The 52,085-nt window shown below is 42.3% G+C and carries 38 protein-coding genes and 2 pseudogenes; 9 read left to right on the top strand and 31 right to left on the bottom strand.

All coding sequences use genetic code 11. The features are described from left to right. Positions 1–396 precede the first annotated feature (396 nt). Together BFP75_RS00560 and BFP75_RS00555 are read right to left on the bottom strand one after the other, a co-directional pair. The gene (locus tag BFP75_RS00560) at positions 397–2,646 is read right to left on the bottom strand and encodes an efflux RND transporter permease subunit (protein ID WP_099542621.1); all 2,250 of its coding nucleotides are present in this window, start codon (positions 2,644–2,646) and stop codon (positions 397–399) included. A gap of 61 nt (positions 2,647–2,707) precedes the next feature. Then, positions 2,708–3,496: a DUF547 domain-containing protein gene (locus tag BFP75_RS00555; RefSeq protein WP_099542618.1), complete on the bottom strand. Its 789-nt coding sequence runs from the start codon at positions 3,494–3,496 to the stop codon at positions 2,708–2,710. A gap of 190 nt (positions 3,497–3,686) precedes the next feature. On the opposite strand from BFP75_RS00555, the gene BFP75_RS00550 reads away from it, so the two are divergent. Together BFP75_RS00550 and BFP75_RS00545 are read left to right on the top strand one after the other, a co-directional pair. Further along, complete coding sequence (locus BFP75_RS00550; protein WP_099542616.1) at positions 3,687–4,388, top strand: glycosyltransferase; 702 nt, start codon at positions 3,687–3,689, stop codon at positions 4,386–4,388. Beyond that, positions 4,354–5,442 carry a VOC family protein gene (locus tag BFP75_RS00545; protein ID WP_099542613.1) on the top strand — a complete coding sequence of 363 codons (1,089 nt, stop codon included), beginning with the start codon at positions 4,354–4,356 and terminating at the stop codon, positions 5,440–5,442. The genes BFP75_RS00550 and BFP75_RS00545 overlap by 35 nt, the downstream gene beginning before the upstream one ends. A gap of 102 nt (positions 5,443–5,544) precedes the next feature. Here the strand turns inward: BFP75_RS00545 and BFP75_RS00540 are convergent, their stop codons facing one another. The 7 genes and pseudogenes from BFP75_RS00540 to BFP75_RS00510 all read right to left on the bottom strand — a co-directional run bounded on the left by BFP75_RS00540 (position 5,545) and on the right by BFP75_RS00510 (position 11,350). Further along, positions 5,545–5,730, bottom strand: coding sequence for a hypothetical protein (locus tag BFP75_RS00540; protein WP_099542611.1), 186 nt, complete (start codon positions 5,728–5,730; stop codon positions 5,545–5,547). 54 nt (positions 5,731–5,784) lie between these two features. Continuing rightward, entirely contained in the window at positions 5,785–6,585 is an 801-nt protein-coding gene (locus BFP75_RS00535; protein WP_099542609.1) for an anti-sigma factor domain-containing protein, read from the bottom strand. Further along, positions 6,586–7,122 carry an RNA polymerase sigma factor gene (locus BFP75_RS00530; protein ID WP_099542607.1) on the bottom strand — a complete coding sequence of 179 codons (537 nt, stop codon included), beginning with the start codon at positions 7,120–7,122 and terminating at the stop codon, positions 6,586–6,588. Positions 7,123–7,195: 73 nt separating this feature from the next. Beyond that, on the bottom strand, positions 7,196–7,786 hold the full coding sequence (locus BFP75_RS00525) for a superoxide dismutase family protein (RefSeq protein WP_099542605.1): 591 nt from the start codon (positions 7,784–7,786) through the stop codon (positions 7,196–7,198). A 120-nt stretch (positions 7,787–7,906) separates the two neighbouring features. After that, on the bottom strand, positions 7,907–8,608 hold the full coding sequence (locus BFP75_RS00520) for a DUF2490 domain-containing protein (protein ID WP_099542603.1): 702 nt from the start codon (positions 8,606–8,608) through the stop codon (positions 7,907–7,909). A 59-nt stretch (positions 8,609–8,667) separates the two neighbouring features. Continuing rightward, positions 8,668–10,371 (bottom strand): annotated as a pseudogene (locus BFP75_RS00515) (S9 family peptidase). Positions 10,372–10,759: 388 nt separating this feature from the next. After that, a complete protein-coding gene (locus BFP75_RS00510; RefSeq protein WP_099542600.1) occupies positions 10,760–11,350 on the bottom strand; it encodes a methyltransferase domain-containing protein in 591 nt (196 codons plus the stop codon). Between the two features lie 127 nt (positions 11,351–11,477). Here BFP75_RS00510 and BFP75_RS22215 point away from each other — a divergent pair, with 127 nt between their 5' ends. The 5 genes from BFP75_RS22215 (at position 11,478) to BFP75_RS00490 (ending at position 17,003) form a co-directional block, all read left to right on the top strand. Then, positions 11,478–11,840, top strand: a complete 363-nt coding sequence (locus BFP75_RS22215) for a hypothetical protein (protein WP_240531650.1) — start codon at positions 11,478–11,480, stop codon at positions 11,838–11,840. A 3-nt stretch (positions 11,841–11,843) separates the two neighbouring features. Continuing rightward, positions 11,844–14,720 carry a S41 family peptidase gene (locus tag BFP75_RS00505; protein WP_240531649.1) on the top strand — a complete coding sequence of 959 codons (2,877 nt, stop codon included), beginning with the start codon at positions 11,844–11,846 and terminating at the stop codon, positions 14,718–14,720. Between the two features lie 353 nt (positions 14,721–15,073). Beyond that, positions 15,074–15,490 (top strand): arsenic resistance N-acetyltransferase ArsN2, encoded by a 417-nt coding sequence (arsN2, locus tag BFP75_RS00500; protein ID WP_099542599.1) that lies wholly within the window; start codon positions 15,074–15,076, stop codon positions 15,488–15,490. Between the two features lie 40 nt (positions 15,491–15,530). After that, positions 15,531–16,094: a hypothetical protein gene (locus BFP75_RS00495; RefSeq protein WP_099542597.1), complete on the top strand. Its 564-nt coding sequence runs from the start codon at positions 15,531–15,533 to the stop codon at positions 16,092–16,094. Between the two features lie 351 nt (positions 16,095–16,445). Beyond that, the gene (locus tag BFP75_RS00490) at positions 16,446–17,003 is read left to right on the top strand and encodes a DUF7010 family protein (protein ID WP_099542628.1); all 558 of its coding nucleotides are present in this window, start codon (positions 16,446–16,448) and stop codon (positions 17,001–17,003) included. An 18-nt stretch (positions 17,004–17,021) separates the two neighbouring features. On the opposite strand, the gene BFP75_RS00485 is transcribed toward BFP75_RS00490, so the two are convergent. From BFP75_RS00485 to BFP75_RS00460, 6 genes are all read right to left on the bottom strand, one after another. Beyond that, on the bottom strand, positions 17,022–17,684 hold the full coding sequence (locus tag BFP75_RS00485) for a class I SAM-dependent methyltransferase (protein WP_099542595.1): 663 nt from the start codon (positions 17,682–17,684) through the stop codon (positions 17,022–17,024). 230 nt (positions 17,685–17,914) lie between these two features. After that, entirely contained in the window at positions 17,915–19,177 is a 1,263-nt protein-coding gene (locus BFP75_RS00480) for a metal-dependent hydrolase family protein (protein WP_206073449.1), read from the bottom strand. Further along, positions 19,161–20,534: an amidohydrolase family protein gene (locus BFP75_RS00475; protein ID WP_099542592.1), complete on the bottom strand. Its 1,374-nt coding sequence runs from the start codon at positions 20,532–20,534 to the stop codon at positions 19,161–19,163. The genes BFP75_RS00480 and BFP75_RS00475 overlap by 17 nt, the downstream gene beginning before the upstream one ends. Before the next feature lie 194 nt (positions 20,535–20,728). Next, complete coding sequence (locus BFP75_RS00470) at positions 20,729–22,138, bottom strand: amidohydrolase family protein (protein ID WP_099542590.1); 1,410 nt, start codon at positions 22,136–22,138, stop codon at positions 20,729–20,731. Positions 22,139–22,176: 38 nt separating this feature from the next. After that, on the bottom strand, positions 22,177–22,944 hold the full coding sequence (locus tag BFP75_RS00465) for a CDP-alcohol phosphatidyltransferase family protein (RefSeq protein WP_099542588.1): 768 nt from the start codon (positions 22,942–22,944) through the stop codon (positions 22,177–22,179). A 136-nt stretch (positions 22,945–23,080) separates the two neighbouring features. Then, positions 23,081–23,662: a YdeI/OmpD-associated family protein gene (locus BFP75_RS00460; protein ID WP_099542585.1), complete on the bottom strand. Its 582-nt coding sequence runs from the start codon at positions 23,660–23,662 to the stop codon at positions 23,081–23,083. 122 nt (positions 23,663–23,784) lie between these two features. Between BFP75_RS00460 and BFP75_RS00455 the strand changes: the two genes are divergently transcribed. Beyond that, positions 23,785–27,174, top strand: coding sequence for a ThuA domain-containing protein (locus BFP75_RS00455; protein WP_099542582.1), 3,390 nt, complete (start codon positions 23,785–23,787; stop codon positions 27,172–27,174). Positions 27,175–27,258: 84 nt separating this feature from the next. On the opposite strand, the gene BFP75_RS00450 is transcribed toward BFP75_RS00455, so the two are convergent. The 6 genes from BFP75_RS00450 to BFP75_RS00425 all read right to left on the bottom strand — a co-directional run bounded on the left by BFP75_RS00450 (position 27,259) and on the right by BFP75_RS00425 (position 35,765). Next, on the bottom strand, positions 27,259–27,720 hold the full coding sequence (locus BFP75_RS00450; RefSeq protein WP_099542579.1) for a GAF domain-containing protein: 462 nt from the start codon (positions 27,718–27,720) through the stop codon (positions 27,259–27,261). A gap of 126 nt (positions 27,721–27,846) precedes the next feature. Then, positions 27,847–29,451: a M1 family metallopeptidase gene (locus tag BFP75_RS00445; protein ID WP_099542577.1), complete on the bottom strand. Its 1,605-nt coding sequence runs from the start codon at positions 29,449–29,451 to the stop codon at positions 27,847–27,849. A gap of 9 nt (positions 29,452–29,460) precedes the next feature. Then, entirely contained in the window at positions 29,461–30,792 is a 1,332-nt protein-coding gene (locus tag BFP75_RS00440) for a M28 family peptidase (RefSeq protein WP_099542626.1), read from the bottom strand. Between the two features lie 39 nt (positions 30,793–30,831). Beyond that, on the bottom strand, positions 30,832–31,998 hold the full coding sequence (locus BFP75_RS00435) for an MFS transporter (protein ID WP_099542575.1): 1,167 nt from the start codon (positions 31,996–31,998) through the stop codon (positions 30,832–30,834). 8 nt (positions 31,999–32,006) lie between these two features. Further along, positions 32,007–33,530 (bottom strand): nuclear transport factor 2 family protein, encoded by a 1,524-nt coding sequence (locus tag BFP75_RS00430; RefSeq protein WP_099542572.1) that lies wholly within the window; start codon positions 33,528–33,530, stop codon positions 32,007–32,009. Between the two features lie 21 nt (positions 33,531–33,551). Next, entirely contained in the window at positions 33,552–35,765 is a 2,214-nt protein-coding gene (locus BFP75_RS00425) for a bifunctional alpha,alpha-trehalose-phosphate synthase (UDP-forming)/trehalose-phosphatase (protein ID WP_099542623.1), read from the bottom strand. Between the two features lie 102 nt (positions 35,766–35,867). Between BFP75_RS00425 and BFP75_RS00420 the strand changes: the two genes are divergently transcribed. Further along, positions 35,868–37,673 carry a glycoside hydrolase family 15 protein gene (locus BFP75_RS00420; RefSeq protein ID WP_099542570.1) on the top strand — a complete coding sequence of 602 codons (1,806 nt, stop codon included), beginning with the start codon at positions 35,868–35,870 and terminating at the stop codon, positions 37,671–37,673. On the opposite strand, the gene BFP75_RS00415 is transcribed toward BFP75_RS00420, so the two are convergent. From BFP75_RS00415 to BFP75_RS00375, 10 genes and pseudogenes are all read right to left on the bottom strand, one after another. Next, positions 37,660–39,111: a pyridoxal phosphate-dependent decarboxylase family protein gene (locus tag BFP75_RS00415; protein ID WP_099542568.1), complete on the bottom strand. Its 1,452-nt coding sequence runs from the start codon at positions 39,109–39,111 to the stop codon at positions 37,660–37,662. The two genes, BFP75_RS00420 and BFP75_RS00415, sit on opposite strands and share 14 nt — an antisense overlap. A gap of 102 nt (positions 39,112–39,213) precedes the next feature. After that, entirely contained in the window at positions 39,214–41,019 is a 1,806-nt protein-coding gene (locus BFP75_RS00410) for an acyl-CoA dehydrogenase family protein (protein ID WP_099542566.1), read from the bottom strand. Positions 41,020–41,055: 36 nt separating this feature from the next. Further along, positions 41,056–41,406 (bottom strand): four helix bundle protein, encoded by a 351-nt coding sequence (locus BFP75_RS00405; protein WP_099542564.1) that lies wholly within the window; start codon positions 41,404–41,406, stop codon positions 41,056–41,058. A gap of 34 nt (positions 41,407–41,440) precedes the next feature. Beyond that, the gene (locus BFP75_RS00400; protein ID WP_099542561.1) at positions 41,441–42,631 is read right to left on the bottom strand and encodes an acetyl-CoA C-acyltransferase; all 1,191 of its coding nucleotides are present in this window, start codon (positions 42,629–42,631) and stop codon (positions 41,441–41,443) included. 2 nt (positions 42,632–42,633) lie between these two features. Next, positions 42,634–45,039 carry a 3-hydroxyacyl-CoA dehydrogenase/enoyl-CoA hydratase family protein gene (locus BFP75_RS00395; RefSeq protein ID WP_099542559.1) on the bottom strand — a complete coding sequence of 802 codons (2,406 nt, stop codon included), beginning with the start codon at positions 45,037–45,039 and terminating at the stop codon, positions 42,634–42,636. A 16-nt stretch (positions 45,040–45,055) separates the two neighbouring features. Further along, entirely contained in the window at positions 45,056–45,508 is a 453-nt protein-coding gene (locus BFP75_RS00390; RefSeq protein ID WP_099542557.1) for a MarR family winged helix-turn-helix transcriptional regulator, read from the bottom strand. A 388-nt stretch (positions 45,509–45,896) separates the two neighbouring features. Beyond that, positions 45,897–47,666 (bottom strand): AMP-dependent synthetase/ligase, encoded by a 1,770-nt coding sequence (locus tag BFP75_RS00385; protein ID WP_099542554.1) that lies wholly within the window; start codon positions 47,664–47,666, stop codon positions 45,897–45,899. Between the two features lie 150 nt (positions 47,667–47,816). Continuing rightward, entirely contained in the window at positions 47,817–51,509 is a 3,693-nt protein-coding gene (gene purL, locus BFP75_RS00380; RefSeq protein ID WP_099542552.1) for a phosphoribosylformylglycinamidine synthase, read from the bottom strand. A 114-nt stretch (positions 51,510–51,623) separates the two neighbouring features. Continuing rightward, positions 51,624–51,794, bottom strand: coding sequence for a hypothetical protein (locus BFP75_RS21625; protein WP_165776510.1), 171 nt, complete (start codon positions 51,792–51,794; stop codon positions 51,624–51,626). Between the two features lie 122 nt (positions 51,795–51,916). Then, a pseudogene (locus BFP75_RS00375) lies at positions 51,917–52,085 on the bottom strand (IS1595 family transposase); the annotation flags it as partial.

Genomic DNA, 52,085 nt, shown 5'->3' with positions numbered 1-52,085 from the left:
CGGCCATGGGTACCGTAACGTTAAAGCCACGACTAGGTGAAGGAAGGTATGCGACTATTGATTCTTCTATCATATCTTTGTCAAGAATAAAGTACATAAAGGGTTGTTTTGGTTTGACTTATGTTTCACAACACAAATCTCTGCAACCCTGTCTTTCGATCCAAAAAAAGTTTAAACCACTTCGTATATATTTATCGATGAAATACATTCAAAGTCTATTTTAATAGCCCCAAAACTTTAAAATAGTATACGAATTTAACCGAACCAAACCTTTTTAAATTCACGTGTTATGGAATACCTACTCTTCTCTTTGTGGATTGCAATCATGGCCATTATGCTTGGAAAAACCATTTTGGCACATCGTTCACTTAAAAAAATGCTGGATAGGAAATAAAACTACGCTTCCCTGATCAGTTTTCGAATTAGCACCGGTAATAGCAGTAAATCCAGTACCAACGCCGTTACCAAGGTTACACTTATAATCAAACCTATAGTGATACTGGGCTGATGAATGGAAAACAGCATGACCATGAATCCGAAAAATAGGATGATTGTAGTAATGACAAGTGCCCTCCCGGTATGGGCGAAAGTCTTTTCCAATGCTTCCTCTTGAGTAAGCCCTTGGCTTATCCCTAACTTATATTTCCCTAAAAAATGTATCGTATCGTCCACGGCAATGCCAAAAACAATAGCAAATACCACCGATAAGGAGGCTTCCAAAGGTATGTTCAGAAACCCTAGGACGCTTCCAGCGAAAAGAATAGGAAGTATGTTGGGAATAAGGGAAATAAGGAACATTTTAAAATTTCTAAAAACAAGAACCATTAATAGACCAATAAGAAGGAGTCCGTAGAACAATCCCTCCAAAAGACTACTCCGTATATACTCGGAGTTTTTGTCCAGTAGCATACTTTTTCCGGTAACCCTCACCTTTATTTTGGTCGTATCCAACTTCCTTTGGGCGAAATTTTCAATGTTTTCATATACCAATTTTAAATTGTCCGTACCAATATCCTGCAACCTCCCGTTTATACGCGCCATGTTCCCATCGGCATTGACGAAACGTTCCAGCTCCTTTCTTCCCAATCTACGAATATCCTTCTTGTACTTCTCAAAAACCGATGCGCTCTTGGGTATGGTCAGAAAATCAGACTTATTAACATTGTTTGCCTTGTGGAGAATTTTAAAAGGTAAATTCGAGGATTGTAGGTTTCCTATGGAAGGCACCGTTTTGAGGTAATCTATCAATTTTTCAATTTCTATAGCTACCTTATAATCCAGCACGGAGAAATCGTTTTGGGCCATCACCGCTATTTCCAATGGCCTAAATCCGGCATAATTTTGCTGAAAAAATTCAAAATCGGAAGCGATTTCACTTTTATTGGGCAGGGTTCTTTTAAACTCATAATTGGTGCTTACCAAACTGATGCCCCAGAAGCACAGACTTGTAAAGATCACGGTACCCAACAAGATGGCCTTGGGATGTATTTTGGTAAACTGATTGATGGCCAAGAGATAATTCACCCATTTTTTGGAAACACTTTTCTTTCCCAAGAGTGCTTTTTTAGGAAGACTGATCAAAAGGGAACCAGTGAAGAAAACTACGGTGATATAGGCCACAATAACGCCAATGGCGGCATTGATACCAAATTCCTGGATACTCACGAGTCGGGAAGATAAAAGCGTGATAAATCCTACCGCGGTGGTAACCGACGTGAGCAAGGTGGTAAGGCCTACTTCTCCCAACGATGATTTTATAGCCGTATACCTTTCCGCCCCAGATTGAATTTTGCGTATAAAACTGTCCGTAATATGGATAACATCCGAAGTGCCCACTATGAGCATCAAGACGGGGTAGAAGGCCGCCATGGCATTGAGTTCCTTGCCCCAAAGTGCCAATATGCCCATAAAAATTAAAAGAGAAAGACTTATGGAGGCCATGGAAATCAAAACCAAGGGCAAACTTCTATAGACCAATAGGAGAATGATCAACACTAAAATAGCTGCTATGACACTGGTTTTTAGCACTTCACTTTTTTGCATATCCACAATGGCTTCCAAAAAAAAGGCCCTCCCCAAAATATGGTACTCCGTTAATTTATGTGTTTTTAAGGAAGTCCGGATTTGGGATAGCAGGATTTCACTCTGTTCGTAGTTTAGGTCATCCAAGGTTCTTAGTGCCACGACCATGGAGGTACCCTTTTCATCGATCAGGGAGTTGATGAATAATCCGTCTTCCTTTATTTTTTCCCAATCCTTGGCGTAGGCCAAACTGTCCTCAATATGGATGATGGGTAGGGTAGTATAGCCAAAGGAGGTTTTAAGCGGATAGGATAATGAAGTTAGCGAAGCACTTTCCGTGACGAAATCAAAATCCTTGCTTGCTTCTGAAAACGCATTGAATTTCTTCAAAAACCCCGCTTCAAAAACAGTTGAGTCCTGTTCTATGGCAATCAATAGGAAATTATCATCTGTACCGAATTCCTCCACAAACCCTTTATAGAATTCAAGGTCCTGATCCTCCTCGGGAAAAAATTGGCTGAAGTCGAATGTAAACTTAAGATTTGGGAGTAAGGTGGCTGAAAAAATCCCAAGGCCCACAAATAAAATGATACAAAATTTTTTTACCAGGGATAGGTGGTTCATAAAGTGAATCTACTGCATGGGCAGAACAAATACAACCGGTTTGTTCTTATTTTGTCTAAAATTAGAGGTTTACAAAATTATCCAATTTCAAGGTCCAATCATAATTTTTATAATCAATATCAATGCCTTTTGTGGTAGGGATAAGTTTTTGGTCCTTCAGGATGTCCTTTACACCATCGACCCCGCCAAAATCTCCTCGGAACCAACTAAAAAGAGCCGTAACCAGTACCTTTTTCTCAGTAGCATTGTAGTCCGTGGTTCGTTTAAGGTACTTGGAGGTTCCCTCGCTAAATTGCTCGTCCAATCGCTCACATTCGTAAATGGCCACTGGCGGACAGTCCAATGCACCACAATTGAGGGCAAAATGAATACGGTAATCCGGTTCATCAACTCGTAGTCTTTTTTCAAATTCGCCCGGAAAAATTTTTCCAACAAATCCCAATCCATACTCCCATTGGGATTTTCTAATGATACCGTGTTCAATTTTTTCAAAGGATATCGTTTCCCCAGCAATGGGAATTTGATCTTTTTTAAAGAATTCACTTCGATCTTGGTACAGATCCGGATTTTTTTGCAGGATTACTTGGATATAGGCGTTATAAATATTTACCCAAAAGGCTAGTTTTTTATCGTTGGTATCCAAGTTTTTTTCCAGGGAATCAATAGTAGTGCGGGATAGGGCATCTTGAATTTCTTGAGTACTTTCATTGTTCTTTATTTTATGGAGAAACTGCTCTGAAAGTTCATTGAAATTCATTTTTCCGGTAGCGGACTGCATTTGCCCGTTACCCTCTTTACATCCTAAAAACAGGATTATCAATAAACTAATTAAATATTTTAATCGAATCATACTTATCTTTTTAACACATACGTAATCGAATAGGGTAGGGTTTTAAAGTAGGTCGTAAATAATCTTTAAACTTTCAGATATTATTTCTAGAATTGTAATCCTTATTTAAAACCTTTCGTATTCTATTTCCGTAGATTTAGAGCAGTCACAATTGTTACGTTACATTTTTTGGAATGATGTTTTTACTATTATGATTAGTATAATTATCCCAGCACATAAGGAAGCCGAGAATATTGACTTTTTAGTTCGAAAACTATCAGGTTTAACGAAGAAGGAACCCTTTGAAATATTGGTGGCGCTTTCTCCTGAAAGCCAGGCCGATTTTTGTAATGAAACCAATGAGAATGCCATTATTCTCAAGTGCCATAAGAAAGGTAGGGCATCACAAATGAACGAGGCGGCCAGAATAGCTAAGGGAGATGTCTTGGCATTTTTGCACGCCGATGTAAGACCTCCTGAAACGTTTCTACTCGATATTAGAAGAACTATTAAAGAAGATTATGATGCCGGATTCTTCTCGTACAGATTTGACAAGGAAAGCCTGCCCTTGCGTATAAATTCCTATTTCACGGGCAAGGACGGTATTTTTACGGGAGGCGGTGACCAATGCCTTTTTATTAAGACAGAACACTTCAATAGCTTGGGTCAATTTGATGAAACCCAAGTACTGATGGAGGACTTTGAGTTTTTTAAACGCTTAAAAAAGCATGGCCTTAGATATAAAATCGTAAAAAACAACCTTATTGTATCCGCTAGGAAATACGATTCCAACTCCTATTTAAGAGTGAACCTGTCCAATTTGTTGTTGGTCGTACTTTTTAAAATGGGATATTCCAGCCAAAAATTAAAGACCCTACATGATAAACTCATCAGAACGCCCTACAACACCTGATATTATTAACGGAATTCAGCAAGTAGGAATTGGTGTATCCGATACCAAAGCTGTTTTCAATTGGTACAGAAAGCATCTAGGGTTTGATATATTGTTATTTAAGGACGAAGCCCCGGCAACCCTTATGACCAGATACACCCAGGAAGAGGTTTGTCATAGAAATGCCTATCTATCGTTGAATATGCATGGGGGCGGGGGATTGGAAATATGGCAATTTACAAGTAGGATACCGGAGAATCCGAAAACCCCTGTTATTTTGGGAGACTTGGGAATCAATGCCATGAAATTAAGAACCATGGATATTACCACCAGTTTTGAGGACCTTAAAAAACTGAATTTGCCCTATCAAACGGATATTATGACCAATACGTTGGGAATCTCTTCCTTCTATTTTCAAGATCCTTGGGATAACTTGGTAGAGGTTGTAGAGGATGGGTATTGTTTTTCCAGAACAAAACAAAGTACTGGTGGTGTTCTAGGCGCTGTTATAGGCGTTTCCCACATTCCAGAATCTATCAGGTTTTATAAAGAATTGTTGGGGTATGGTAAAGTGCTCAGCGAAGAGACCGTAAAACTTCCCTTAAATCCAAACCGTGAAAAATGGGGTCTTTATAGAAAAGTGGTACTTCAACATTCCCGACCCAAGTTTGGTGGCTTTGGTGCTCTTTTGGGCCCTACCCAGATTGAGCTCTTGCAAGCCTTGGATAGAAATCCCGTTAAAATATTTGAAAATAGGTTATGGGGAGATCTGGGTTATATTCATCTATGCTTTGATGTTCATGGTATGGAAAATCTTAGGCAACGCGCTGCAGGGCTTAACTATCCTTTTACCGTAGATAGTGCCAATAGCTTTGATATGGGCGATGCAGCCGGGCATTTCAGTTATGTAGAAGATCCGGACGGAACCCTAATAGAATTTGTGGAAACCCATAAGGTTCCCATTTTTAAACCTTTAGGATTGTACTTGAACCTAAAAAACAGGAATCCTACCAAACCCTTGCCTAAATGGCTGGTAAAGACACTGGGCTTTCACAGAATCTCTAAGGATATTTAGTCCTAAATTACTCGATAATCGAGATTTAATTGCTCCGACGCTTGCGTTGAAACTTAATGTAAAGGTTATTTTCAATGCCTCGTAGGCTTGCTCTAAGGTTGTTTACTCTTTCCCTTTTGTTGTTCGGATCAATCCAATTCCCGAAAAGAAGAAGATAGCACCCAATACGGCAAACACAATTAAGGCTTTTGTAGTTCCCGTACTATTGCCGAACAAGATAGCGGCATATACCAAACCACCAATGCCTAGCAAAGTGAGAATGGTTCCGAAGAGTTTCTTTAAATCCATGGTGGAAAAATAGTAAATTTTCCAGTATTAGTATGCTGTTGTGAATCGATTTATTTAAGAAGTGGAGACAACACCCAAAGCATACAATTGCTCTAAAGTAGGGGATTCGCTGCCACCTTCAGGTTCCAGGGTTATACCAAAGGCTTCGGAATCGTTAGGGTTGTTTAACGCGAATACCTTATTGTCATCCGTGGCAAAATCTTCCAATAATCCCATGCTTGTAGGGGTCAAGGGTGAAAGTTTTAACGACCAGACCTGATAGACAAAACCATCGGGTGGTTCAGGTAAACCTTGGGCATCTATAAAGACTTTTTCTTCTTGCTTGTTCCAATAGGCCTTGGCATAAGAGGATGGAGATACTTCTTGTCCGCCCAGAGGAATTACAGCGATATCCTTGTCCCTTAGGGTGTTCAATAACTCCTGGGTTTTTTCCAGGGAAGCATCGGAATCGGCGATTTGTTGTTCCAATTCCTGATTTTGTTGATTTACGAGCTGAATTTCAGATTTTAGATTCTCATTTTGGGTATAGACCCAGAATAGGCCAATGGCCAATAATACCGAAGCGGCCCAACCTACATAAGACGTCCAATTGGAAGCTTCCTTTTTCAAGGGAATTACGCTGGTATCGGATTCCAGATTACCTAATTTAGGTTTGAGCGTATCAAAAGAATAGGGATTTACGGTGCTACTTCTTCGGGTCAATTCCAAAATGGCATTCTCAATGGCTAGTATTTCAGCCTTGATTTCAGGATACTCCTCCGCATAGGCAGCGATCTCCAGATTTTCCTTTTCTGTGAGAACCCCGGCCACGTAAAGTTCCAATATCCCGGTCGCTATGTATTCTTGAACATTCATTTATTTGACTTCCATGTTTTCCCTTAGTTTGGAAAGACAGCTTCTGTTTCTTGTCTTTACCGTTCCAACGGGTATGGCCAATTCCTCGGCAGCTTCATTTTGTGTATATCCTCTAAAATAGAGCAGTTCTATGATTTGAACACATTTTTTCTTTAGACTTTGTATCAACTTCTTAAGACCTTTTGTGTCAATAGTAGCATTACTTTCATCCTCCCTACTTTCCAAAATACTTACGAAGTAGTCCGCGGAAAGGTTCTTTTTTTCATTTTTATACGACTTACTGCGTATTTCATCGATGGCCGCATTACGTGCGATATTCAAAACCCACGTAAAAAACCTTCCTTTTGATGCATTATAGCTATCGGAATTATTCCAAATCTTTACGAAAACATCCTGACAGATTTCTTGGGAGCGGCCTTCGTTCTTAACAATCGTGTTAATGACCCCACAAATATTTTTGGAGTACATACCATAAAGTGTTTCAAAAGCCGAAGCATCTTTCTTTTGAAATCGCTCTACTAAAAGATCTAATTGCATAGGGCCGAATTTAACGATTAAAAATAAAAAAAGCCACCCCTCTGGATGGCTTTTATTCATACTATTTTTAACGTTATTGTATAATTCCGGTACAACTCACACGGGCTCCGGCAGCACCGCTTGGCTGACTTGTGAAATCATCTGCCCCCTGGTGCACGATTACGGCCTTGCCTAAAATATTTTTGTTTTCGTCATCACATCCCATGCACCATTCTGAGGTTGAGAATTCAACGGTGGCGTTGCCTTCGGCATCTGCCATAAAATTGCCAATATCACCTTTGTGGTATCCTTCGCTGGCACCCCATTTACCATGTGGTTCATTGGTTGGGTTCCAGTGTCCCCCAGCCGATGTTCCATCTGCGGCGGAACAATCTGCGGTCTGGTGGATGTGGATGGCATGTTCCCCTTCGGACAGACCGGAGAAGGTTGCCATCATGTTGACTTCGCCATCCTCTTCGGTAAAGGTCACTTCCCCCTGTACGCCACTATCGCTCTTGGGCTCCATCATAAATTTAACGGTTTCTACTTCTTCCTCTTGAGTCATTTCCTCCATGGTCTCTTCCATTTCATCGGCAGCTTCATTGGACTCTTTTTTTACTTCTTTACAATTAATGACCGCGAATAAGGCAAGTACGGCCAAAGGAAATTTTATTACATTTTTCATGTCTCTTGGTTTTTGTTTTTCTTATTTGTTAAAATTAAGAAATTTCGGGCGCTATATGAACTCATACGCCAATCATTTTAGCAGTATTCCTAATAACAGTGTTATTTGGTATAAATCACACTATTTGAATAGCTTGCGCAAGTCGGGATTATAAAAAACGGCCACCTGTAATCGATCATAATTGACGGTCCTAAAATGATTTTTAAGATATCCGGCTTGAACGCTTAGGTTATGGGTCACATTGAGTCCGACCGCTGCATACAACCGGTTTTGATCAAATGCCTCGTTTTGTAGATTGATGAAAATTTCATCGTAGAAATTCAAAAAGAAAATATCCGTCAAGGGCACGGTCATTTGCAACCGGTATCGGGCGCGGTGCTCTGTTCTACCTAAATCCTGCTCGGGATCACTCAAAATATTTGTTTGGGAGATAAATCGCTGCTCTAGCCGGTACCGATGTTCAAACAATAATTCCCAAACCTTATTTTTAAGAATAAACTGTTCAAAGATGCGATGCTCCCTTGCATTCGCCCTTTTTGGATTTTCAGGGAAAGTACCATCCGTTTCAATATAGGCGTACCCGGCCGTTGCTATGGAATTGGGATCAATATGATAGTTTAACCCGGTACGCAAAAGGAGTTGGTTAAAATTCTTGGCCTGCTCGTAATATCGAAGCTGTGCTTCGGTGTGGATGCTCCATTTGTCGGCTATATGGTTGGTTCCAAAGTACATGTGCCAGCTTCCCAATTTGTCCTCCCCATTTTCTTGTGCCTGTACCGCAATGGAAATTAGGGTAAATACTGCTAAAAGTAATCTCCTCATATGTTGTAAAATACCTTTTGTTTTAATTTTTTAAATAGCATGATTAATAGACCTTTATTTTATAAATCGCTTTCCATGGTTTCTCCGTCTTCAATGGGCGTTCCTTTATCTCCCTTTAAATGGACATCCAAAAATTGAAGCACCCTGCTATACGCCTCTATCTGGTTTTCCTTTTTTACGAATCCGTGTCCTTCGTCCTCAAAAAGTACGTATTCTACAGGAACCCCATTTTTTTTGACCCCGGCAACAATCTCGTCCGACTCTACCTAGAGGACCCTAGGATCTTTTGAGCCTTGCAACACTATTAAAGGCTTGGTAACCTTGTCCGTATGGAACAAGGGCGAAATGGCCTTGAGACGTACGGAATCCGCACTATTGGGATCACCCAATTCCAAATACAGCGCATCCTTAAAGGATTCCCACCAGGGCGGTATACTTCGTAAAGTCCTGATCCAGTTGGTGACGCCAAAAAGATTCACGCCTACCGCAAATTCCTCTGGAGTATAGGTCAATGCGGCCATCGTCATATACCCCCCGTAGGAACCTCCAATAATTCCTATTTTTTCGGCATCTATTTCCGGTTGGGTGGCCAGCCAATTTTTGCCTTCCACACAGTCCTTAAGATCCTTATCGCCATGGTTTAGGTCGTCCATTTTATAAAAGGATTTTCCATAGCCACTACTTCCACGGTTGTTCACGGCCAAAACGGCATATCCATGATTGACCAAATATTGGATAAAAGAACTGAAATTTTGTCTGGATTGCCCTCCCGGACCTCCATGGACCCAAACCAAAGCTGGCACTTTGCTATCTGCCGAAGCCTGTTTCGGCTTGTAGTAAATGGCCGGAATTTCCAATCCGTCAAAGGATTTGTACCGAATTACTTCTGCCGTAACCAAGTCGTCCTGGTCTATTTCTGGATTTAGTACATGGGTCAATTGCTTGACTTCTTTGGTTTCCAAATTATAGACATATAAATTGCTCGGGGTTTGTGAGCCTCCTGCATACAAACGCATCCATTTTTCATCATCGGAGAAACCTACATTGGTGATATCCATATTGGGGAAGGAGGGAAGTTCAATGTTTTTCCCCGTGGACGTTTCCATCACCTCAATGGTATTCTTTGCATCTTCGTTGATATACGTTACTTGATAGGTGCCATTTTCAGTAAAATAGCTTCCCATAATATCCCAATCCCGCTCCATGACCTTGGTTCGTTCTCCGGTCGCAATATCGTATTTCATCAAATAGGAAAATTCGTTGCCCAAATCGGTTGTATAGTAAAGGACACTATTGTCCGGTGAAAAATCCTGACTACTATTCGCACTTTGTTCAGTATTGATCTGGGTTTGGGTCTTGGCCTGTAAATCATATAAAAACAGGTTAGAATCGTTGGTGTTTATGGATTTTGAGAGCGAAAGATATTTTTTGTCGTCGCTTAAATTCCCAATATCGTACCCTTCATCATTTTTATAAATCAGTTTTGGTGTATAGTCCAGAAAATCCATCTGGTACAAGTCCATAAATCGCGAATCCCTTTTGTTGGAAGTAAAAAAGAAACTTTTCTTGTCCTCCGCCCAAGAATGGAAGCCGGCCCTAGCCCCTTCATCCGGGGTAAGATCGGTAACGCTGCCATTGAGGTTTCTAATGAATATGTGATAGATTTCATCACCATTACCATCCATGCTAAAGAGCATGCGCTCATCTTTCGGGAAATAGGAAATAGCGAATACCGAAGAACTGTCAGATTGGGTTATGGGCATCATTTCACCTCCATCCACGGGAACGGTATACATATTATAAATCCCGGAGCGGTTGCTGGAAATTAGAAGTTTAGAATTGTCCGGCGAAAAACTTCCGCCACTTATGGCCTCGTTATCCATCATTTGTTCAATGGTGTAGGACTTTATCTGTTGGGTTTGGACGGTTTCCTTTGGTTCGTTTTTGCAGCTCCAAATGAGCGATGCAACTACAAAAAGCAATACAATTCTTTTCATGGGATGTGTTTTTTAGGTTGATGAACAAAATGTTTTAAGCATAAGAGGCTATTAATTTAATAGACTTGTTTAAAGATAAGGGAAAAGTGTGGGAGCGCGAACCGGAACCTTGTTGAACTTAGCTTTATCAGGAAAAAGAAAATTACCAAGGGGACTATTTTTTCTCAAATATCCCAAAAAGCTCGTTTCCTTGTCGTTGCGGAATGGAGTTGTAGCACGATTCAAAAGTGATGGTTTTAAAATAAGGTTCCAAATAGCTGAGGTATAGCTCCTTATTTCCACCAAAAGGTCGTTTTTCCATATTGCCCGTCAGGGGAAAATTAAACCAGACCCCGGCCAAAATTCCTTTGGGTTTTAGCAATCGATGCATTTGCCTCGCATAATTGCTTCGGTTCTCATCGGTAGGAACAAGGGAGCAAAAGAAGGTCTGCTCCAGAATCAAATCATATGCTCCTTTGTGCGTAAAAAAATCCTCGTTTAAAAGCTGAGCTTCGGGAAAATGCGGGTTTCTTTTTTTGAAACTTTTCAGTGGCACATCAGCAATATCCAACACATGAACGTTTTTAAATCCTTGCCCATACAGATATTCGGCCTCATAGGCATTGCCAGCACCGGGTATTAGAATGGCTATTTGTTTATCATTCAGTTGATCGGCAAATTCCTTGATAGGCGTGGAAGGATAGCCAATGTTCCAGCCGGTTTCACCGGTTTCATAGCGTTGGTCCCAATAGGTCTTTTCATCCATGGTATAGCGTTATTGGATGCTAAAGTAGGAACAATTTGCAAAGCCATCCTGGATTCTCTGCCGGATATACAAATTTTGATTCCGTTCATACACTTTTTACTTATCTTGGCGCGATTAAATTCCAAGCATGAAAAACCATCTGTCCTTTTTTATTTTATCGTTCGTTTTTACCCTAGGTGCAGTCGCTCAAGAGCATCCTAAATGGCTTCGCTATCCCGCCATATCACCAGACGGCAATACCATCGCCTTTACCTATAAAGGGGATATTTACAGGGTGCCCAAGAACGGTGGTGTGGCCCAACAGCTCACCTTTCATAAGGCCCATGATTACAATGTGGTTTGGAGCAAGGATGGGGACTCTTTGGCCTTTGCCTCGAACCGCTTTGGGAATTTTGATGTGTATGTCATGGACGCCAAAGGGGGTGAGGCAACCCGGTTAACCTTCCATAGCAATGATGAGACACCTTATTCGTTTTCTGCGGATGATTAGAGTGTGATTTTTGGAGCGGCAAGACAGGATGATGTACAACATCGCCAATATCCTTTGAGTCGGCAACCGGAACTGTACAGCGTGCCGGTTACCGCAGGTCGGGTGTCCCAAGTCCTCACCGTTCCCGCGGAGGATGTGCAGGTACATACGGATGGCACCCAAATGATTTACCATGATAAAAAGGGTTTTGAGGATACGTTCAGAAAACACCATACATCGGCCATAACAAGGGATATTTGGAAATATGATACGAAGAGCGGTGAACATACCATGCTTACCACTTTTAAAGGGGAAGACCGTAATCCCGTCTTTGGTGCGGACGGTAAATCCACATACTATTTGAGCGAGGCGAGTGGCACCTTTAATGTGCATAAACTTAATTTGGAGAACCCCGTATCCAACGAGCAGCTGACCGAGTTTAAAACGCATCCTGTACGTTTCTTGAGCATTGGAAACGGAACCATGGCCTTTAGTTACGATGGGGAACTCTATTCTTTTGAGGAAGGCAGCGAACCGCAAAAAGTGGATATCATAGTCCGTACACAATCGGCGGATAATACCGTGGAATATGTGTCCGTCAACGGCGGGGTTAGGGAAATGGATATTTCGCCCAACGGAAAGGAAATCGCCTTTATTAGCCGTGGGGAGGTTTTTTCCACATCGGTAGATGGTAGTATGACCAAACGGCTCACCAATACACCGGAGCAGGAACGTTTTGTGAAATTCTCGTCGGATGGTAATGCGATTGCATACGCCAGCGAGCGAGATGGAAAATGGTCCATTTTTAAGACCGTTAAGCAACGTAAGGAAGAGCCCTACTTTTTTGCATCTACCTTGGTTCGGGAAGATACCTTGGTAACCGACAGTACTGATATATATCTACCAGAATTTTCACCCGATGGTAACCTGATAGCCTATATTGAAGGTCGTAGAACCTTGAAAGTCAAAAATTTAAAAACAAATGAAACAGTAACCCTGTTGACGCCCAAGGAATTGTACCATTTCTCGGACGGCGACAAATACTACCAATGGAGTCCGGATAGTAAATGGCTTTTGGTGGATTGGGGCGTATCCTTGAGCAACAGTGAGATTTTACTGATTTCCGCAGATGGGAAGACCCGAAAAAACCTCACCGAAAGCGGGTATTACGACATGCAGCCCAAATGGATAGGGGAGGGCAATCAAATTATTTGGTTTAGCAACAGAAACGGACTTAAAAGTTATGCCACCAGTGGGCAGTCGGAATTTGATGTGTATACCATGTTCCTAACCCAAGATGCTTGGGATCAATTCAATCTGTCCAAAGAGGAATACGATTTAATGAAATTGATCGAGGAAGGCGATAAAAAGGATGAGGATAAGGCGGAGGACAAGGACGATACCAAGAAAAAGAAAAAGGATGCGGAAAAGAAGGAGGAACCCGTAAAGCCTTTGAAATTCGATTTGAATGGTACAGAAGACCGTAAGACCCGACTCACCATACACTCCTCCAAATTAAGCGATGCCGTGTTGTCCAAGGATGGGAAAAAACTGTATTACCTGACCCGTTTTGAGGAGGACCTAGACCTTTGGGAAACTGAAATACGGACGAAGGAGACCAAAAAATTGGTAACGTTGGGGGCCAAAAGCGGCAGTCTACAATGGGACAAAAAGCAGGAAAACCTGTATTTGATGGCCGATGGAAGCATCGCTAAAATTGACGTAAAGGCCGGAAAGAAGGAGCCGGTAAAGCTAAAATCAGAAATGGTATTGGATGCCGATGCGGAACGTAGGTATATGTTCGATCATATTTGGTTGCGCACCAATGGTATTTTCTACCATTCCAACTTCCATGGAATTGATTGGAAGGCCATGCGAACAGAATATGAGAAATACGTGCCCTACATTGGGAATGACTACGAGTTTGCGGAAATGATCTCGGAACTGTTGGGCGAGCTCAATGTGTCGCATGCCGGGGGCCGTTACAGCGATACTATCGATAATGGCGATGAAACCGCTTCCTTGGGTATTTTTATGGATTATGAACATACGGGCAACGGAATCAAAATTGCGGAAATCATTAAGGGCGGACCGTTGGACAAGGCCAATTTTAATCTAAAGCCAGGGATGATCATAGAAAAAATAAACGGGGAAACCATAGTGCCTGCAAGGGATGTGGCCAGTTACCTGAATAGGAAGAAAGGTGAATTCATGTTATTGGACCTTGTTGGTGACAACAATGTTCGCAAGCAGATTACCGTAAAGCCTATTTCCCTAAATGAGGAAGCCGGACTACTGTACGACCGTTGGGTGGAGATGAACGAAAAGGAAGTCAAGGAAAAGAGCAATGGCGCCCTGGGCTATGTCCATATTCCAGGAATGAGCGACGGACCGTACCGATCTATCTATGAGGAAATGATGGGCAAGTTTTTTGATAAAAAGGGCGTGATCGTGGATACCCGTTTTAACGGCGGTGGCGATTTGGTGGCCGATTTGGCCATGTTCTTTACCGGAGTGCCATTTTTATCCTACGAAACAGAGGACCGGGTCGTTGGGGGAGAACCTACCTCTAGATGGACCAAGCCAACCTTGGCCATGTATAATGAATCCATGTACAGTGATGGTTCCTGCTTTGCCAGTGGGTATACTGAATTAAAAATAGGGACAACGGTGGGAATGCCCGTTCCGGGGACCTGTAGCTTTGCCGGTTGGGAACGTTTGCCCAATGGCGGGGTTTGGGGCGTGGTGCCCGTTAGTGCCAAGAACAAGGCAGGGGAGTGGATGGAAAATAATGAGACCGACCCTGATATACTTGTCAAAAATCAACCTGAAGTTATAGCAAAGGGCCGTGATCAGCAACTGGAAAAATCCATTGAGGTTTTGATGGGACAGGTGAAGTAGGCTGGTGGCAATATAACAAAAACCGTTGTGGATTTTGAACCTGTCATTGTGACCAAAGGGTCAGTTCGAGTGATTTTTCGCAATGCAATGAAGAAAAATTGTATCGAGAACCTTTTTAAGGCCCAAAAGGTTCTCGATACACTTGATTTTCGATGAAAAAAATCGAAAATCAACCACTCGAACTGACATTTATATATATAATTTTTAAAGTGTACAACGGTTTAATATACTAGAATGTCCTTCTGATGACGCGCGTAGCAAGAAAGAATCCATTAAAATACTACCAAGCCTTAGGTTTGGTGCCATAATGAATGAATAAATAATTACGAACGTTCCAAACTAAAACTACGGTCATGAACCCATTGACGCACCTAATACCCATACAGGAATTGTTACAGGCGAACAACCTTCCCTTTGAAGATTTGGTAGAATCCAACGTGGTATTCATTACCAGGGAACAGGACGGAAAAATTATAGGGTGCATTGGCATTGAGAAATATGGAACCGATGGCTTGCTGCGTTCTCTGGCCGTTGCCGATTCCCACAAGGGCAAAGGCCTTGGAAAACAGTTGTTGAATGCCTTATGCACGAAGAGCAGGAAGGAGGGTATTCAGCGATTGCACCTGCTGACCACTACGGCCGATGCTTATTTTAAACGCTATGGTTTTCAGGTAAGGGAACGGTCTACCGCTCCCAAGGCCATTTCGAATACGAAGGAATTCTCCGAAATATGTCCCTCCAGTTCCATGTACATGGTGAAGGAACTTTAATTTAAAACAGTAGCCTAAGACCCCTACTTTTTGTCATCTTATGAAAAAAAATATTCTTACACTGATTTATATCGGTCTAATCTGCTTTTGTTCAGCACAAAAAAACTTGGTTGAAAATCAAATCATTAATTGCCAAAATGAAATTTACAAAGGCGTAAATTATGATTTGAAAAAAGCCATCAATGACTACGAAATCTTATTGATCGAAAGTAAACTTTTGCAGGACAATAGTGGTAAAAGTTACATTACACTATTAAATAGGATTCTTGCTAACAAAAATTTTCAAATTGACTCTTTGATTTCCTTTTATGATCTAGACCCTTGGTATAAAGTAAACGAATCCATTAAAACCCAAATTCAAGCCTGTGTGAATAATCAAGTGAACCATTCCACAAAATGGACAAGAATACTCACGGAGTTAGATTCAGTTGCAATAGAAGAAAACCAGCCTGACTCGACATTTAGAATCTTGCTGGACAACTTAATTGAGAGTGACTTTGAGTTATATTTTTACAAGTTAAAAACGTTTTTAGCGATTGAAATGATTAACTCAAAATTTGGGGATCGACAACCCCTTCCACCTATATTATCAGAGGATAATTAAACATTCCCAGGAAGAAAACACCTTGCTCGCTGCGCGTAGAGCGGGGGAGTAGCCTAAGACACGTATTTTTTTTGAGGGAAGAACCGTGGAACGAAGAATCTATTGCTAGTTCACTGCTCTCAACTAAGTCTTTTTGGATACTTTTTCGTCGATGGAAAAAGTATCGGAAAGAAAACCTGACCCTCCCCATTACGCCAAGGCGAAACACCCCTCCCTGACCAGGGAGGGGAACTTTTTTTTAAAAGAAATCCATGTAGCATAAATTGACGCTTGGGGAATAAACCGGCCTATTTTGGGATGCGTGACATTTCCCTTGTTTTGCATAAATTTGGTTATAATAACTTTCCTACCATGAAAAGAACCTTGGAAGTACAACGCATTGAATTCTCTAACGGAAAGTTTATGGCCACGCCCTTGGCTGGTTTGATTGTATGGTTCCTCATTGGTCTATGTGGTATCTTCTTTTCGCCTGTAGTCGCAGTTTGGTCAATCTTTATCGGTACTGGAAGCATAGTGTATCTGGGAATCTTCCTATCCAAATTTACGGGGGAGCATTTTTTGGACAAAAGCAAACCGAAAAATGAATTCGATGCGCTCTTTATGTTCACCGTTGCCCAAGCTGTACTGGTCTATTCCATAGCCATACCCTTTTTTCTGATAGACTATACCTCTTTACCATTGAGCGTAGGCATTTTAACGGGCCTTATGTGGCTGCCCTTTTCCTGGATAGTAAAGCATTGGGTGGGTATCTTTCACACGGCGACCAGAACTGCGGTAGTGTTGGCCCTATGGTATCTTTTGCCCGAATATCGTTTTGTGGCCATTCCCTTTGCCATTGTCCTCATCTATGTTTTCACGTTGGTCATTTTAAATAGGAGACCTAGAACGAATGTTGAAACGGATCACTAATTCATTTTCCGCTGTGACTTATCGTAAGACATAATGTACTGTAACGATAGTGCCTTTGTCAATCCCTACAGGTTGGCGCAACCATACGTTTTTTTCAATTATTTTTAGATTAAAGGGCGGGGCCAATAAATCCACCCCACTTTGCTTTTTCAATCGGATGCCTTGACCGGAAATGATATCCAGATTGGGGACAAAATCGCCTTCCGGGAGGTGTTCGGTCACGATGATATGCTTGTAGGTTGATAGCTTTTGTGCAATGTGTTGGACTTCGGTGTTGGATACATGCTGAAGCACTTGCCTTAAAATGGCACAATCGGCCTGCGGAAGCTCATCTTGGGCAATGTCCAGACATTGAAAACGTATGTTGTCGCTCGCAAAGGTATTTTGATGGTGGTCGATGAGGTTTTCTACAATATCTACACCGATGTATTTTTTGGTATACGGAGCTAACTGCTTTCCTACATTAAAATCGCCACAGCCCAGATCACAAACCGTTAATGGGGTTTCAAAGGACTTTAAAAACCGAGAAACGACGGTTGCATAGGGTTTTACCAAATTAGGGTCATGCGAACCCTCACCCGAATAAAACATATGGTGGTCACCGCCCCATAGGTGCTGTTCGTAAATCTGTTCCATGGCGGCCTTGGTGGGCCAGGGTTTTTTAGGTTTTTTGGTGGCCATGCAAGGTTTTTAGTTGTTCGTTGTTCCCTTCGACTACGCTCAGGGCAGGCGTTGTTCGTTTTTTTTAAATTCTTTACTTCCCTTAATTTCTCGAATCTAACATCTAACATCCAGGCCCTCACTTTCTACTTTTAACTTTTCATTCTTCATTCTACATTTTTCACTTTTCACTTTTCACTTTTCACTTTTCATTTTTCACTTTTCATTGTTCACTTTTCACTTTTAATTTTTCACTTATAGATAACGCCGTCCTTCATCACAAACACCGTTTCCCGCATTGTTTTTATGTCTTTTAGCGGATTGCCCTTCACCGCAATGACATCGGCCAAAAATCCTTTTTTTAATTGTCCTAATTGATCCAAGTGGAACATGGCGGCATTACCACTGGTCGCAGAAACCAATACATCTTTTGACTGCATCCCATAATCGACCATCAATTCCATCTCCCGATAGTTTTCTCCATGGGTAAACACACCCACATCCCCACCAAAAACGATTTGTACCCCTGATTCAAGGGCTAACTTAAAGGATTGTTTTTTTTGGGTAATACGTTCCGGTTCGGGGTCCTTCTCTTTGTTCCATCCGCGATATTGGGTAATGGCGTCCCCGGCAGCCAGGGTAGGGCAAAGGCCAATGCCTTTTTCCTTCATCATGGTGAAAATTTCCAAGGTTCCTCCATCGCCGTGCTCAATGGTTTCCACACCACCCAGAATGGCCCGTTTCATACCTTCCGGTGTACTGGCGTGCGCTACCACATATTTTCCCGCACTTTCGGCAGTTTCAACCATGGCATCGATTTCTTCCTGTAAAAAGGTAGGCTGGGAATCCGCTCCAGGCGTCCAGCGGTAGTCGGCATATATTTTTATCAGGTCGGCACCGTTGCCCATTTGGGTTCTTACGGTTTTTATAGCCTCTTCTTTTCCGCTAACGGGCTCCGCTCCCAAGGGAACCGTGACACCGTCGTGAAAGCCTTTGGGCCCGTATGCCCCTGTGGCCACGATGGCGGGACCTGCGACCAATAATCTTGGGCCTACAATGATGCCGTCCTCAATAGTCTTTTTTAAATAGACATCGGTATATCCAGCACCTTCCGCGCCCAAATCGCGCATGGTCGTGATACCGGCCATTAAGGAATTTTTGGCATGTACGGAACCCCGTATGGCACGCTCAACGGGCGATTCCTTGAGTACCTGGTCGTTCCAATCCGTTTCATTATAGGGATGCAATAAAAGATGGGAATGTCCTTCGATAATACCAGGCATTAAGGTGGTTCCTGCCAAATCGATTTCTTGGGTCCCCTTGGGCTTTTTGAGGCCGCTCAATGCACCAGAATAGCTTATTGTATTGCCTTCCACCAATACCACCCAATTTTCATGGATATCGGTCCCGTCAAATACACGGTCGGGTTTTAAAAGGATTTGGCTATAGCTAGTACTACAAAAAAATAAGAATAGAACGGACCAGTTTTTTATGGATTTAATTGTTCGCGGCATGTTGTGCAATTTCATTTAGTTTTTCCTGAATCATTTCCTTGGACAAGAACTGTCCTTTCACGATAACACCTTCGTTATGGTGTAAGGTGGATAGCTTTTCCAAGGGATTTTCATTTAGCAGAATCAAATCGGCCGACAAACCCTCCTTAATTTCACCATATTGATCCCCGGCATTAAAAAATGTAGCCGGATTGATGGTCCCTGCCTGTATAATTTCCAAAGGGGTCATTCCGGCACCTAGCATTCCCGCAATCTCATGTTGTATGGAAAAGCCCGGGACGTTGAACAATTGAGGGGCATCAGAACCTAGGAGAATTCCCTGTCCGTTTTCCTGTAATTTTTTAATGAGTTTTTTACGGATGGCGTCAAACTGCTGCCACTGTACTTCCGTAAAATTTTCATCCTCCATGTAGCTATTCTTGGTATTCCGCCAATTCTCCAAGGTAGTTTTGGGCATGTATTTCATTTCGGGCTGACTGAGTAATTCATCCGCTGAAATTGGGGCGAACCATCGTTTAAAAAGGCTTTGGGTGGGTACGATCCAAACTTTGTTTGCTTTGGAAAGCGTAACCAGCTCGTCAATTTTGGTGGTATCGGCAAGTGGGGTAAACGCATATCCAAAGAATCCATTATCGCTAGGATTTACATTCGCAGATTCCGGAACGAGTCCCTCTAAAAATCCGTCCACATGATCAATGGAGGCATACTTACTTTCCAAGGCATGGCGAATACCAACATCTACCGGAACGTGGCCGGCAAAAGGAATACCTACACTGTTGGCGGTCTCCACCACTTGGTCAAACACCTCCCGTTGAATCCCTGGATGTATCTTTAAAAAATCGTAACCGTCTTTTTGATATTGCGTTACCTTTTCAATGGCTTCCTCTTTTGAGGTTACGGAGTTCCCATTTAAAGAAGGACTTGAAGTATAAATTCTGGGACTCAGTAAATTTCCATTAGCCGCCTTTTCCCTTAATTCCAAGTGTATCGGATTTCCAAGCATTCCACGAATAGTCGTTACGCCTTTCGACAGGTACAAAAACAAGGTTTCGTTTATTCGCTCCTCACCGACTTCAGGAGGGGGGATGTGCGCATGCATTTCTGCGAGACCGGGCATCAGGTATTTTCCGGACCCATTGATCACTGTTTTAAAAAATGAGGTGTCCACGGCTTTTTGGGAGATGGAACGTATCCGGCCTGAATCGATAACCACATAGCTATTTTTCAAAACCGAACCGTCCGTTACATCGATAATGGAAATATCGGTGATCAGGATATCCTTTTTGGTCTCGATTTGATTTCCATCGTTACAGGCAATCAAAAAAGTCAGAAATACAAATAAAAGTGTTGTTTTCATCTGTTTATTTTTATTGTTATTAATAGGTCAGATGCAATTATTCACACCATTTCATTTTGTTTACATAGGTGTTCATGAATCTTCGATTTCGCCAACAACCATTTACTCACGAAGCTTGTCTATTTTTAAAACAGGTGTTCGTGAACCCTTGGTTTCAGTGGGTATCAAGACTTGTTATGGCTCATTTCATACCATTAATGGGTTAGTAGTTGTTCCAAGGATTCCTTGGTGAATTTTTCACCCTGTTTAAGCACCATAAAAATATTTTGGGTGTTCTGAATATTTTCCAGGGGATTGTTATCCAAAATCACGATATCGGCCACTTTGCCGGATTCCAAGGTTCCGTAGTCCGACTTTTGCTTTAGAAATTCGGCCCCATTATAGGCCGAAGCCTTTAGGGCATCCAATGGAGATATGCCCGCATCTACCATGGCCTCCATTTCCTTGTGGAGGGATATTCCGGGATAGGTATAGCTATTAAAAGCCCCGCTATCAGAACCTGCCAATAGGGAAACCCCATTTTGGTTTAGGGTCAATGCCAATTTTTTGAAAAAGGTGTCCAGTTCCTTTCGGTCCTGTATCGCCTTTTCAGAAGCATTTTTGGCCCGATTGATGCGCCCTTCATAGGTCTTGATAATGCCGGGAGCCATATATTTTAAATATGCATCCTCGCTATGGTCCACCTCGTCCAAATAGCTCAGGGTATGCCCAATATGCAATGTAGGCACCACAAATACATTTTTTTGCTTTAGGTGTTCAAATGTTTGCTTGGCCACAGAATCATCATAAGTAGATTGTAGTATCGGCATGGCATCCCAAAAACCCATCTTATTGTCTTGAAGTTGTTCGGTAACTACATCTTCTTGTGAAGAACAACCTTTCATGATGTAATATAGATGTTCCACGGCATCGATTCCTGCATCTATGGTGGATTCCAACGTAGCGGTAAAGGGCATGTGTCCCGAGGTAATCAATCCTCTTTTTTCCGCAGCGCGAATCGTGTTGAGGTAGTTTTCCCCGGAAATCTTACTGTCGTAGATTTTGACAAAATCGGTTGGGATGGACTGCAGGGAATCCAATGCCTCTTCTATATCTGCCTCGTTTTCCACTTCCAAGGAACCCGCCCAAGTTGCCCCGGGGCCATCTATTTTAGGCCCTGATGTAAAAATGGTGGGTCCAACCATATCATCGTTTTCAATAGCCTTTTTCCATTGCATGACGGATGTGGTCAGGTCGCCACCGGCATCACGTACGGTAGTGATTCCATTGGCGATGAAAAGTCCTAAAAAACGTTTGTTGGCTTCAATTAGGGAGTCACCCCCGCGAAAATGTACGTGGTTGTCCCAAAATCCGGGTAAAATGAATTTTCCCGTGGCATCTACCACATTTTTTGCGGTGGAGTTTTCATCGGCTTTATCATAGGACACTTTGGCAATTTGTCCATCGGAAATATAAATATCACCCACGTTGACGGAGCCATCTTCCAGGTTAATGATATTCCCTCCCGTTAAAAGGGTATCATAGGAAACCCTTTTTTCTGATTCACAGTTTATCAACAGCAAAAACAACATTCCGATACCTAAAAGGGAAAATCCGTATCTCATCAGTTAAAAAATAAATTGAGTACGGAAGGTAAAAAGAATTACCGATTCAGTAATTGCCTGATCAGGATAAATATAAATATCATGATGGAATAGCCTATGAAAAAGGGAATGATATACTGCTGCCAGCCCAACGTAAACATGAGACCGATGAGCAATAGTTGAAAGCCCAATCCAAATGACGAAACCCCGGTCATTAACCAATTTGGAAAGACTTTGCCTTTGGCGGCGTTTTTATCCAATCTATAGATAATGGAATCAAAAGTACCATAGCACAAGGAATATATCTTAAACATGGAGTTTACCGTTTTCTGACTTTCCCCTTTAAGCGCATTGGGGCTTTTATTTTCAAAAACCCTACTCGTGGTATCCCCATTGTGTCTATTTCGTAAAATGACATAGTAGTAATTGTAGAGGGTGCCCTGCAATTGCAGGCACAAAAAGGATATTACTGTAAGCAGTAAAGAACCATCGGTGATATACCAGATAGTCAAGAACAAAATCAGGTTCAAAATAATATCCGATATAGAATCCAAATATCTTCCGGTATGTGAAGGCGTATTTTTAGCCCTTGCCAATTCTCCATCGGCTGCATCTAAAATTGATTTTAGAATCAAAAACAGCAACGCCAATCCGTAGTATTCATTGAGAAGGAGTAAAATTGCGGTTAAACCGCTTACAACGAATGCAACCGTAATATGAATAGGGGTTAGAGCTGTGGTTTTTAGTACTTGGACCAGTTGAAAGGCTACTGATCTTCCGTAATCCGATAGATCGAAAAAACGGTGTTCTTCAGGTAATTTGGACATTTGACTGGCAATTGCTTGAAATAACAATAACGGGAACACGCTAGCTTGTCATACCAAACAACTACCGGGCAAAAATAGGCCTTTATTCAGTTTAATTGGTACAATCCAAGGGCTTTTATGAGAAAAGTAGATGGTGTTACCTTCCACCCCCGTTTCTATATTTATTAATTTCATGGCAATGTTGTATTATTTCGCTGATGCGCTTTTGTCTTGTTTCTTCACGCTTTGCCTGATTCAACCAATAGAGATAACTCTTTTGTTGCCCTCTGGTGAAGTTTTGGAAGTTTTTGAAAGCATTTTTGTTATTATTGAAGGCAGACTGTAGATCATCGGGTATCTTTCCGTCTTCTACGTCGTCCAGGGCACTCCATGACCCGTTCTCTTTGGCGATACGGATTGCCTTAAGTCCGGTTGTATGCATCAATCCTTCTGCCTTAAGCTTTTTTATGTAATCCTTATTGACCCTGCTCCAAACGCTTTTGGGTTTCCTCGGACAGAAGTATTGTCTTCTTTTACCATCTCCCAAACTTTTTACGGTACTATCGATCCATCCGTAACAAAGGGCCACTTTTACCGCTTCCTCCCAGCGCATACTGTCGTTGGCATGTGCAACCTTGAAAAATATCAAGTAAATGCCGGAATGCTTATCATGGTTGATGTGCAACCATTCCCTAAATTCCGTATCATTTTTGAAATAGAGCTCTGGTATTTTTGACATATAATCTTTTTTCAGTGTTAAATTGTGTTTAAAATACAATTTTAGTCCGTAAACAATTGGTGGATAAGCTTGCGAAACCTATTTTTGAGGCTTATTAAACCGACAAACAACAAAATTTACGTATGAAAAAAGTATTTAATGCGCTGCTCTTGGGCTTTGCGCTTATTATTGTCTCATGTGGTGGCAATAAACGTGAAGGGGAACCTAAGGTCTTGGTATTCTCCAAAACCATGGGTTTTAAACACGCATCCATACCCGCAGGAATTGCCGCATTGCAAAAGATGGGACAAGAAAACGGTTTTGCCGTTGATACGACCAAAAATGCGGAAATGTTTACGGATGATAACCTAAAACAATATTCTGCGGTTGTTTTCTTAAGCACTACAGGTAATGTTCTAGATCAATTCCAAGAAGCTGCTTTTGAACGTTATATCCAAGCAGGTGGTGGCTATGTGGGTATACATGCCGCTGCGGATACGGAATATGATTGGGGTTGGTACAACGATCTTGCGGGTGCCCAGTTCTTGAGCCACCCCAGGGGGACTCCCAATGCAGATTTCATTATCAAGGACAAAAACTTTATCGCTACTGAGTTTTTTAAGGATAGCGTTTGGAACAGGGACGATGAGCTTTATAATTATAAAAATATAAATCCGGATGTAAACGTAGTGATGACGCTGGATGAATCTACCTATGAAGGCGGTCAGAATGGGGATTTTCACCCTATTGCTTGGTACCACGATTTTGATGGAGGCCGTGCGTTTTATACGGGGGGCGGACATACGGATGAGAGCTTTTCTGAAGATTTGTTTTTAAAACATGTTTTGGGCGGAATCAAATATGCCATAGGGGAAAATGAAGTGTTGGATTATTCCAAGGTAAAATCACAAATCCCGCCGGATACGGATAGGTTCTCCAAGTTGGTACTTTCTGAAGGTCAGTTTTTTGAACCAACGGAAATGGCCGTTTTGCCCAATAACGATGTGCTGATTGCACAAAGAAGGGGCGAAATCGTGCTTTATAATGATGAGACCCAAGAATTAAAGGAAGTTGCCAAATTGGATGTTTATTGGAAAACCTTGGAAACCCCTGGCGTTAATGCTGAGGAAGGTGTCATGGGTTTACAGAAAGATCCTGATTATGCCAATAACAACTGGATTTATGTGTATTATGCACCTACTGGCGATAAATGGGTAAATCGCTTATCCCGATTAAAGTATGCCGATGGTAATTTTGATCTAGGTTCAGAGCAAGTTATATTGGAAGTAGACAGTCAAAGGGAAATTTGTTGCCATACGGGTGGCTCCATTGCCTTTGGCCCTGATAACCTTTTATATCTTTCTACGGGAGACAATTCCACACCTTTCAATGAACGTGGTGAAAAATATGTGAACAACGGTTTTGCGCCATTGAACGATACGCCAGGGCATGAGCAGTACGATGCCAGAAGGAGTTCAGGCAACACTAATGACCTTCGTGGAAAAATCCTAAGGATAAAGGTTAACGAAGACGGTAGCTATGACATTCCCGAAGGGAACCTTTTCCCTGTGGGAACTGAAAAAACAAGACCGGAAATTTATACCATGGGTCATAGAAACCCCTATAGGATTTCCGTGGACGTAAAACGCGGCTACGTGTATTGGGGCGATGTGGGACCCGATGCTAGGGCGGATAGCTTGGAAACCAGGGGGCCAAGAGGATATGATGAAATGAACCAGGCACGTAAGCCCGGTAACTTTGGTTGGCCATTGTTCATTGGGGACAACTATGCCTACAAGGAATACAATTATGAAACGGGTGAGTCCGGGGAGGCATTTGATCCACAAAAACCGATGAATACCTCAAGGAACAATACAGGGTTGACTGAATTGCCACCGGCAATGCCAGCTTATGTTTTCTATCCTTATGATGAATCCAGTCAGTTTCCACAGACTACAACTGGTGGACGAAACGCCATGGCGGGTCCCACCTATTATTCTGATTTGTATACAGGCCAGGACAAATTGCCTGACTATTATGATGGTAAAGTGATTATCTATGATTGGATGCGTGGCTGGATGTTCGCGGTACATTTGAAGGAAGATGGTAGTTTTAATAAAATGGAACCCTTTGCGCCGGAAGTGAAATTGAACAACCTTATAGATATGGAGATGGGCCCAGATGGAAGGGTATACCTTTTGGAGTACGGTAGTGGTTGGTTTTCCCAAAATGCCAACTCAGGGTTGTCCTATATTGAATTCAATGGTGGAAACAGACCTCCTGTCATTGATGATATGATTGTTGAGACTACAGCGGGAAAAACACCGCTTGCCATTAGTGCTTCCGTGGTTGCCAAAGACAGGGAAGGGGACAACATAACCTATACGTGGGACTTTGGTAACGGAGAAACCAAGGAAACTACGGAACCCAATGTTAGCTACACCTATGCAGATGCCGGGTCGTATAATTTGAGCGTTACCGTTGCAGATGACAAAGGAGAATCCGCAGTGAGTGAAAGTACCGGAATTGTTGCCGGTAATTCCAGACCTGAGGTAACCATCAATCTGAATGGAGGTACTCCGGCCTTTTATTTACCTGGTCAAAAAATAGCGTATGAGGTGAGTGTAACCGACCCTGATGGTGGAACAGTGGATGAAAGTAATGTCTTCGTGAGTGTGGACTATCTGGAAGGGATGGACAAAGTGGCCATGAATTTGGGGCACCAACAAGTATCGGCCGCAGTTACAGGAAAGGCCCTTGCGCAGTCCATGGATTGTAAGACCTGTCATAAGGAAGCGGAAGCATCCATAGGTCCAAACTATATGGACGTTGCCCAAAAATATAAGAATAGAAGGGATGCCATGAGTTATTTACAGACACGGATAAAAACCGGAGGTAACGGTGTTTGGGGCGAGGTAACCATGCCCGCGCACCCTAAAATCACCAGTGACGAAACAAGACAGATAGCCTTGTATATCCTGTCCTTGGCAGGAGACCAAAAAGTGCAAAAGTCACTTCCATTAAAGGGTACTATCGCAGCAGAAGCTTCGGCTCCTGGGAATATGTTGGTGCTGACCGCCAGTTACACGGATGATGGTGCCGAAGGTACTATTCCATTGACAGGCTCCAATTCCGTCGCTATTCCAAGTAGCACTATCCAGCTGACCGAAGATATGAAAACTAGCAATATGCAGGCCATGACCTTTGGTGGAATGAACCTAATGTTGATGAACAGTGCTTCAGGATGGTTGGAGTTGGCAAGTATTTCGCTTAAAGGTGTAAATTCCTTAACCTTGAATGCGGGTTGGCAGAGTCCCCCACAACTGAGTTATACCTTTCAAATTCATGAAAATACGCCAGAAGGTCCCATCGTTGGCGAGGCTATTATGCCCGCACAATCCGGCGGACAAGGAACACAGATAGATATTCCTATTTCTGGAGTCTCTGGTGATGGACCTTATTATGTTACCTATAAAGCGGAGGAAGGCAAGGAGGTCTCTCCGGTCGCCCTTACGGGTGCTATGTTCAAATAGGTTAGAGTTTGTTATAATACCAAAAAGCCCGCTTTACGCGGGCTTTTTTAATGGTTGGTTCCCAAAAAGCGATAGTGAAAGGGGTCAGTCTATATTTTTACATATCATTTCGCCAATCCCCATTAAAGAAGCTATTTCTTCCTCTGTGAAATCATAGGACATAGGTTTCGCTATGCCGATGGTTCCATATAATTTCCCTTCGTGTATCAATGGTGCAGCAAGCGACCCTTCTACTTTCGTCTTTTTAGCGGCCGGTCTTGCCACTCCGGATGCATCGGTTTGTAGGTTGCACATTTCTACAGGTTTCATGCGTTCAGCTGCTATCCCAGCCATGCCTTTACCGATTGGAATTGCCCATACCTTGGGGATAAGAAAATCAGGAATTCCTTTTTGGGCCTTCAGCTCTAAAATGGATGTGTCCGGTTTTAGAAAATGAAGGGTACCCGTTGAGCAATCGAAATGGCTAATAGTCTCTTCTAAAACACTTTGCCAATCTATAGGATTTTGTTCAAGTTTTACCGATATTTTTTCGGGGATGTTGTTCATTTTGATCAATAGGTATTTAAAACTATGATTTGCTATTTCCTCTAACGATGGCCAATTTAAGGATATTGTCAGTTTGGGGAATATGATATATGTCAGCTACCCATGATATGTCTTAGGTTTTATCCGCTATCCTTTTTTAACGTCCACATAAAAATTTGGGTCCACTTGTATGTCGTTCCCTTTAAGTGATTTTTGTTGCCACTCGGTGGAAGGGGAAATCCAATCGGTTTTTCCAGCCATCTCAACCTTTAAGGGCATTGCAAACCCGTTAATGACATTGGTAAATCGGTATTTAAAAATTCCATCCTGAATTTCATATTCAAAAACCGGAATATTTGCGGTTCGAAGGTATTGGTCAAAAAAGGTTCCAAAATCGCCTTCGACCTTATCATCCAGATAATTTTCAACTTGTTTGGTTGTTACCGTTTGATGATAGAATTCCTCATTAAGTTCACGAAGGGTGGCCCGCCATTTTTCATCATCGTCCATGATATGCCTGAACGTATGTAGGATGTTGGCTCCCTTGTTGTACATATCTCCAGACCCCGCTTTATTTACGCCGTAAGGCCCAATTAAGGGTCGGTCATTCCGGATATTCTTTCGGATGCCCAATAAATATTCAGATGCTGCCTCCTTACCATAGTAATATTCAATGAAAAGACTTTCGGAATACATGGTAAAACCCTCGTGTACCCACATATCGGCGATATCCTTGTAGGTAATATTATTGGCGAACCATTCGTGTCCAGCCTCATGGATGATGATATAATCGAACTTCAATCCCCATCCTGTACCCGATAAATCCCTGCCTAAATAGCCATTTCCATACTGGTTTCCGTAGGTGACGGAACTTTGGTGTTCCATTCCCAAATAGGGGACTTCCACCAATTTGAATGAGTCCTCGTAAAAAGGATAAGGGCCGAACCAATGCTCAAAGGCTTCCATCATTTTGGGAGCCTGCTTGAACTGTTCCTTGGCTTTTTCCAGATTATCCCGTAAAACGTAGTAATCCATATCTAAAGTACCTTTTTCGCCATCATAAGTCTCGCCAAAATGGACATAATCGCCAATGTTTACATTTACCCCATAGTTGTTTAAGGGATTGGATACGAACCAGTGATAGGTATTCGTATCCTTGTCTACTTTGCGTAATCTTCCATTGGATACGTCCATGAGGCCCTTGGGTACTTTTACGCTCATGAGCATGCTATCCACTTCATCGTACATATGGTCTTTGTTGGGCCACCAAACACTAGCTCCTAGTCCCTGACAAGACGTTGCCACAAAGTGTTTCCCGTTTTCATCCTTTTTCCAAGAAAATCCACCATCCCAGGGAGCTCTGACAGCTTCTTTGGGATGCCCGGAATAGTGCACTACGATTTCGTTAAAATCTCCCACAATTTGAGATTTTTCAAGCCTCACAAAATGCGCGTTTCCATTACTTTCGAAAGTTAGGTTTTTTCCATCTTGCGTAATTTTTTCGATAACCAAAGGTGGCTGTAAGTCGACCTGAAGCACTTGATTTTTATCCAAAACCTTGTAGCGTATGGTATTGGTGCCGGAAATGAATTTATCATCCGGTTTAACCTCAATATCCAAATGATAGTAATTGAGGTCCCACCAGGCGCGTTCCGGAGTGATACTGCCTCTAAGGGTGTCTTGTTCCGTAAATTCCTGGGCCTTAATATGTAAGGTAGTCAGGATGACGGTAATCATAAAAAGTTTTTTCATAAGTCACAATTATCTAAAAATCCCGTTTGGAAATACGACCGGACTTTCAAATCCGTTCTTTCCTACTGCGGACACACCAAAGAAAAAATTATCAATAACGATACCTTCCAAAGTGAATTCAGTCACATCCCCAACAAGCCTACTATGGTCCCAAGTGGGTGAGGTCGTGTCCCTCCAATAAATTTTATACCCAACGGCACCGTCCACCTTGCTCCATTGAAACTTGGCCGAAGGCTGAACGATACCACCTATTTTTACCTCCTTGGGTGCCGGAGGAGCCCAAGCCAAGGAAGCCAGATTAATGGCATTCACTGCCGTAAGCTTGGCTGCATAGTCAAAATTGACATGTTCCAAAACATCACCATATGCTATGCCGTCTTCTACACGTATATCCTGATGTTGCTGGGTGTAATTTTCATGCGCCTCCATAATTCGTATTCCGGCGAACCCGGCATCGTTAAAGGGTCTGTGATGTCCTCCACGGCCAAATCGGTCCAAACGATAGATCATCATGGGGTTCATTTCAGGCATATAAGTCTTTACATTTTTGTGGACGTAACGTGCCAGCTGTCTTGATATACCATCTACTTCTCCTCCATAAAACCGTCTTGCCCTGCGTTGCTCTTCCGTTTCATTGGGAGGAACGGGTTCGGAAAAAATTCGGAAATCCACATTACTTACTACTCCATCCACTCCTTTGATATTTCCGATCATATCGTTATTAAAAATCCCGATGATTTCCCATCCCTGATCCTTGGCATATTGTGCAACACCCCCGCCGCCAAACAAGCCCTGTTCTTCACCGGATAGTCCCATATAAATAATACTGTTTTCAAAGGTGTATTTAGAAAGTACCCGAGCGGCCTCCAAGGTTCCGGCCATACCACTGGCATTGTCATTGGCCCCGGGAGAATCGTCCGTAAAATTGGTAGGGTCGCTTACGCGGGAATCAATGTCGCCACTCATAATGATATACCTATTAGGGTATTTAGTTCCTTTTTGTATGGCCAAAACGTTCACGACTTCCACATCATGCACTATTCGTTGATTGGCGCCCTTTTTGACCAGGTCTTTTTGATAAAATACGTTCAAACAACCGTTACAGGCATTCGATGTCTTTTCAAATTCCGATTTTATCCAGCGCCTCGCCGCACCTATGCCACGGGTTCGTGAAACGGTATCACTCAAGGTATGACGGGTGCCAAAGTTTGCCAATTTGGTTATATCGTTTTCTATGCGTTCTGCAGAGACGGCTTCGATAATATCATAGATGCGTTGGTCTGTTTGTGCCGATAATGTAAGGGTTGTGGTCAAAAGACCCAGCAGTAGCCATTTTTTCATTTTTTGTTTCATTTGAAGTGTTTCTAAAAGTATTAAAAATTAATCTCTTTCAAGGTGTATAAGATGCCAAACTCCCAGTGCCGGACCCAATGCCAATACCATGAATAAAAAATTTGCATTTGTAATGGTCTGCAGGTAATTTAAGAGTTGAATACTAATAATGGTAATGGCAAAGCCGATGCAGGTGGCAAGGGTAAGCGCTGTACCTTTAATTTCGCCCGTAGCCGATGCAGCCACTAGTTTTGATAGTTGTGGGGAATCTGCGGTAACGGCCAAACCCAATATACACAAGGCCGATAGGAATAGTATGGGAGGCAGCATGAAAAAAATGGGGGAGATTAGGCAACATAGGCCCGATATCGCTAGAGACGTTAAGGCCACTTTACGACTTCCTATTTTTTCAGATATTATACCACCTAAAGCGCACGATAGCCCACCAAGGGCAATAATGACACCCGTCCAAAGGGGTACCAAAAAGTCCATACCGGTTTTCGTATTATAATATGCAATCGCAAAGGGCGTAAAGGCCCAAAAGGCGTACAACTCCCACATGTGTCCAAAATAGCCAAAAGCGGCCTTCTTAAAATTTGCAATGCCAAAGAGTTTGGGACCAATGGATAGATTCAGTTTTTTGCTAGGGGTTCTATAGGGTCCGTCGGGCACCAGAAAATTAATTGCCAATCCGCCCATTAAGGTCATTGCCGTAGTTATTTTTATGACGGTGTTCGCCTCATGACCCCAACTATTGGCCTTGATCAAAAATGGAAATGCCGTCCCCAAGACCAAGGCACCTACCAAATATCCTAAAGCCTTACCTAGTCCCTTTTCATAGTAATCTGCCGCAATTTTCATGCCCACGGGATAAATACCAGCAAGAAAAAAACCAGTCCCAAACCTAGTTAGAAGAATCGTCCATTTGGTCATAGTTTCCTGAAGCAGTGCAAAATTACAGAGTGCCGCCAATAGGGCACATACCATAAATACCTTGGAAGGCGGAAACCTATCCGCTACCATCAATAGTGCAAAAAGCAGCGTGCCCACAATGAATCCCAATTGTACGGAGGATAATACCCAGCCGATAATTTCTTCACCCAACCCTGTTTTCAAGATAAGTTCATCAATAACCGTATTGCCGGCAAACCATGGCGACGTACATGCAAACTGGGCAATGATTATGGTTGGAAGGATATGTGGTTTTTGTTTCAATCGATTAGCTACCTAAGAAAAGTGACCTTGGCTATTTTCCCGTTTTCAACTTCATAGATAGCCACGGCATTAAACGTATTTCCATTGACCGTTACTTCCTCGTGGTCGATTACTTTGTTGTCGATGACCATCCTATTCTTGATTTCGCAATGTAGATCTGGCGCCGATTTAAAAAATTCAGCGTATCCTTTTCTCATGGCTTCCAGCCCATCGGTAGTGAGATCTCTGGGGAAATTATACAATTTGATATCTTGCGAATAGGTTGCCATTAAGGCATCGATATCCCTTGCATTATAGGCTTCCAATTGTTTTTCAATAATGGATTCAGGTTTTGATTGCGTCTTTTGGTCAAAAATAAAGGTCATGCTTGAGATGCGGTCCTTCACTTCATAAAGTGCTAACTGCATCGTTGTTTTTCCGTTTCCGGTTACTTTTTCATGGTCAATGACCTGATTTCCAATAACGATACGGTTTACCACTTCAACATCATACGTTTTGTTTTCTGGGGAAAGTCTGCCATAATTTTCACGCATTTTATCACGGCCAATATACAGGGTATCTGATGGAAAGTTTCGTACCACCACATTTTCAGCGTAACAATTGACAAAGGCCTCCAAATTTCCTGCATTATAGGAATCCACCTGTTTTTGAACGATTTTATATACCGGGTCGGCACTTACAAACGCCAATTGTTGACCATCCGGACTAACGGCCAGTCTTGATATGTTAGGTATTTCCAATTTATCAAATGTGTGCAGTAGTTTCCAAGAGCCCTTATTTTTATAATCGTAACCCAACAAATTGTTTTCGTACGCTGTAAGCAAGGTTCCATTTTTTGTCCAACTTACATCCTCAGATGCGCCAGGAAGCGTCACTATATTTTTGGTAGCCCCGGAAATAGGATGCATGGATTTTACCATGGCCGTATCATTTTCCTTGGAAATAAAGCTTATAAGCGCTGTATCGGGAATTCTATGAAGGGACCTGCCTACGTTTTTTTGTACCGTGTAATTGGTTTTATCGGCAAGATTTGACACTATCAAATCCATTCGGCCTTCAATCAGAACCGTGCAGACGATGATATGGTCATTATACCAAACATGATAGCCTACTTTTAAACCTTTGAGAAGCTCTTTTGGTTTCCTTGTATTAAAATCATACCTATATAATCTTTGAAGGCCATCATCATCCAATCGGATAGCTGAAATATCTTTTTGGCCCAATATTCTTATGGGAGAATATTCCCCGCCATTTGGGGTGTCGTTCAACCATGATTTTGATTCGGATTTTATGTCGAACAGGGCAATATCGGTTTGTCCATTTCGGGTAGATGAAAAAAGGATTCGGTCATCATCGTAAAACGAAGGTTGATTGTCATAGCCTTCGTTATTGGATATATTTTTAGCTTTTACAATGTTTAAAACATCATTTTTCCATACCAAGTCGGCTAAAAAAACCTCCGTATCGGACTGTGAATAACCATTTAACACAATAGATAGCCAGAGGAAGGCTAAAAAATAGACATGTTTCATAAAACAGGATTGGAACCCAATTTAGTGCATGTCCGCGAACCTGCCTAAAATGTCTCTAACGTTTTTGGTACTGTCCACAAAATACTTGGCGTGTGTCTTTTGCCGGCCTACTTTTACGGTAATGGAATCATCTGGCAATTCTTGGAACATAAATTCATCGGTCCAGTCATCGCCTATGGCAAAAACAAAGTCGTACTCATTTTCTGCAAATACACGCATGGAGGCTCTTCCCTTGTTTACGTTGCTGCTCTTGATTTCCATGACCTTATTTCCGTTTAGAACGCTCAAGTCGTCGTTCGCAATCAAACTGGTCAATACGGTGTTCAGTTCCACGGCCCGCTTTTGTCCGAAATCAGGATCGGTATTTCTGTAATGCCATGCCAAGGAATAATTCTTTTCTTCGATAAAACTTCCCGGGGTCCTATCCACAAAGGAATCTAATACGGGGTGAATTTTCTCCATCCAATCCTTTTTGACCTTTTCCAACATTCTAAAGTCTTCGCCATTTTGGGAAATCCAAACCCCATGTTCCACTATCATATTATATCCCTTATGCATAAACCATTTGGTAAAGGTTTCTTTGTCCCTACCACTAATCAAATACATATCCGTATTTTCTTGTGCGGAAATTTCATCCAATAATCTGAATAGATCCTCATCCGGACTTGCTTTCTGGGGATCTTTGTTGAATCCGGCCAAAGTACCGTCATAATCGAGAAAAACAAGGCGTCTTTTGGCCGACTTGTATTTTTTCATGACTGTGTTCATTAAATCAACTGAAAGCCTTCTGGATATATAGGTGAGGTCCTTTTCTTTTTGATTCAATAGGGAGGTCATGAAATCATTGGCCCATTTCTCCACATTATATCGTTCCAAGCGTTTTTGAAGAATGGAATTGCGTTGTTGTTGTTCCTCTTTGGGCATATTGATAGCCTTGTCCAAGGTGTCCGCTATTTCCTCAAAGTTATTGGGGTTTATCAAGAGGGATTCGTTCATTTCATTGGCAGAACCCGCCATTTCACTCAAAATAAGTACCCCTGTCTTATCCGTTCGTGTAGCGATATACTCCTTGGCTACCAAGTTCATACCATCCCGAATAGGGGTTAACCAGGCAATATCACAGGTCGTATACAGGTCGATGAGGTTATCAAAGGGCATAGATCTATAGAAATACCAAATAGGGGTCCAGCTTACGGAAGAAAGTTCCCCATTTATACGTCCTACGAGCTCATCGATTTCTTTTTTCAGGAGTTGGTATTGCGGTACGTTGGATCTAGAGGGAACGGCCAAGATAATCAACCGGACTTTCTCCTTATACTGAGGGTATTTGTTTAGAAAGTACTCAAAGGCATTCAAGCGCTTGGCGATTCCCTTGGTATAGTCCAATCGGTCTATGGAAAGGAAGAATTTCGCATCGGGAGTAGATTCCTTATGGGTATCCAATCTTTTTTGAAGCTCGGATTTTTGGGATTCGTCGCGTTGTGCATGTTCCTTAGCTGCTTCGTTGAATTTTTTATAATCGATTCCCATGGGAAAGGAATCCACTTTTATTACCCTATCATCCAAATAAATATCGTTAAAACTGACCTCAAGACCCAAAAGCCTTCGGACCGAGCTTAAAAAGTGTCTTTCGTAATCATAGGTATGGAAGCCGATTAAATCTGAACCCAGGAGACCTTCCAAAACTTCCATCCGCCAAGGTAATGTTCTAAATATTTCAAAGGAAGGGAAGGGAATATGCAGGAAGAAACCAATGGACACATTGGGACGTTTTTCCCTGACCATTTGGGGTACCAGCATTAATTGGTAATCATGGACCCAAATTACATCGTCATCTTCCGCTTTTTCCAAAATAGCATCGGCAAATTTTTGATTTACCTGTTTATAAATTTCCCAGCTTTCCCACTGGAACTCCGTGTATTCCATGAAATAATGGAACAAGGGCCACACCGTTCTATTGCTAAATCCATAGTAAAAACCGTCTACTTCTTTTTGGGTAAGTTTTACCTTAGAGGAACCATGCTCGGCCAAGGCATCGTCTATTTGTGATTCCAATGCTTCGGGTGTTTCCTCATTGGTGAGGCCGCTCCAGCCGATCCAAAGGCTATCCCCTCCTGAATGAACGGATTTCATACCAGTGGCGAGTCCTCCAACACTTGGTATCGCAGTAATGCTTCCATTGCTGATTTGTAATTGTACAGGGAGTCTATTTGAGATTATGATAGTTTTGGCCATAAATAGCAATTTTTGCTTTGAAATGAATTTAATTTCCCTCAATTTCGGTAAAAACTAGGGCAATAGCAATTGATTACCCAAATGAATCAAGATTTTTATTGAATGAATAATTTAGATTACGGAATAATAGGGAATTGTAGAAGTGCGGCATTAGTATCAAAAAAAGGTTCCATAGATTGGTGCTGTTTACCGGAATTTGATTCTTCCTCTGTGTTTGCAAAACTTTTGGATGAGGAAATAGGGGGCAGTTTCGAGATATTGGTCGATGATTCCTATACCATAAAACAGCGCTATAAAAAGCATACCGCCGTATTGATTACCAAATTCTCTTCAGGGGGCGATGTTTTTGAAATTCGCGATTTTATGCCTCGGTATCGCAAGGCGGACGGTGGCTATAATTCACCTCCTGAGCTGATCAGATATATTAAACATTTGAGCGGCAAACCCAGATTTAAGGTATGCTATAATCCCAAATTGGAATACGCCTTTGGAAAAACGGAAACCTATGTCAAAAAGAACTTTGTCGTAAGTCTTACCCATGGAGAAAAGTTCGATACGTGCTTTCTATACACTTCATTTAATAAAAATGCCGTAGTTGATGGAAGGGAATTGGAGATAACGGAGGACGGCTATTTTCTATTGGGATATAACGAAAAATTGTTCCAACCTACGGTTCGAAAGATGTATACCGAATTGGAGCGAACCAAGGTATACTGGTTAAATTGGAGCAGTAAAACCCCAAACTATAGAAAGTATAATTCCCAGATCAGTAGAAGTGCCATTACTCTAAAACTCTTGACCTATGATAAATCCGGAGCGGTTTTGGCTGCAGCCACGACCTCGTTACCGGAAACGATAGGGGAAGTCCGCAACTGGGATTACCGTTTTTGCTGGATACGGGATGCTTCCATGGCCATTAAGGTAATTGGTGAACTGGGGCATAGGAACGTAGCTAAAAGATATCTGCAATTTATCGTAGATCTCATTCCCGATAAGGACGAGAAACTTCAGATTATGTATGGCATCAATAAGGAGAAAAAGCTGACGGAACGCACCTTGGACCATTTGGCGGGCTATAAAGGTTCCAAACCGGTACGAATTGGGAATGCGGCCTACAAACAACGGCAAAATGATATCTATGGCATTTTGATGGATGTTATTTATGAGCAACTTTCAAAGTATAGTAACGATACCGAAAACGGTGAGGATTTATGGGGCATTACCAAAGGAATCGTATGGATCGTTTCCCATCACTGGAAGGAGGCGGATAAGGGTATTTGGGAATTTAGGACCGAGGATAGACACTTTACTTTTTCTAAAGTATTGTGTTGGGTCGCCATTGATAGGGCGATAAAAGTAGCCAGATTGTTCCGAAAAAATCATAAGCTTGAAAAGTGGACGCAACTGGAACAGGAAATCAAAAACGATATTCATGCCAATGCTTGGAACCCGGAAGTCAACGCCTTCACCCAATCCTACGGTTCGCCAGATATGGATGCATCGGTACTGTTGATGGAATCCTACGGATTTATCCATGCCAAAGACCCCAAGTTTGTGAGTACCGTACATGCCATAGAAAAAGAATTGAGTAACGACGGTTTGTTGTACCGTTACAAAAACGAAGATGATTTTGGTTTACCCTCTTCTTCCTTTACCATTTGTACTTTTTGGTTTATCAATAGTCTATATAAGATTGGGGAAAAGGAAAAGGCCATGAAGCATTTTGACACGCTCTTGTCCTATAGTAATCATTTAGGTCTTTTTAGTGAAGACATTGATTTTAAGACCAAAAGATTGCTTGGTAATTTTCCCCAAGCCTATTCGCATCTAGCGTTAATAGAATGTGCCATTAACTTTTCCAGACAAGAAAGTGAGGAGCAAGTATTGGCTTCGATCAACAAATTGTAGTTACCGGAGTAACCGATTTTTGGGCCATTAATAAAATTTTATCCAACAGCTTCTGGAAATGCTCCGTTGTGGTAAAGGGATTCATTACGGTGACCCTTAAATAGTGCCAACCGCGTAATTTAGTCTGTACTATATAGAACTCCCCGTCTTCCAATAGTTGGTGCCTTATTTTGGCATTTAATTCGTTCAATTGTAATTGTGAAAAATTTGAATCGACATATCTAAAACATACAATATTGGCCATAGGCGTTACGGCCAATTGAAATGAAGCGTGATGTTCGATCATTTCACCAAAGGATGCACCCATATCATACAATTGGGTTATGTAGGCGTCAAAAACCACTTCGCCATAGTATTTGAGCATGGTATACCAATGTATGCTCATCATGGTCTTTGTACATTCAAAGGTTCTCTTCCCCGAATTGTACCAATCTTCATGGTCAGAATCTGTTAGCAAATAGTCGGCCTTTTGCCTAAAGGTGGCATTGGCGTACAATCCATTTTTTAGGAGTAGGGCGGTGGTTATCGTTGGCAACATCATCATTTTGTGTCCGTCGATGACTACGGAATCGGCATTTTCAATTCCTTTGAGCGTATGCCTATATTTTTCCGAAAAGATACCAGCCCCCCCATGGGCACCGTCCACATGAAACCATAGGCCGTGTTTTTTTGCAAATCCCGCAATAGCTTCCAAATCGTCGAACATACCCGTTGCGGTAGAAGGTGCACTGCCAACTATCGCAAAGATGGCAATGCCTTTATGCAGTGCTTCCCCGTATTTTTCTTCCAAAACCGTAGTATCCATTTGGAAGGACTCCGTACATGGAATTTTGATGATGCCTTTTTCTCCCAAGCCCATTATTCTCGCCGCTCGATCCACGCAGTAGTGTGCCTCTTCGCTTACCATGATACCCAATGGCACATTCAGCCCTTCATTCCAAACATCTTGTTTTAATACGGCTTTCCGTGCCGCTAACAGCGCCGTTAGATTGGCCAATGTTCCTCCAGATGTCAAAAAGCCTCTGGCGTTGGTATCCCAACCTATTTTTTCACAAAGAACATCTGTAACCACACGTTCAATGGCGCTTGGTGACATGCCCATTTCATAGACGGCCATCCCATTATTCAACAAGGAACTGATCATACCCGTTAATGCTGTTATGGGAGCAGCGGGACTCACCTGATGTCCTATGTAGTGGGGATGGTGTACATAGGTTGTACGTTCTGTTATCGTCTTAAAAAGGTCGTTTTCATCGCCACTCTTCAAAAAATCCTTCCAGAACTTCAGTTCTTCTTCTGGATCGTTCCACTGAATGGCTTTTTCCGACTTTTCATTTAGTTTATCATCCAAATGGGCTGTTAGCTCATCAATTACCTGATGTCCTTTTTCTTGAAAGAACTTCGGTGAATAGACCTTTTGTAAAAGATTGTTCCGCATTCCTCAAAATTAGATGCTTCCCGCAATTTGTACAAATAAAAAAACCGCCCCCATTGGGAGCGGTTTTTGCTTCTGTCCATAAAAACAAAAGGGCAATCTGAATTAGTCAAAGGTGTAACCTTGATCTGCAGCAACTTTATCCGCAATTTGGGTGCGTAAAGCCACTACATTGGGGTTATTGGTATATTTTGTAAAACGTTTTAGTCCCATGAGCATCATACGTTGTTCGTCGCCTTCGGCAAAGGAAACAATGGCTTCCTTCCCTTTTTGGATGACAATCTCCGTAGCCCTATACAAATAGAGTTTGGACATGGCAATTTGGGTAGCTTGTGCCTCCTCGCCAAAACGTTTTGCATTCTTTTCTGTTCTTAATATAGCCGATTCGGCAAGATAAACCTGTATCAAAATATCGGATGCGGCCATCAACAACTGCTGATGTTCCTCCAAATCTGGGCCAAATTTCTGAACGGCACTGCCCGCTACCATTAAAAAGACTTTTTTCAATCGTTTTAAAAGATCTTTTTCCTCGGCGAACAATTCGGAGAAATCCGGGGTTTCAAAAGAAGGGATACCCATCAATTCCTCACCCACTGCGGTCGCCGGACCCAATAAATCTACATGCCCCTTCATGGCCTTTTTAACCAACATTCCAACGGATAACATTCGGTTGATTTCATTGGTTCCCTCATAAATCCTAGCTATTCGGGCATCGCGCCATGCAGATTCCATAGGGGTATCGGCACTAAAGCCCATACCACCAAAAATCTGGATACCCTCATCCGTGGTGTGTTGTACATGTTCCGAAACGGCCACTTTTAGGATGGAACATTCAATGGCGTATTCCTCTACGCCCTTTAGTTCTGCTTCCTGGTGTGAATTTCCTTCGGCTTCCCGGATAGCGATTCTATCTTCAATATTTTTAGCTGCCCGATAACAAGCGGATTCATCCACATAGGCATTGGTGGCCATGTCAGCAATCTTTGCCTTAATGGCACCAAAGCTAATAATCGGCACCTTGAATTGGATTCGTTCATTTGCGTATTTGGTGGCCTCGTTGATTACCCTTCTTTGCGCTTCCAAACAAGCCGCGGCCAGTTTAATCCGACCAACATTCAATGCATTCATGGCTATTTTAAAACCATTGCCTTGTGTGGATAGCATATTTTCAACGGGAACCTTGGTTTCATTGAAAAATACCTGACGGGTAGAGGAGGAGTGAATACCTAATTTCTTTTCTTCGTCCCCCAGGGTAATCCCATTTTTCGGATCATTTTCAACAATAAACCCGGTAATATTTTTATCATCCCCTATTCTGGCAAAAACGATGAAAAGATTGCAGAATCCGGCGTTGGAAATCCACATTTTTTGTCCGGTTATACTGTAATATTTCCCATCATCGGAGAGTACTGCTTTTGTTTTTCCCGAATTGGCATCCGATCCTGCACCTGGCTCTGTTAGACAGTAAGCCCCAAACCACTCTCCGGTAGCCAATTTTGGTACGTACTTCTGTTTTTGTTCTTCTGTACCATATAGGGTTATTGGCATAGTACCAATACCTGTATGTGCCCCAAAGGCGGTACTGAAGGAACCCGTAGCCCCCGATATATAATCACATACTAACATGGTAGAGACGAAGCCCATCCCCATTCCTTCATATTTTTCAGGAACGGCAATACTCAAAAGTCCCAGTTCACCTGCTTCGCGCATACACTCTTCCGTATAGGCGTAGTCCTTCTTTTCAAAACGCTCCCAATGGGCCCAAAGCTTGCGATCAACAAACTCTTTGGTGCTCTCACGCATCATTTTTTGTTCTTCATTGAGGTCCTCTAGTGTGAAAATGTCTTCACAGTTGGTTTCTTTTACTAGAAATTGACCTCCCCTTAATATTTTTTTATTCTCTACATTCATTTTTTGGATTTTAGAAATTAGATGTAAGTATTGAGATTACTTGATTTTCCTTTGGAAGGAATAGTTCATTTTTTGAATTTCTATGATCATTTCAATCAAAGGATTGACTTTATTTTCTTTAGACAACTTTAAATCTATCGCCAATTGAAGTTGCGTCTGTAGCTCATATAAAGAACCGTTTGCAATACTTAGGAAGTAAATGAATTCTTTGTTAGAATTTCTACCAGCACCTTCTGCTATGTTTGAAGGAATTGAAATGCAACTTCTTTTTATTTGAGATGTTAAACCAAATTTTTCTTCATTAGGAAATTCTGAAACAACCTGATAAACAAGTTTGGTAAGTTCCATCGCCTTTAACCAGATTTTTAACTCTCTTAGGTTGTGCATTTCTAATGACTAATATCTCAAATCTAAAATCTAACTAGTTGAGAAATTCATAGATTCCTGCTGCACCTTGTCCTGTACCCACACACATGGTTACCATACCGTATTTTCCCTGCATGTTTCTTTTACGCATTTCATCAAAAAGCTGAACTGATAACTTGGCCCCGGTACAGCCTAACGGGTGGCCTAAAGCAATGGCTCCACCGTTGACATTTACGATTTCCGGATTCAACTTCAATTCTCGAATCACGGCAAGGGATTGCGATGCAAAGGCCTCGTTCAATTCAATCAATTCTACATCTTCCTGTTTAAGACCTGCCTGCTTCAAAGCTTTGGGTACCGCAGCTACCGGACCAATACCCATAATTCTTGGAGGTACACCGGCTGCCGCATAGTTCACCAACCTTGCGATAGGTTCCAAGTTCAGTTCTTTTACCATTTCCTCGCTCATGACCATGACGAAGGCGGCTCCGTCGCTCATCTGTGAGGAGTTTCCGGCAGTAACACTTCCATCGGCAGCAAAGACGGGCCTTAATTTGGCCAAAACTTCCACGGAAGTTCCCTTTCTGGGCCCTTCATCCTTGGTTACCGTATATTTTTTAGTGGCTTTTTTTCCATTTTCATCCACATAGGTTTGCTCCACTTCAATTGGAACAATTTGGTCTTGGAATCGGTCCTCCGCCTGTGCCTTTAAGGCTTTCATATGCGAATTATAGGCAAACTCATCCTGGTCTTCACGCGATACATTAAATTCCCTGGCAACGGCTTCAGCGGTATTTCCCATACCCCAGTAATAATCCTCATGGCCGGATTTGACCAAATCATAATTGAGTTCTGTCTTATAACCCGTCATGGGTACGGCACTCATACTTTCCGCACCTCCCGCAATAATGCAATCTGCCATTCCTGACTGAATTTTAGCCGTGGCAATCCCTATGGTTTCAATCCCCGATGAACAAAACCGATTTACGGTTACCCCGGGGACATCTACGATATCCAAGCCCATTAGGGAAATAAGCCTAGCCATGTTCAACCCCTGCGAACCTTCCGGCATAGCATTGCCTACAATGACATCATCGATTCTCTTTTTGTCCAGTCCGGGCAATTCCTTCATCATGAATGCGATGGTCTCCGCTGCCAGTTCATCCGTTCTCTTGAATCGAAAGACTCCCTTAGGCGCTTTTCCGACCGCTGTTCTATAACCTTTTACTATATATGCTGTTCTCATTATTAATTTCTTAGTGGTTTACCCGTTTTTAACATGTGTTGAATACGTTCCAAGGTCTTCCTTTCGGTACAAAGCGAAAGAAAGGCTTCCCGCTCCAAATCCAACAAGTATTGTTCCGTCACCATAGTTGGTTCAGATAAATCCCCACCGGCCATGACATAGGCCAGTTTGTTGGCAATTTTTTTATCGTGTTCACTAATATAATGGCTCGCTTCCATGGAGTCCGTTCCTACCAAGAACATACCCAAGGCTTGTTTACCCAATACCTTCACATCCTTGCGTTTAGGTGGTTGGGTGTATCCCGATTCGGCCATAAGTTTGGCATACGCTTTAGCGGTCGCTATTTGTCGGTCTTTATTGACGACAACAATATCCTTTCCATGTTGCAATATTCCTAGGTCATACGCTTCATATGCCGAAGTGGAAACCTTGGCCATACCGATGGTCAGAAAGTATTCCTGTAAGACGTTCAATTCCACATCACCCTTTCTAAATGAATCCGATGCCCTCATGGCAAATTCCTTGGAACCGCCACCTCCAGGAATGACACCTACGCCAAATTCCACAAGGCCAATGTATGTCTCGGCAGCCGCCACAACCTTATCGGCATGTAGGGACAACTCACAACCACCGCCCAAGGTCATACCATGTGGTGCTGAGACCGTGGGTATGGCAGAATAGCGCATGCGCATCATGGTGTCCTGGAACATTTTAATGGCCATGTTCAGTTCATCATATTCCTGTTCAACGGCCATCATGAAAATCATTCCAATGTTGGCTCCCACAGAGAAATTGGCGGCCTGATTTCCTACGACCAATCCCTGAAAATCCTTTTCGGCCAAGTCGATTGCCTTGTTCAGTCCTGCCAAAACATCGCCTCCAATGGTGTTCATTTTGGATTGGAATTCGCAGTTTAGAATGCCATCACCCAAATCTTCGATTACTACGCCACTATTTTTGAAAACTTCTTTACTTTTTCTGATATTATCCAAAATGATAAAGGCATCCTGACCGGGAACCTTGACCATTTCTTTTTTGGGAATATCATAATAATAGGTATTGCCATCCTTTACACTATAAAAGGAATCAATTCCCGATTCCTTCATTTCATGTACCCAGGAAGCGGCCGTTTGGTTTTCGGCAGTAATAAACCCAAGACCTTTGTCCAAGCCAACGGCGTCCCAAATCTGGAAGGGCCCGTGTTCCCATCCAAAACCGGCTTTCATGGCATCGTCTATCTTATATAATTCATCTGAAATTTCTGGGATTCTGTTTGAAACGTAGGCGAATAACTGACCAAAGCTTTTTCTATAGAATTCACCGGCCTTATCTTTTCCGTCCACCAAAACGGCAAACCTATCCAATACTTTGTCAATGGTCTTCGTCAATTCCAAGGTAGCAAACTTGGCACTTTTCTTAGATCGATACTCCATCGTATCCAAATCCAAGGTCAAAATCTCACTTTTGCCTTTATCGTCCTGTACTTTTTTATAAAACCCTTGACCGGATTTACTGCCCAACCATTTATTATCCATCATGGTTTTGATGAAATCTGGCAAGGCAAAAAGTTCATGCCGCTCGTCATCCTTGCAATTTTCTGAAATTCCATTTGCTACATGCACCAAGGTGTCTAGACCAACGACATCTACGGTCCTAAAAGTGGCGGATTTTGGTCGGCCAATTACCGGCCCCGTCAATTTATCCACATCTTCCACTGTCATGTCCAATTCCTTGACCGTATGGAAAAGACTTTGGATACTGAAAATACCCACCCTGTTCCCAATAAATGCGGGTGTATCCTTTGCGACTACGGAGGTTTTTCCCAAGAATTTTTCTCCGTATCCATTTAGAAAATCCAGCACTTCTGGAAGTGTCTTTGGACCTGGAATAATCTCAAAAAGTTTTAAATACCTAGCAGGATTAAAAAAGTGGGTTCCGCAAAAATGTTTTTGAAAATCATCGCTTCTTCCCTCACTCATGAACTTTATAGGTATGCCGCTTGTATTTGAGGTAATTAGCGTACCCGGTGTTCTATGTTTTTCAAGGTTTTCAAAAACCTGCTTTTTAATATCCAATCGCTCTACAACCACCTCTATGATCCAATCAACCTTCGCTACCTTTGAAATATCATCCTCAAGGTTGCCCGTGGTGATTCTATTGGCAAAATTTTGATGATAGATAGGGGAGGGCTTTGATTTTAAGGTCGATGCCAATGAATCGTTGACCAGCCTGTTTCGTACCGCTTTATCCTGTAAAGTAAGGCCTTGTGCCTTTTCTTTATCCGTCAATTCCCTGGGTACGATATCCAAGAGCAGGACTTCCACTCCAATGTTGGCAAAATGGCATGCAATTCCGCTTCCCATAATGCCCGAACCAATTACTGCAACTTTTTTAATATGCTTGTTCATCTGTTTTATGCTGTATTTAGTTTTTTGTTGTGTCTTTAGTATAAATTTTCTTGTCCATGATAAGTTTGTTAATGGTATCGGTCACTTCAAAAAAGTGTTTTAACTTTTCCTCGGATACTTGATTTTTAACAACTTCATTGAATCGTAGTACGACATCCTTGGAATCCTTTCGTTTTTCCAGTCCAAAATCCGTTAAATGTATCAGTACCCCGCGTCCGTCTGCCGGATTCGGTTTTCTCTGGATCAAGCCTTTTTCTTCCATACTTTTAAGTATTCTGGATAAACTTGTTGCCTCCATGCCCATTTTGGGCCCCAAAGAAGTTGAAGGGGTACCTGTTTTTGGATCGATACTCAATAAGGTAAAGCCAACGGCCATAGTGGTCTCAAAATTTTTAGCCTCCTCATTGTACATCCTTGCCACCGCCTGCCATGTAGCCCTAAGCGCATAATCAATGGTAACCTCCTTCATAAAATTTTTAGTTGGTTACCAAATATATAAAAATTTATTATGCATGCATAATAAATCATTGAAAATGTTTCTGTGTTGTGGGGTGTATTCTTGTTTCGTAAAAGGATGGGATTAGGCCTTTTCTTTTTCTCGCTTTTTTATCTCTTTACTGACAAATGCACTTAAGAGCATTGGAATAACCACAAATAGCGGACAAAGCACCGTTGGGACAAAATAAATCAGCTTCATGTCCTCACCCCTAGAGAATCGGACCAATTCATATCCAATTATTAGGGCCATTAAAAAGACTCCAAAAACCATTATCCCAAGAATAATTTTGTTGCGTTTTTTTAATTATTCGGTACTGTATTTTTCAAATGCCATTTTCAACCGAAATTAATATTGATATTCAATGCCCGTAAATGTCATTGTACAGGTCGATGTATTTCTCCTTTACTATTTTCCTTCTAAGTTTCATAGTAGGGGTGAGGTGACCGCCCTCTATGCTCCAAACTTCTGGGGTAAGCCTAAATTGCTTTACTTTTTCCCATTTGGCAAATTGCTCATTGGCCAGATCCACTTCGGTTTGAAACTGTTCCAGTACCACGGGGTTTAAGATGATATCTGAATTTTCTGGTATCGTGAGGCCTTTCTTGGTAGCCCATTGGTGCAGGTAGGCAAAATCTGGTTGGATCAGTGCCGCAGGCATTCTTTCCCCTTCTCCCACCACCATAATCTGTTCTATGAATCGGGATTGTTTGAATCTGTTTTCCAATAGCTGCGGGGCTACATATTTACCTCCGGACGTTTTGAACATTTCCTTTTTACGGTCGGTTATTCTCAGAAATCCATCGGAATCAATTTCACCGATATCGCCCGTATGGAAATATCCATTTTTCAATACTTCATCTGATTTTTCGGTATCCTTGTAATAGCCCAACATCACATTGGGGCCTTTGCACAGGATTTCGCCATCATCGGCAATCTTGACCTCTACCTTCTCAATGACCTTGCCAACGGTACCGATTCTCCATTCACCCCCTTTTTCTTGGTTTACCGAGATAACCGGGGACGTTTCCGTAAGTCCGTATCCTTCCATTACAGGGATGCCTGCCGCACCAAAAACCCTGCTTAAGCGCGGTTGAAGGGCCGCACTGCCCGAGACCATTGTGGTCAGATTACCACCGAGTCCTTCTTGCCATTTGCTGAAAATTAATTTTCGGGCCAATTTTAGCTGTTGTTCGTACCACCACCCATTGGCACCATAGGGTTCAAACTTAAGTCCTATCGATACCGCCCAAAAGAAGAGCTTTTTCTTTATACCTGTTAAGGCGCTTCCCTTTGCGATAATGGCGTCATAGACTTTTTCCAATAATCTTGGCACGACCGTCATTACGTTTGGTCTTACCTCCTTAATATTATCACTTATTTTATCCAAGCCTTCGGCAAAGTGAATTTCTATACTACAATATTGGTATAGGTATAAAATCATCCGTTCAAAAATGTGGCAGACCGGCAGAAAGCTCAGGGCGCTGGCCCCTGCCTTGAAGGGTACCCTTTTTTCACTAGCTATCACATTGGAAACAATATTGTCATGGGACAGCATGACACCCTTGGGTCTCCCAGTGGTTCCAGAGGTATATATTAAGGTGGCCAAGTCATTGGCATTGACCTGTTCCTTGCGTTTGTCCACTTCTGGTTGGTTGGTGTCGTCTTTTCCCAAGTCCAAAACCGCCTGCCAATTGTCACAATCTTTTAGGGTATCGAAACTATAGACACCTTTCAAGTGTTTTAATTCCGGTTTTATCGTATTTACCTTGGCCAACACTTCCGCACAGGAAACAAAACAATAGGTTGCCTCGGAATGGTTCAAAACATATTCGTAATCTTCTTCGGATATAGTGGGATAAATGGGTACAGTTTGTGCTCCTAACTGTAATACCCCTATATCCATAATGTTCCACTCCGTGCGATTGGTCATGGAGATAATCGCAATTTTATCATTTGGTCGTACCCCAAGTCTCAATAATCCACGGCTTATGGTATTTGCTTTTTCAATGTATTCCTTCGTGGAGGTAGTCATCCATTTTCCATCGTATTTGGTAACGAGTGATTTTTCCAAAGGATAGTTTTCCAATTGATAATATGGAAAATCGAATAGGCGGGTAACTTTTTGCATAGTCTTTTTATAAATCTTTCTTGCAAAATAGTGAAAGAACTCGGTATTCTAAATAGGCTATCTTAAAAATACTTGTTAATAAATGTGAATATGGTAAAACAAAAGGGGCTTTTTTTAAAAGCCCCTTCAAGTATTTATTAGTATTTGCCCTTAATTATTACTAGCTATCCACTTCCTTGCATTCACAAAAGCTTCCAGCCACGGAGAAACTTCATCTTTTCTATCCGAAGGATAGAAAGCCCAGTTCCACGGGAACGTAGAACGCTCAATATGTGGCATGGTTACCAAATGTCTTCCCGTTTTATCGCAAAGCATGGCCGTATTGTAGTCACTACCGTTAGGATTTGCGGGATAGCCTTCATAACCGTACTTGGCAACGATATGATAATTTTCTTCGGATAAGGGAAGTTTAAACTTCCCTTCGCCATGGGAAATCCAAACCCCTAGGGTTGCACCGGCCAAGGTAGAAAGCATGACCGAGTTGTTTTCCTCTATTTTAACCGAAGTAAAGTTACTTTCATGTTTGTGGGAATCGTTGTAGGTCATCTTTCCGTGTGTATCGTGTTCCGGATTAATCAAATCCAATTCCATAAACAACTGGCAACCGTTACAGATTCCAACGGATAAGGTATCTGGTCTTGCAAAAAAGTCTTTTATCACCTTGTTGGCCTTTTTATTGTATTTGATAGCTCCGGCCCATCCTTTGGCACTTCCCAATACATCCGAATTTGAAAAGCCACCAACGGCGCCTAAAAACTGAATATCCTCCAAGGTTTCCCTGCCAGTTATCAAATCCGTCATATGAACATCTTTTACATCAAATCCTGCCAAATACATGGCATTGGCCATTTCCCTTTCAGAATTGCTACCTTTTTCCCTAAGGATGGCAGCCTTAGGTCTTGCCTGCCCTTCTCTTAATGATCGACTAGGGAGTTTTATGTTTTCTGAATTCGGAAATGTATATTTTAAGGGTTGCACCTTGTAATTATCGTAGCGGTCCTTGGCAAGTCCGTTCGAAGTTTGTTTAGTATCCAAGAGATAGGAAGTCCTGAACCATGTATTGCGCAGTGATGCAATGTTCAATCCCATTTCCATACCGCCATTCTTCAGGGTCAGTTCCTGCGTATCGGTTACGTTTCCTATTTTCTTGACATCGATATCGGCATCGACCAATAATTTTTCCACCAAATTATCCCGAAGCTGGAATACAATTCCCGCATTTTCGGAAAACAGCAGTTTTATGGTATCTGCTTCCCCCAAATCGGAAAGGTCCAGTTGGGCACCCAGATCGGTATCGGCAAAACACATTTCCAACAATGTAGTGATTAAACCTCCCGATGCAACGTCGTGTCCCGCAAGGATTTGTTCGTTTTGAATCAAGGTTTGAATCAAGTCAAAAACCGATTTAAAATATTCATCGTTTTTAATGGTGGGTGCTTCGGAACCAATTGCATTGCGAACTTGTGAAAAGGATGAGCCTCCTAATTTATAAGCATCCCTGGACAGGTTGATATAGTATATGGAACCTCCGTTTTTCTGAAACACGGGTTCCACTACTTTGGTAATATCGTTGCAATTGGCCGCAGCGGAAATAACTACGGTACCAGGCGCAATGACGTCGCCATCGGTATATTTTTGTTTCATGGAAAGGGAATCCTTTCCGGTAGGTACGTTGATGCCCAAGGCGATTGAAAAGTCGGAAACTGCCTGTACGGCCTCGTATAGTCTGGCATCCTCACCTTCGTTTTTGCAGGGCCACATCCAGTTGGCCGAAAGGGAAACCGATTTTAAACCATCTTTCAACGGTGCCCAGATAATATTTGTCAGTGCTTCCGCAATACTATTCTTGCTCCCCGCAGAAGGATCAATCAATCCTGAAATAGGGGAGTGGCCTATACTGGTAGCTATACCTTCCTTTCCTTTGAAATCCAAGGCCATAACACCCACGTTGTTCAATGGCAATTGTAAAGGTCCCGCACATTGCTGTTTGGCCACGCGCCCGCCCACACAACGGTCTACTTTATTGGTCAACCAGTCTTTACATCCCACGGCCTCCAGCTGTAAAATTTGATCTAGATACTCATGGAAATGTTCCAATGAATACTCAGGATTTTTATAAGACCTTCTTACGGTGACATCTTTCATATAGGTTTTTGGGGAACTCCCAAAAATATCACTGAGCTTAACATCCATAGGCTTGGCCCCTGTTGTGGCCGACTCAAAGGTAAAACGGTCATCATCGGTAACATCCCCCACTTCGTACATGGGTGATCGCTCGCGATCGGCTATTCGTTTCAAAAGAGCCGCATTGTCCTTTCCAATTACCAATCCCATACGTTCCTGGGATTCGTTGCCGATGAGTTCCTTTGCCGATAGGGTAGGGTCGCCCACGGGTAATTTATCCAGATCGATTTTTCCCCCGGTTTCCTCCACCAGTTCGGAAAGGCAGTTAAGATGTCCCCCGGCACCATGGTCGTGAATGGAAACGATACTGTTGTTATCACTTTCCACCATGCCCCGTATCGCGTTGGCGGCTCTCTTCTGCATTTCTGGATTGGAACGTTGTACGGCGTTCAATTCTATAGCAGAACTGAATTCCCCTGTATCCGCACTGGATACGGCTGCCCCACCCATTCCAATTCTATAGTTGTCACCTCCAAGCATAACTATTTTATCGCCTTTTTCCGGTGTATCCTTCAAAGCCTGTTGGGCCTTCCCATAACCGATTCCCCCGGCCTGCATAATAACTTTATCATAACCCAATCTTCGGGCTTCAGAGCCGTTGAGGGAATATTTTTCGTCATGCTCAAAAGTAAGTACAGATCCAGCGATTAAAGGCTGACCAAACTTATTCCCAAAATCAGATGCTCCGTTGGAAGCTTTGATCAAAATGTCCATGGGAGTTTGGTACAACCATTCCCGCTCTGGCATAGCCTTTTCCCAGGGCCTGTCTTTTTCCAATCTTGAGAAGGCTGTCATATACACCGCCGTGCCCGCTAAAGGGAGTGACCCTTTTCCACCTGCAAGACGGTCCCTGATCTCCCCTCCTGAACCTGTTGCCGCCCCGTTAAAGGGTTCAACGGTGGTGGGAAAATTATGGGTCTCCGCTTTTAGGGAAATAACCGAATCAAATTCCTTTTCTTCATAAAAGTCGGGCTTATCGGCTGTTTTTGGTGCAAACTGTATCGCTTTGGGCCCTTTTAGGAAGGCCACATTATCCTTATAGGCCGATACAATATCGTTGGGATGCTCTTGGGACGTTTTTTTAATGAGTTTGAATAAGCTCGTTGGCATTTCCTTTCCGTCGATGATGAAGGTGCCGTTGAAAATTTTATGCCTACAATGTTCCGAGTTTACCTGGCTGAAACCAAATACTTCGGAATCAGTCAACTTTCTTCCCATTCGCTCGGAAAGTCCCTCCAAATAAGTTACTTCCTCATCACTTAGGGCCAAGCCTTCCTTTTGATTGTAGGCTGCAATGTCCTCGATTTCCAAAATAGGTTCGGGCTGTATGTTGATATCATAGATGGACTGACCAATACCCTCATATTTTTGGGAAAGCATCGGGTCAAAATTGGCAAAGTTCCCGGAAACAGCATGGAACTCCTCAATTCTAAGTATATCCGGAATGCCCATGTTTTGGGTAATTTCCACGGCATTTGTACTCCAAGGGGTAATCATAGCGGCGCGAGGGCCAACAAAAAAGGCGTCCAACGACGCCACATTGAGTTTAGGTTGGTTTCCAAATAACCAACTTAATTTTTGTTCGTTTTCCAGCGTAATTTCCTGGGTGGTTTGGACGGCAAAAATCTTAGTTGCCGGGTTTCCAAAAAAGTGAATCATATCAGTACGTTTCTTATGCAAAAAGGAAAAGGCAAAATTACGATATTAACCCTTATTTTCCCTCCTGTACAAAGCACAGTTTTCAACCAAAATTGTTGATATAAAATTCTATCCCTAAGGATATGTACCAAAATCAATCAAGGCCGTATCCTTTTGTATTTTAATACGCATAAAATCCAACAGGGAAATCCCGTTACTGTAATATCCTCCAACGGTTTCAAATTTTTCAACGCCTCCTTTGGTATATTCCAATACATAACTCCCATCCTTTTTGGCGTACCCCATTTTTAGAAATCCCGATTTGGATTCTTCCGGTTTTAAAAGTTCGATAACCAGACTATCCGTATTTTCGGAAGTTTTTAATACAATATTGGAAATATTGTAATTAGAATTATTGACTTAGGCATTTAACCACTAATATTTTTGATATAGCATGGCGGGGTATTTACCATCCTGAGCATCAGGTTGTCGAATATGCCCTCCTTCATGAAGCTGCGGTTGAACCTGTAGCAATATTCGTCGAGATAGTCCTGTAGGTCCCCCACGTGGTGGTGCATCCCCCTAAGCCATGCCTTG

This window comes from Maribacter sp. 4G9, from assembly GCF_002742265.1.
Classification (GTDB): Bacteria; Bacteroidota; Bacteroidia; order Flavobacteriales; family Flavobacteriaceae; genus Maribacter.
This window is presented reverse-complemented; position numbering and strand designations above follow the sequence as displayed.

Bases quoted from the DNA above. Each gene is read 5' to 3' on its own strand.
- BFP75_RS00560 (WP_099542621.1), bottom strand. From the start codon at position 2,646: ATGAACCACCTATCCCTGGTAAAAAAATTTTGTATCATTTTATTTGTG.
- BFP75_RS00555 (WP_099542618.1), bottom strand. From the start codon at position 3,496: ATGATTCGATTAAAATATTTAATTAGTTTATTGATAATCCTGTTTTTA.
- BFP75_RS00550 (WP_099542616.1), top strand. From the start codon at position 3,687: ATGATTAGTATAATTATCCCAGCACATAAGGAAGCCGAGAATATTGAC.
- BFP75_RS00545 (WP_099542613.1), top strand. From the start codon at position 4,354: ATGATAAACTCATCAGAACGCCCTACAACACCTGATATTATTAACGGA.
- BFP75_RS00540 (WP_099542611.1), bottom strand. From the start codon at position 5,730: ATGGATTTAAAGAAACTCTTCGGAACCATTCTCACTTTGCTAGGCATT.
- BFP75_RS00535 (WP_099542609.1), bottom strand. From the start codon at position 6,585: ATGAATGTTCAAGAATACATAGCGACCGGGATATTGGAACTTTACGTG.
- BFP75_RS00530 (WP_099542607.1), bottom strand. From the start codon at position 7,122: ATGCAATTAGATCTTTTAGTAGAGCGATTTCAAAAGAAAGATGCTTCG.
- BFP75_RS00525 (WP_099542605.1), bottom strand. From the start codon at position 7,786: ATGAAAAATGTAATAAAATTTCCTTTGGCCGTACTTGCCTTATTCGCG.
- BFP75_RS00520 (WP_099542603.1), bottom strand. From the start codon at position 8,608: ATGAGGAGATTACTTTTAGCAGTATTTACCCTAATTTCCATTGCGGTA.
- BFP75_RS00510 (WP_099542600.1), bottom strand. From the start codon at position 11,350: ATGGATGAAAAGACCTATTGGGACCAACGCTATGAAACCGGTGAAACC.
- BFP75_RS22215 (WP_240531650.1), top strand. From the start codon at position 11,478: ATGAAAAACCATCTGTCCTTTTTTATTTTATCGTTCGTTTTTACCCTA.
- arsN2 (WP_099542599.1), top strand. From the start codon at position 15,074: ATGAACCCATTGACGCACCTAATACCCATACAGGAATTGTTACAGGCG.
- BFP75_RS00495 (WP_099542597.1), top strand. From the start codon at position 15,531: ATGAAAAAAAATATTCTTACACTGATTTATATCGGTCTAATCTGCTTT.
- BFP75_RS00490 (WP_099542628.1), top strand. From the start codon at position 16,446: ATGAAAAGAACCTTGGAAGTACAACGCATTGAATTCTCTAACGGAAAG.
- BFP75_RS00485 (WP_099542595.1), bottom strand. From the start codon at position 17,684: ATGGCCACCAAAAAACCTAAAAAACCCTGGCCCACCAAGGCCGCCATG.
- BFP75_RS00480 (WP_206073449.1), bottom strand. From the start codon at position 19,177: ATGCCGCGAACAATTAAATCCATAAAAAACTGGTCCGTTCTATTCTTA.
- BFP75_RS00475 (WP_099542592.1), bottom strand. From the start codon at position 20,534: ATGAAAACAACACTTTTATTTGTATTTCTGACTTTTTTGATTGCCTGT.
- BFP75_RS00470 (WP_099542590.1), bottom strand. From the start codon at position 22,138: ATGAGATACGGATTTTCCCTTTTAGGTATCGGAATGTTGTTTTTGCTG.
- BFP75_RS00465 (WP_099542588.1), bottom strand. From the start codon at position 22,944: ATGTCCAAATTACCTGAAGAACACCGTTTTTTCGATCTATCGGATTAC.
- BFP75_RS00460 (WP_099542585.1), bottom strand. From the start codon at position 23,662: ATGTCAAAAATACCAGAGCTCTATTTCAAAAATGATACGGAATTTAGG.
- BFP75_RS00455 (WP_099542582.1), top strand. From the start codon at position 23,785: ATGAAAAAAGTATTTAATGCGCTGCTCTTGGGCTTTGCGCTTATTATT.
- BFP75_RS00450 (WP_099542579.1), bottom strand. From the start codon at position 27,720: ATGAACAACATCCCCGAAAAAATATCGGTAAAACTTGAACAAAATCCT.
- BFP75_RS00445 (WP_099542577.1), bottom strand. From the start codon at position 29,451: ATGAAAAAACTTTTTATGATTACCGTCATCCTGACTACCTTACATATT.
- BFP75_RS00440 (WP_099542626.1), bottom strand. From the start codon at position 30,792: ATGAAAAAATGGCTACTGCTGGGTCTTTTGACCACAACCCTTACATTA.
- BFP75_RS00430 (WP_099542572.1), bottom strand. From the start codon at position 33,530: ATGAAACATGTCTATTTTTTAGCCTTCCTCTGGCTATCTATTGTGTTA.
- BFP75_RS00425 (WP_099542623.1), bottom strand. From the start codon at position 35,765: ATGGCCAAAACTATCATAATCTCAAATAGACTCCCTGTACAATTACAA.
- BFP75_RS00420 (WP_099542570.1), top strand. From the start codon at position 35,868: ATGAATAATTTAGATTACGGAATAATAGGGAATTGTAGAAGTGCGGCA.
- BFP75_RS00415 (WP_099542568.1), bottom strand. From the start codon at position 39,111: ATGCGGAACAATCTTTTACAAAAGGTCTATTCACCGAAGTTCTTTCAA.
- BFP75_RS00410 (WP_099542566.1), bottom strand. From the start codon at position 41,019: ATGAATGTAGAGAATAAAAAAATATTAAGGGGAGGTCAATTTCTAGTA.
- BFP75_RS00405 (WP_099542564.1), bottom strand. From the start codon at position 41,406: ATGCACAACCTAAGAGAGTTAAAAATCTGGTTAAAGGCGATGGAACTT.
- BFP75_RS00400 (WP_099542561.1), bottom strand. From the start codon at position 42,631: ATGAGAACAGCATATATAGTAAAAGGTTATAGAACAGCGGTCGGAAAA.
- BFP75_RS00395 (WP_099542559.1), bottom strand. From the start codon at position 45,039: ATGAACAAGCATATTAAAAAAGTTGCAGTAATTGGTTCGGGCATTATG.
- BFP75_RS00390 (WP_099542557.1), bottom strand. From the start codon at position 45,508: ATGAAGGAGGTTACCATTGATTATGCGCTTAGGGCTACATGGCAGGCG.
- BFP75_RS00385 (WP_099542554.1), bottom strand. From the start codon at position 47,666: ATGCAAAAAGTTACCCGCCTATTCGATTTTCCATATTATCAATTGGAA.
- purL (WP_099542552.1), bottom strand. From the start codon at position 51,509: ATGATTCACTTTTTTGGAAACCCGGCAACTAAGATTTTTGCCGTCCAA.
- BFP75_RS21625 (WP_165776510.1), bottom strand. From the start codon at position 51,794: ATGGGGTACGCCAAAAAGGATGGGAGTTATGTATTGGAATATACCAAA.